The 57671-nt window shown below is 69.6% G+C and carries 46 protein-coding genes and 3 pseudogenes (1 of these 49 running past the window's edge); 29 read left to right on the forward strand and 20 right to left on the reverse strand.

Annotation, left to right across the window (positions count from 1 at the left end; genetic code table 11):
• Positions 1-771 (forward strand): glycosyltransferase (locus GA0115254_RS26925; protein WP_141720913.1); only part of this gene is annotated, 771 nt, incomplete at its 5' end.
• A gap of 184 nt (positions 772-955) precedes the next feature.
• On the opposite strand, the gene GA0115254_RS26930 is transcribed toward GA0115254_RS26925, so the two are convergent.
• Positions 956-1603: a TetR/AcrR family transcriptional regulator gene (locus GA0115254_RS26930; protein WP_093897883.1), complete on the reverse strand. Its 648-nt coding sequence runs from the start codon at positions 1601-1603 to the stop codon at positions 956-958.
• Between the two features lie 153 nt (positions 1604-1756).
• Here GA0115254_RS26930 and abc-f point away from each other — a divergent pair, with 153 nt between their 5' ends.
• From abc-f to GA0115254_RS26970, 8 genes and pseudogenes are all read left to right on the forward strand, one after another.
• On the forward strand, positions 1757-3376 hold the full coding sequence (gene abc-f, locus GA0115254_RS26935) for a ribosomal protection-like ABC-F family protein (protein WP_176740307.1): 1620 nt from the start codon (positions 1757-1759) through the stop codon (positions 3374-3376).
• Between the two features lie 85 nt (positions 3377-3461).
• A pseudogene (locus tag GA0115254_RS26940) lies at positions 3462-3893 on the forward strand (CatB-related O-acetyltransferase); the annotation flags it as partial.
• A 34-nt stretch (positions 3894-3927) separates the two neighbouring features.
• Positions 3928-4461: an erythromycin esterase family protein gene (locus tag GA0115254_RS26945; protein WP_256102794.1), complete on the forward strand. Its 534-nt coding sequence runs from the start codon at positions 3928-3930 to the stop codon at positions 4459-4461.
• 162 nt (positions 4462-4623) lie between these two features.
• Positions 4624-5028, forward strand: coding sequence for a nuclear transport factor 2 family protein (locus GA0115254_RS26950; RefSeq protein ID WP_093897885.1), 405 nt, complete (start codon positions 4624-4626; stop codon positions 5026-5028).
• Positions 5029-5412: 384 nt separating this feature from the next.
• The gene (locus GA0115254_RS26955) at positions 5413-6288 is read left to right on the forward strand and encodes a universal stress protein (RefSeq protein WP_093897886.1); all 876 of its coding nucleotides are present in this window, start codon (positions 5413-5415) and stop codon (positions 6286-6288) included.
• A 107-nt stretch (positions 6289-6395) separates the two neighbouring features.
• A pseudogene (locus tag GA0115254_RS46525) lies at positions 6396-6683 on the forward strand (DUF2236 domain-containing protein); the annotation flags it as partial.
• A 27-nt stretch (positions 6684-6710) separates the two neighbouring features.
• A complete protein-coding gene (locus tag GA0115254_RS26965) occupies positions 6711-8954 on the forward strand; it encodes a serine/threonine-protein kinase (RefSeq protein ID WP_093897887.1) in 2244 nt (747 codons plus the stop codon).
• Between the two features lie 52 nt (positions 8955-9006).
• Positions 9007-10551: a phytoene desaturase family protein gene (locus GA0115254_RS26970; RefSeq protein ID WP_093897888.1), complete on the forward strand. Its 1545-nt coding sequence runs from the start codon at positions 9007-9009 to the stop codon at positions 10549-10551.
• Between the two features lie 10 nt (positions 10552-10561).
• On the opposite strand, the gene GA0115254_RS26975 is transcribed toward GA0115254_RS26970, so the two are convergent.
• The 11 genes from GA0115254_RS26975 to GA0115254_RS27025 all read right to left on the reverse strand — a co-directional run bounded on the left by GA0115254_RS26975 (position 10562) and on the right by GA0115254_RS27025 (position 24575).
• On the reverse strand, positions 10562-11536 hold the full coding sequence (locus tag GA0115254_RS26975; protein ID WP_093897889.1) for an acetylxylan esterase: 975 nt from the start codon (positions 11534-11536) through the stop codon (positions 10562-10564).
• A gap of 4 nt (positions 11537-11540) precedes the next feature.
• Positions 11541-13964 carry a polysaccharide lyase 8 family protein gene (locus tag GA0115254_RS26980; RefSeq protein WP_093897963.1) on the reverse strand — a complete coding sequence of 808 codons (2424 nt, stop codon included), beginning with the start codon at positions 13962-13964 and terminating at the stop codon, positions 11541-11543.
• A 10-nt stretch (positions 13965-13974) separates the two neighbouring features.
• A complete protein-coding gene (locus tag GA0115254_RS26985; protein ID WP_093897964.1) occupies positions 13975-15126 on the reverse strand; it encodes an SGNH/GDSL hydrolase family protein in 1152 nt (383 codons plus the stop codon).
• Positions 15123-16199, reverse strand: coding sequence for a DUF1565 domain-containing protein (locus GA0115254_RS26990; RefSeq protein WP_093897890.1), 1077 nt, complete (start codon positions 16197-16199; stop codon positions 15123-15125). Before GA0115254_RS26990 ends, GA0115254_RS26985 begins: the two co-directional genes overlap by 4 nt.
• Positions 16196-16798, reverse strand: coding sequence for a DUF624 domain-containing protein (locus tag GA0115254_RS26995; protein ID WP_093897891.1), 603 nt, complete (start codon positions 16796-16798; stop codon positions 16196-16198). Before GA0115254_RS26995 ends, GA0115254_RS26990 begins: the two co-directional genes overlap by 4 nt.
• A 2-nt stretch (positions 16799-16800) precedes the next feature.
• Entirely contained in the window at positions 16801-18786 is a 1986-nt protein-coding gene (locus tag GA0115254_RS27000) for a hypothetical protein (RefSeq protein WP_093897892.1), read from the reverse strand.
• A 3-nt stretch (positions 18787-18789) separates the two neighbouring features.
• Positions 18790-20580, reverse strand: a complete 1791-nt coding sequence (locus GA0115254_RS27005) for a heparinase II/III domain-containing protein (protein ID WP_256102795.1) — start codon at positions 20578-20580, stop codon at positions 18790-18792.
• Positions 20568-21332 (reverse strand): SDR family NAD(P)-dependent oxidoreductase, encoded by a 765-nt coding sequence (locus tag GA0115254_RS27010; protein ID WP_093897893.1) that lies wholly within the window; start codon positions 21330-21332, stop codon positions 20568-20570. Before GA0115254_RS27010 ends, GA0115254_RS27005 begins: the two co-directional genes overlap by 13 nt.
• A gap of 83 nt (positions 21333-21415) precedes the next feature.
• Entirely contained in the window at positions 21416-22339 is a 924-nt protein-coding gene (locus tag GA0115254_RS27015; protein ID WP_256102796.1) for a carbohydrate ABC transporter permease, read from the reverse strand.
• Complete coding sequence (locus GA0115254_RS27020; protein ID WP_256102797.1) at positions 22326-23294, reverse strand: carbohydrate ABC transporter permease; 969 nt, start codon at positions 23292-23294, stop codon at positions 22326-22328. Before GA0115254_RS27020 ends, GA0115254_RS27015 begins: the two co-directional genes overlap by 14 nt.
• A gap of 12 nt (positions 23295-23306) precedes the next feature.
• A complete protein-coding gene (locus GA0115254_RS27025; RefSeq protein WP_093897894.1) occupies positions 23307-24575 on the reverse strand; it encodes an ABC transporter substrate-binding protein in 1269 nt (422 codons plus the stop codon).
• Positions 24576-24800: 225 nt separating this feature from the next.
• Between GA0115254_RS27025 and GA0115254_RS27030 the strand changes: the two genes are divergently transcribed.
• Positions 24801-25904, forward strand: a complete 1104-nt coding sequence (locus GA0115254_RS27030; RefSeq protein ID WP_093897895.1) for a LacI family DNA-binding transcriptional regulator — start codon at positions 24801-24803, stop codon at positions 25902-25904.
• A 157-nt stretch (positions 25905-26061) separates the two neighbouring features.
• On the opposite strand, the gene GA0115254_RS27035 is transcribed toward GA0115254_RS27030, so the two are convergent.
• On the reverse strand, positions 26062-26598 hold the full coding sequence (locus GA0115254_RS27035) for an EamA family transporter (RefSeq protein ID WP_256102798.1): 537 nt from the start codon (positions 26596-26598) through the stop codon (positions 26062-26064).
• 760 nt (positions 26599-27358) lie between these two features.
• Here GA0115254_RS27035 and GA0115254_RS27040 point away from each other — a divergent pair.
• Genes GA0115254_RS27040 through GA0115254_RS27060 form a run of 5 tightly spaced genes read left to right on the forward strand, consistent with a single transcriptional unit; the run spans position 27359 to position 32115 of the window.
• On the forward strand, positions 27359-28177 hold the full coding sequence (locus GA0115254_RS27040) for an ABC transporter substrate-binding protein (protein WP_256102799.1): 819 nt from the start codon (positions 27359-27361) through the stop codon (positions 28175-28177).
• A gap of 1 nt (position 28178) precedes the next feature.
• Entirely contained in the window at positions 28179-29165 is a 987-nt protein-coding gene (locus tag GA0115254_RS27045; protein ID WP_093897898.1) for an amino acid ABC transporter permease, read from the forward strand.
• A 3-nt stretch (positions 29166-29168) separates the two neighbouring features.
• A complete protein-coding gene (locus GA0115254_RS27050; protein WP_093897899.1) occupies positions 29169-29939 on the forward strand; it encodes an amino acid ABC transporter ATP-binding protein in 771 nt (256 codons plus the stop codon).
• Positions 29939-31189: a M20/M25/M40 family metallo-hydrolase gene (locus tag GA0115254_RS27055; RefSeq protein WP_093897900.1), complete on the forward strand. Its 1251-nt coding sequence runs from the start codon at positions 29939-29941 to the stop codon at positions 31187-31189. The genes GA0115254_RS27050 and GA0115254_RS27055 overlap by 1 nt, the downstream gene beginning before the upstream one ends.
• Positions 31190-31215: 26 nt before the next feature.
• Complete coding sequence (locus tag GA0115254_RS27060) at positions 31216-32115, forward strand: MurR/RpiR family transcriptional regulator (protein WP_093897901.1); 900 nt, start codon at positions 31216-31218, stop codon at positions 32113-32115.
• 364 nt (positions 32116-32479) lie between these two features.
• Here the strand turns inward: GA0115254_RS27060 and GA0115254_RS27065 are convergent, their stop codons facing one another.
• Positions 32480-33355 carry a phosphotransferase gene (locus GA0115254_RS27065; RefSeq protein ID WP_093897902.1) on the reverse strand — a complete coding sequence of 292 codons (876 nt, stop codon included), beginning with the start codon at positions 33353-33355 and terminating at the stop codon, positions 32480-32482.
• Between the two features lie 233 nt (positions 33356-33588).
• On the opposite strand from GA0115254_RS27065, the gene GA0115254_RS27070 reads away from it, so the two are divergent.
• Complete coding sequence (locus GA0115254_RS27070; RefSeq protein WP_093897903.1) at positions 33589-34209, forward strand: LysE/ArgO family amino acid transporter; 621 nt, start codon at positions 33589-33591, stop codon at positions 34207-34209.
• A 77-nt stretch (positions 34210-34286) separates the two neighbouring features.
• Here the strand turns inward: GA0115254_RS27070 and GA0115254_RS27075 are convergent, their stop codons facing one another.
• On the reverse strand, positions 34287-36137 hold the full coding sequence (locus tag GA0115254_RS27075; protein WP_093897904.1) for a serine hydrolase domain-containing protein: 1851 nt from the start codon (positions 36135-36137) through the stop codon (positions 34287-34289).
• 182 nt (positions 36138-36319) lie between these two features.
• Between GA0115254_RS27075 and GA0115254_RS27080 the strand changes: the two genes are divergently transcribed.
• The 3 genes from GA0115254_RS27080 (at position 36320) to GA0115254_RS27095 (ending at position 40864) form a co-directional block, all read left to right on the forward strand.
• The gene (locus GA0115254_RS27080; RefSeq protein ID WP_093897968.1) at positions 36320-37429 is read left to right on the forward strand and encodes an NAD(P)H-dependent flavin oxidoreductase; all 1110 of its coding nucleotides are present in this window, start codon (positions 36320-36322) and stop codon (positions 37427-37429) included.
• Entirely contained in the window at positions 37426-38976 is a 1551-nt protein-coding gene (locus GA0115254_RS27085; protein ID WP_093897905.1) for an acyl-CoA synthetase, read from the forward strand. The genes GA0115254_RS27080 and GA0115254_RS27085 overlap by 4 nt, the downstream gene beginning before the upstream one ends.
• Positions 38977-39481: 505 nt before the next feature.
• Positions 39482-40864 carry an MFS transporter gene (locus GA0115254_RS27095; protein WP_093897907.1) on the forward strand — a complete coding sequence of 461 codons (1383 nt, stop codon included), beginning with the start codon at positions 39482-39484 and terminating at the stop codon, positions 40862-40864.
• 96 nt (positions 40865-40960) lie between these two features.
• On the opposite strand, the pseudogene GA0115254_RS27100 reads toward GA0115254_RS27095, so the two are convergent.
• Positions 40961-41449, reverse strand: a pseudogene (locus GA0115254_RS27100) (penicillin acylase family protein); the annotation flags it as partial.
• Positions 41450-41600: 151 nt separating this feature from the next.
• Between GA0115254_RS27100 and GA0115254_RS27105 the strand changes: the two are divergent.
• Together GA0115254_RS27105 and GA0115254_RS27110 are read left to right on the forward strand one after the other, a co-directional pair.
• Complete coding sequence (locus GA0115254_RS27105; protein ID WP_093897908.1) at positions 41601-43109, forward strand: acyl-CoA synthetase; 1509 nt, start codon at positions 41601-41603, stop codon at positions 43107-43109.
• Positions 43110-43242: 133 nt separating this feature from the next.
• A complete protein-coding gene (locus GA0115254_RS27110; protein WP_093897969.1) occupies positions 43243-45699 on the forward strand; it encodes an ATP-dependent Clp protease ATP-binding subunit in 2457 nt (818 codons plus the stop codon).
• A 107-nt stretch (positions 45700-45806) separates the two neighbouring features.
• Here the strand turns inward: GA0115254_RS27110 and paaK are convergent, their stop codons facing one another.
• On the reverse strand, positions 45807-47096 hold the full coding sequence (gene paaK / locus GA0115254_RS27115) for a phenylacetate--CoA ligase PaaK (RefSeq protein WP_093897909.1): 1290 nt from the start codon (positions 47094-47096) through the stop codon (positions 45807-45809).
• A 211-nt stretch (positions 47097-47307) separates the two neighbouring features.
• Between paaK and GA0115254_RS27120 the strand changes: the two genes are divergently transcribed.
• Positions 47308-48831, forward strand: a complete 1524-nt coding sequence (locus GA0115254_RS27120) for an alpha/beta fold hydrolase (protein WP_093897970.1) — start codon at positions 47308-47310, stop codon at positions 48829-48831.
• A 28-nt stretch (positions 48832-48859) separates the two neighbouring features.
• Here the strand turns inward: GA0115254_RS27120 and GA0115254_RS27125 are convergent, their stop codons facing one another.
• The gene (locus GA0115254_RS27125; protein ID WP_093897971.1) at positions 48860-50488 is read right to left on the reverse strand and encodes an FAD-dependent oxidoreductase; all 1629 of its coding nucleotides are present in this window, start codon (positions 50486-50488) and stop codon (positions 48860-48862) included.
• 267 nt (positions 50489-50755) lie between these two features.
• Here GA0115254_RS27125 and GA0115254_RS27130 point away from each other — a divergent pair, with 267 nt between their 5' ends.
• The 7 genes from GA0115254_RS27130 (at position 50756) to GA0115254_RS27160 (ending at position 56064) form a co-directional block, all read left to right on the forward strand.
• Positions 50756-51877 (forward strand): SchA/CurD-like domain-containing protein, encoded by a 1122-nt coding sequence (locus GA0115254_RS27130; protein ID WP_093897910.1) that lies wholly within the window; start codon positions 50756-50758, stop codon positions 51875-51877.
• Between the two features lie 76 nt (positions 51878-51953).
• Positions 51954-52388 (forward strand): cupin domain-containing protein, encoded by a 435-nt coding sequence (locus GA0115254_RS27135; protein ID WP_093897911.1) that lies wholly within the window; start codon positions 51954-51956, stop codon positions 52386-52388.
• Complete coding sequence (locus tag GA0115254_RS27140) at positions 52385-53653, forward strand: beta-ketoacyl-[acyl-carrier-protein] synthase family protein (RefSeq protein ID WP_093897912.1); 1269 nt, start codon at positions 52385-52387, stop codon at positions 53651-53653. Before GA0115254_RS27135 ends, GA0115254_RS27140 begins: the two co-directional genes overlap by 4 nt.
• On the forward strand, positions 53650-54900 hold the full coding sequence (locus GA0115254_RS27145; RefSeq protein WP_093897913.1) for a ketosynthase chain-length factor: 1251 nt from the start codon (positions 53650-53652) through the stop codon (positions 54898-54900). Before GA0115254_RS27140 ends, GA0115254_RS27145 begins: the two co-directional genes overlap by 4 nt.
• 16 nt (positions 54901-54916) lie before the next feature.
• On the forward strand, positions 54917-55174 hold the full coding sequence (locus GA0115254_RS27150) for an acyl carrier protein (protein WP_093897914.1): 258 nt from the start codon (positions 54917-54919) through the stop codon (positions 55172-55174).
• A 1-nt stretch (position 55175) separates the two neighbouring features.
• Positions 55176-55655 (forward strand): SRPBCC family protein, encoded by a 480-nt coding sequence (locus tag GA0115254_RS27155; protein ID WP_093897915.1) that lies wholly within the window; start codon positions 55176-55178, stop codon positions 55653-55655.
• A 76-nt stretch (positions 55656-55731) separates the two neighbouring features.
• Positions 55732-56064 carry a TcmI family type II polyketide cyclase gene (locus GA0115254_RS27160; RefSeq protein ID WP_093897916.1) on the forward strand — a complete coding sequence of 111 codons (333 nt, stop codon included), beginning with the start codon at positions 55732-55734 and terminating at the stop codon, positions 56062-56064.
• Between the two features lie 86 nt (positions 56065-56150).
• On the opposite strand, the gene GA0115254_RS27165 is transcribed toward GA0115254_RS27160, so the two are convergent.
• Both GA0115254_RS27165 and GA0115254_RS27170 read right to left on the reverse strand, forming a co-directional pair.
• Positions 56151-57227: a methyltransferase gene (locus tag GA0115254_RS27165; RefSeq protein WP_093897917.1), complete on the reverse strand. Its 1077-nt coding sequence runs from the start codon at positions 57225-57227 to the stop codon at positions 56151-56153.
• A 35-nt stretch (positions 57228-57262) separates the two neighbouring features.
• Positions 57263-57671, reverse strand: the end of a protein-coding gene (locus GA0115254_RS27170) for a right-handed parallel beta-helix repeat-containing protein (protein ID WP_256102800.1). It continues 662 nt past the right edge of the window; 409 of the gene's 1071 nt are visible here — the last part of the coding sequence; the start codon falls outside the window, past its right edge; the stop codon is at positions 57263-57265.

The following is a 57671-nucleotide window of genomic DNA, read 5'->3' on the forward strand; positions in this document are numbered from 1 at the left end:
TGGGACCTGAACACGGAGAACATGAACGCGCTGTTCGGCGAGGCGATCAACACCCACCGGGCATCGATCGGCCTGCCCCTGGTGGCGAACGTCCGCGACCATATCCTCGCCGACCGCCCGTGGCTGGCGGCGGACCCGACTCTGGGCCCGTGGCTGCAGCCGGCGGACCTCGATGTGGTGCAGACCGGCGCGTGGATCCGGCTGGACGAACGCCCGCTCCCGGCCGATCTGGAGGCGTTCCTGGACGCTGGCACACCACCGGTCTACGTGGGCTTCGGCAGCATGCCCATACGCGACTCGCAAGACATCGCCCGGGCAGCCATCGAGGCAATCCGCGCGCAGGGCCGCCGCGTACTTGTCTCCCGCGGCTGGGCAGACATGGCGCTGCCCGATGAAGGAGACGACTGCTTCGTCGTCGGCGAGGTCAACCAGCAGGCTCTGTTCGGCCGGGTGGCCGTCGTCGTGCACCACGGCGGCGCGGGCACGACGACGACGGCCGCCCGGGCCGGCGCGCCTCAGGTGGTGGTACCGCAGATGGCGGACCAGCCCTACTGGGCCGGCCGGGTGGCCGAGCTGGGCATCGGTGCGGCGCACGACGGTCCGATCCTGACCTTCGAGTCCTTGTCGGCCGCGCTCAAGACAGCCCTGACCCCAGAGAGCCGCGCACGAGCAAGGGGCGTGGCCGGCACGATCCGTACCGACGGGGCAACCGTGGCCGCGAAGCTGCTGCGCGACACGGCCGGCCGAGAGAGGCCGCCGGTGTCCGTGTGAACCACACGGGATCGTCGAGCCAGGGGAAGTCCCCCGCGTCGGGCTGCACCGCCAAATCAGTCATGCTCGAAGCGGCCGGCAAACTCGGCGGCTTCCGCGGCGGCCGACCGACGTCGTACTCACCGGCGAGCAACGGCACCGGCTTTCAAGACGATTCCGTCTCGGAACACTGGTGAAGTCTCACTCAGGTGTCGCCTGCTGACGGGGGCTCGGCGAAGGCGCCGGCGGCTGCGGCGAGGACGGCGGTTCTGGCTGCATGGACGGGCAGTCGCGGGTCGGGTGGCGTGCGGAGGAGCACCAGCTGGTGGTACAGGGGCGCGGTGGCGGCGAGGAGCAGTCGCCGAGCGTCGGTCTGCGGTGGGAGCTCGCCGCGCCGGACAGCCCGGCTGACGGTGATCTCGCAGCGGGCGTACCGGTCCTCCCAGAGCCGCTGTTGGGCGTGGGCCGCTTTCTCGGAGCGGAACGAGGCGGCGATCAGTGCAGTCACGATCGGTGGCTGTGCCGTCAGGGCTGCTTGGATCTCCTGGTTCAGTGCGGCCAGGTCACCTTCCAGCGAGCCGGTGTCCGGTGGTTGCCAGTCGTCGTCGCTCGCCGCGTCGAGGACGTCGGCGAGCAAGCCGCCGACGTCCCCCCAGCGCCGATACACCGTTGTGCGGTGCACGCCGGCACGGGCGGCGACGGTGTCCGTGGTGAGCCCGTCATAACCGTGTTCGCCGAGCTCCGCGAGGACTGCGTCGAGTACCTGCTTACGGATACGGGCGGTGCGGCCCCCGGGGCGGCGTCGGGTCGGCGGCCGGGTGCCTTCTGGCTCCGGGTCTGTGGGAGTCGTCATTGGTAGTCCCTTTGCTCAGGGGGTCGGTGTTATGGCAATATCTTAAAGCAGCAGTTGTCGCACTAGTGGAGTGATCGATGCTCTTCCGAAGCGTTCGCCCGGCCGCGCGGCCCTTGACGGCCGCCTCGTTCTCGAATGCTTTGGAGTCCCCGCATGCCTACGCAGATCAGTGCGCTCGCTGTCAGTAAGTCCTTCAGTGGCAGGCTCGTCCTCGACTCGGTGACCTGCTCGCTCGCCGCGGGCGAGCGCACCGGGATCACCGGTGAGAACGGATCGGGCAAGACCACGTTGCTGCGCCTGCTCGCTGGGCGTGAACGGCCCGATCAGGGCGAGGTCGTCGTCCAGGCCGCCGGCGGCGTCGGCTATCTCGCCCAGGACGAGCGGATGGAGCCGCAGGCGACCGTCCAGCAGATCATCGACCGGGCCCTGAGTGATCTACGCGCCGTCGAGCAGCGAATGCGCCGTCTGGAGGCCGCGATGGCCGACGGCGACGAGTCGGGCATGGCCGAGTACGGGGAACTGATGACGGTCTTCGAGCTGCGCGGCGGCTACGACGCCGACGCCCGGGTGGAACGTGCTTTTCACGGTCTCGGCTTAGGGCTGGTGGGCCGTGACCGTACCGTGGGCAGCCTGTCCGGCGGCGAGCGGGTCAGGTTGCGGCTGGCGGCCGTCCTGGCGGCCGCGCCGGAGGTGCTGCTGCTGGACGAGCCGACCAACCATCTCGACGACCTCGCCCTGAGCTGGCTGGAAGAGCACCTGCGCTCCCGGCGCGGTACCACGGTGGCGGTCTCCCACGACCGGGTCTTCCTCGAACGGGTTGCCACCAGCCTGCTGGAGGTGGACGCCGATCGGCGCCGCGTCGTCCGCTACGGCAACGGCTACACCGGCTACCTCGCCGAGAAGGCGGCGGCCCGGCAGCGCTGGGCCCAGGCGCACGACCAGTGGCGGGCCGACGCCGACCGGCTTCGCGAGGCTGCCGCGACCACCGCCCGCCAGGTGGCCCCCGGCCGTCCGATGAAGGACGGCAACAAGATGGCTTACGACCGGGCGGGCAGCAGGGTGCAGCAGTCGCTGGCCAGCCGGGTGCGCAACGCCGAGGAACGGCTGCGCCGCCTCCTCGCCAACCCGGTCCCGCCTCCGCCGGAGCCGCTGCGCTTCGCCCCCGTACTGCGGGGCCGCCGCCTGGAGGGCGTCGTACTCGACGCCGCCGACATCGCCGTCACGGACCGACTCGACCGCACGAGCCTCGCCGTCACGGCGGGCGAGCGACTGCTGATCACGGGGCCGAACGGAGCAGGTAAGAGCACGCTGCTCCGCGTTCTGGCCGGGGAGGTCGCCCCCGAGAGGGGGAGCGTGAGCTGCCGCGGCAGGATCGGCTACCTCCCGCAAGAGCCGCGGCCCGGGGAACCTGAGGAGACCGTGCTGGCTGCCTTCGCCCGTGGACGGGCAGGGGAGGCCGCCGGATACACCGAACGGCTGCTGTCCCTCGGCCTGTTCGACCGCGACCAGCTCACGGTGCCGGTCGGCCGGCTGTCCACCGGGCAGTTGCAGCGTCTTGCCCTGGCGCGATTGCTCAGCGAGCCGTCGGACGTCCTGTTGCTCGACGAACCCACCAACCATCTGTCGCCCGCTCTTGTCGAGGAGTTGGAAGCCGCTCTGACCGGGTACGAGGGCGCCCTCGTCATCGTCAGCCATGATCGCCGGCTGCGTCGGCGCTGGCGGGGCACCCACCTGGCCATGCACGCGACTTCGACCTCCCCCACCAAAGCCTGACGTCATCGAAGCCCGCAGACATCCCTTCAGAAAGGAAGCAATTCGTGAGTAGCCTGTTCCTGCCGACCCGACCGTGCTGCATCCGATGCCCGAGCAGCCACGGGTGGTGCTGCTGAAACCTCTGATCACCTCGCCGCTGATCGAGGTCGGAGACTTCTCCTACTACGGCGATCCCGCTGACCCGACCGCCTTCGAGACCCGCAACGTGCTGTACCACTACGGGCCGGAAAAGCTGGTCATCGGGAAGTTCTGCGCGCTGGGCGAGGGCGTGCGGTTCATCATGAACGGCGCCAACCACCGCATGGACGGACCCTCGACGTTCCCGTTCCCCATCATGGGCGGTTCCTGGGCCGAGCACTTCGACCTCATCACCGGCCCGGCCGGACGGGGGGACACCGTGGTGGGCCATGACGTCCGGCTCGGTTGCCGGGCCATGGTGATGCCCGGCGTCCGCATCGGTCACGGGGCGATCATCGCTTCCGGCTCCGTCGTCGTCGACGACGTCCCCGACCACGGCACCACAATCCAGCACCGAGAATCGAGTTGTCAGCATGCCTGCTTCGTCCCACCCCTCGGACCGGGACGTCTACATGGCCGGGTCGGTCCTGTGGCACCTGGAGCGCCTCGAGCCCGGGACCCGTGTGGTGCTGGCGGCTCACAACGCCCACATCCAGAAATCACCGATCTCCTTCAACGGTCACCTCACGGGGCTCCCGATGGGACAGCACCTGCACCGCGTGCTCGGCGATGAGTACTTCGCCCTCGGCCTGACGAGCATCACCGGACACACCGCGGACATGCGCCGCGACGAGAACACACGCTTCGGTTTCACCATCGACAACACACCGCTGGAGCCGCCCGAGCCGGGAAGCATCGAAGCCGCCTTCGCCGATGCCGAGTCCGGGCTCAGCATCGCCGATCTCCGCCAGGCACGCCAGGATGCCCGGGGCAACGCGGGCCTTGCCTCCGGGCCGGACCGCATCCGGATACAAGGCGCCTACATGCACACCCCCGTCATCGAGGCGTTCGACGCCCTGCTCAACTCCCCGACCTCCACCGTGGCCGACGACCTCGAAATCGCATGAGACAGGCCGATGACCAGGGCGGTGAGACCGAGTCGCTGCGTTGGGCGGTCTACGCTGTCACCGTTGCCCATTACGTTCAACGGCCCAGCGTCCTGGGAGGAAGTCTTGAAGCGTTCCCAGGTTCCCGGACAGCTTCCGGCCGCCTGTAGAAGGGACAATGCGATGGATCCTGATATCCGAACCAGGGGCGCACTCGAGGAACACTGGCGGGCATCGGAACGTGGGGATACCGAAGCCGAGCACGCCATCTACGCTGCGGACGCGATCCTCGACTACCCCCAGTCAGGTGAACGATTCCGGGGCCGCGCGACGATTTCGGCGCAACGTGGCGGGCACCCTGCCAGTCGGCACTTCACTGTCCACCGGATCGTCGGCAGCGGGGATCTGTGGGTGAGCGAGTGTGTCATCACGTACGACGGGGTGCCCACCTACTCAGTGAGCATTATGGAATTTGCCCACGGGCATGTGGTGCACGAGACGCAGTACTTCGCGGACGCCTTCGGTGCGCCTGAATGGCGGACAGCACTCGCGGAGCCCATGCCGGGCAGGAATATCGCCAGGGCCTGACGCAGGGTCGGCCTCGATCGTTCATGAGCCCATGTCAGCTTGCTGACGGGTGCTCTGGGCTTTTGCAGAGCTTCGTTGCGTGCGTCGCGCGCCCACCGGACATCGTCACACCGCGGTGACCTGCGCACCTACAAGATCGCCCCGACTTTGAAATCGCCCTGGGGTCGGCATGCGGCACCAGGAGATTTGCGGTACTCCTCGAACGAGAAGAAGCCGATGTCGGCGCGTCGGCGCGGATGCTCACACCATCGCTTGCCTCTCACCCTCGTCCGGCTGGTTGCAGACAAGGGCACAGGGACGCGGCGGGCCGGGCATGCGGACACGCTTGCGGTCATTCCAACCATCACGAGGCTGTACGAGACTTACGAGACGGAGGCAGTCGCCATGGAGCCAGTCGTCACCGTGGGCCTCGACGGCTCACCCGAGAGCCTTGCTGCTGCCCGGTGGGCCGCCGACGAAGCCGAGCGGCGCAAGCTCACGCTGCGTCTGCTGCACGCGTGGCCTCTGCTGGTGCCGGAACCGACCCGCGTTCCTGCGGAGATGGATCAGAACTACTGGGCGAGGCGGATCGTGCACAAGGCACGGGCGGAGCTCCAGGCGCGCCACCCGGGCCTTCCCATTGTCGGCAACCTGGTTGCCGACGACGCTCAGCACGCGCTGCTGCGAGCGGCATCGGAGTCCGAGATGATCGTGCTCGGTTCGCGCGGACTGGTGCCCGTCGAGAGCTATTTTCTCGGAGACATCAGCATGCCCCTCGTGGCACGGGCCGACGGGCCGGTGGTCCTGGTACGCGCCGAAACGAGCGGACCGGGGTCACAACCCGCTCCAGCTGTGGAAGGCGGCGTCGTGGTGGCACTGAAACTGCACGGCTCCTGCGACGACCTGCTCGAATTCGGCTTCGGCACCGCCGCAGCGCGAGGCGTGCCTCTTCGAGCCGTCCATGGCCAAAGCCTGCCGCTGGCCGCATATGCGCCCTGGGGCGTGGATCACGACGTGACGGAAGAAATCACTCGGGACGCGCAGAAGCACCTCAACCAGATCCTCCGCCCCTGGCGTGACAAGTTCCCGCTCGTGGAGGTGAGTGACAGCATCGTTCTCGAAAGCCCCGCCAAGGCTGTCGTACGGGCCGTCCATGACGCCGCCCTGCTGGTTGTCGGCCGACGCAAGCACCGTCCCGCCCCTGCATCACACCTGGGCCCAGTCGCCCAAGCCGCTATTCATCACGCGCGCTGCCCTGTCGCCGTCGTCCCCCATGCCTGATCCGAGCAGTCGTACGGAGCCGATCACGTCGGTACAGCAGGCCGACGTGTCCGTGTTCCCCGGTGGCGTCGGCGTGTCGCCTCTCCCGCGCGCAGAGGCATGCCGGGGCGCGCGCACTGATGTGGCGGCGTGTCGCGGCACTCGCCCATCAGTCACTGCCCCCCGTATGCCCACGAGCCCTACGGCAGACCTGTGGGCCCCGTGCGCACCGTCGACCGCCGCCTGCGCACCGCCGGAACCGCCCTGCGCCGCATTCCCTCCCGGCTCCGCCGCAACTCCCGCCCGGTCACATTCTGAACGCGATGGCCCGACTCGGTCCCGTCAGCCGTCCCACCCCGTACAAACTGCGCAGCCGGGCCGCCATACTGGACGGGCCGGGGAGGGCACAGAGGTAGCCGAAGCGACGGGGGCGACAGCAGGCGATGGCGGACACCAGGCTGATCCAGAGCCGGTACCGACTGCTCGATCTGATCGGGCGCGGAGGCATGGGCGAGGTGTGGCGCGCCCGCGACGAGTCGCTCGGCCGCCACGTGGCCGTCAAATGCCTCAAGCCGATGGGGCCCCAGCACGACCAGTCCTTCACCCGCATCCTGCGTGAACGCTTCCGCCGCGAGGCCCGCGTCGCCGCCGCGCTCCAGCACCGCGGGGTCACCGTCGTCCACGACTTCGGTGAGCACGAGGGCGTCCTCTACCTGGTGATGGAACTCCTCGACGGACGTAACCTCAGCCAACTCCTGGAGGACAACAAGCAGCTTCCGCTGCCGGTGCCCGACATCGTCGACATCGCCGAACAGGTCGCCGACGCCCTCGGCTACACCCACCAGCAGGGCATCGTGCACCGCGACCTCAAGCCCGCCAACATCATGCGGCTGACCGACGGCACGGTGAAGATCTGCGACTTCGGCATCGCCAGGCTCGGCCACGACATCGGCTTCACCTCCCGCCTCACCGGTACGGGCATCGCCATGGGCACCCCGCACTACATGTCGCCCGAGCAGATCAGCGGCGGTCATGTCGACCACCGCAGCGACCTCTACTCGCTGGGCTGCGTCCTGTACGAGATCGCCACCGGAGCACCGCCGTTCGACCTCGAAGACGCCTGGTCCGTCCTCGTCGGACACCGCGACACCCAGCCCGAGCCACCGCGCACCCACCGGGCCGAACTGCCCGGATTCTTCGACCGCGTCGTCCTGGAACTGCTGGCCAAGACCCCGGAGGAGCGGCCCGTCGACGCGGGCGACCTGCGGCAGCGGATCGCCGTCGGGCGCACCGGCGAGCAGCCGCAACTCCAGCCTTCGGGACAGGTACGGCTGGCGCCGCCCGTTCCCGTCGTGCTGCCCGGGCAGGAGCTGCCGGCCTGGACCCGCGGCATGACCATCGGACACAAGGCGTCCGGCGCCCTCGGGCTCGCGCCGCCCGACCACTCCGCGGGCCTCACCGGCGAGTGGACCACCGGCACCGACATGCGACACCTCACCGGAGAACTGCCACAGGTCAGGGCCGAGCGGCCGACCCCGTCGCCGGAACTGCTCTCCATCCTCGCCAACCGGCACAGCGCGGGTCTCAACCTCGGCAGGCTCGGCCACTGGGAGGAGGCCGGCGAAGTGCACCGTGCGGTCGCCGCCGAACGCGAGCACGCCCTCGGCCCCGACCACCCCGACACCCTCTCCAGCCGGTACGAGGTCGGCTTCACCCTCAGCCGCACCGGGCGCGCCTCGGACGCCCTGCGGGAGTTCGGCCGCGTCGCCCAGGGGCGCGAACGCACCCTGGGCCCCGACCACCCGGAGACCCTCGCTGCCCGCCAGGAGATGGCGTATGTCCTGGGCCGGCTCGGCCGGCACTTCGAGGCCCATCAGGTGTACGCGACGGTCCTTGCCTCCAGGGAAAGGTCGATGGGCCCCGACCACCCCGACACCCTGCGCTGCCGCCACAACCTCGCCTTCAACCTCAGCCGGCTCGGCCGCCTGGAGGACTCGTACCGGATGGCCAGGGACGTGGCGTCGGCCCGTTCCCGCCTGCTCGGTGCCGATCACCCCGACACCCTGGTCACGCTGTACGAAGTGGCGTACACGCTCGGCCGGCTGGGACGCTGGACGGAGGCCCTGCAGACCTACCGCGAAGTCGCCCGGGCTCGGTCGAGGTCGCTCGGCCCCGACCATCCCGACACGCTCTCCGCCCGCTACGAGGTCGGCATCAGCCTCGGCCGCCTGGGTCGCAGCGCGGAGGCCCTGGAGCTCTACCGTGCCCTCGTCGACGACCGGACCAGAGCAGGCGGTCCCGCCGACCCCGAAACGCTCCGCGCCCGCCACGGCCTCGGCGTCAATCTGGGCCGCCTCGCCCGGTGGGAGGAAGCGCTCGCCGAGGCGCGCGACGTCTGCGCGGTCCGCGAACGCGTCCTGGGCCCCGACCACCCCGACACCCTTGTCAGCCGCCGCGAGGTGGCCGTCGGCCTCGGCTGGCTCGGCCGCTGGGCCGACGCCCTCACCGTCTACCGCCAGGTCGCCACCTCCCGCGAACGCGTCCTCGGCGCCGACCACCCCGACACCCTCGCCGCCCGCAACGACGAGGCACACTGCCTGGAGCAGCTCGGCCGGGGACCGGAGGCCGTGGAGCTGTACCGCCGGGTCGCGGCACTGCGCCGCGGGCGGGGAGCGCCGCCGCACTGACCGGACGCCACAGCCTCTGTTCAGGGGTGATCGTCCCGTGCTACGAAGGTTCATGCCCGCACCCGACAGCTATGACGCAGTGATCGTGGGCGGCGGCCACAACGGTCTGGTCGCCGCCGCATACCTCGCCCGCGCCGGACAGTCCGTCCTGGTCCTGGAACGCCTCGCCACCACCGGCGGAGCGGCCGTTTCGACCCGCCCTTTCGACGGGGTCGACGCCCGACTGTCGCGCTACTCGTACCTCGTGTCCCTGCTGCCGCAGAAGATCGTCCGCGATCTCGGCCTGGACTTCGCCGTACGCAAGCGGACCGTTTCGTCGTACACCCCGACCGTGCGCGGCGGCCGCGCCACCGGGCTGCTCGTCGGCGGGGACCGCACCCGGGAATCCTTCGCCGCGCTCACCGGCTCGGACCGGGAGTACGAGGCGTGGCAGCGCTTCTACGGCATGACGCGACGCGTCGCCGGGCGGGCCTTTCCGACACTCACCGAACCGCTGCCGACGCGGGACGCGCTGCGCGAGCGGATCGGTGACAAGGAGGCCTGGCGGGCACTCTTCGAGGAGCCCATCGGTGTCGCCGTCGAGAAGAACTTCGGCGACGACCTCGTACGCGGAGTCGTGCTCACCGACGCCCTGATCGGCACCTTCGCCGATGCGCACGATCCGTCCCTGCTCCAGAACCGCTGCTTCCTCTACCACGTCATCGGCGGTGGTACCGGCGACTGGAACGTCCCGGTCGGCGGCATGGGCGCGCTCACCGACGCCCTCGCCCGTGCAGCCCGCGAGGCCGGGGCCCAGATCCGCGTACGGCACGAGGCGACCCGTATCGAGACCGACGGCACACGGGCCGAGATCACCGTCCGCTCACCCGGGGCGGAGCACGTCGTCGCGGCCCGCACGGTCCTCGTCAACGCCTCGCCGCAGGCGCTCGCCGCCCTCCTCGGGGACGAGCCGCCGACCCCGGCCGAGGGCGCGCAGCTGAAGGTGAACATGCTGCTCACCCGGCTGCCCCGGTTGCGTGACCGCTCAGTCGATCCGCGCGAGGCCTTCGCGGGCACGTTCCACATCGCCGAGGGGTACGGGCAGCTCGCCGACGCCTACCGGGACGCGGCGGCGGGCCGGCTGCCCGCCGCCCCGCCGTCCGAGATCTACTGCCACTCGCTGACCGACCCGTCGATCCTTGCCCCCGACCTCGCCGCCCGCGGCTACCAGACCCTCACCCTCTTCGGCCTGCACACCCCCGCCCGGCTCTTCGCCGCCGACAACGCGGCGACGCGCACCGAGCTGCTGACGGCCACGCTCGCCGAACTCGACGCACACCTGGACGAGCCGATCACCGACTGCCTGGCACGCGACGAGAACGGCGAGCCGTGCATCGAGGCCAAGACACCGCTCGACCTCGAACAGGATCTTCGGCTGCCCGGCGGCCACATCTTCCACCGGGATCTCGCCTTCCCGTACGCCACCGGATCCGCCGGCCGGTGGGGTGTGGAGACGGCGCACGCCAATGTGCTGCTGTGCGGGGCGGGCGCCGTACGCGGTGGTGGGGTCAGCGGGGTGCCCGGCCACAACGCCGCGATGGCGGCGCTGGGCCGGTGACCTTCTTGCGCTAGCGTCCGAACACGCCGCGCAGGGCGTCGCGTTTGCGTGGCAGGTCGTACTCCGCGCCGCCCTCGTGCCCGTTGTACGTGAACACCTCGATCTCGGCCGGACCCGCATAGCGGTGATACGCGGCGAACACCGTGGACGACGGGCAGATCCTGTCCATCAGGCCGACCGAGAACCACGCCGGGGCGGTCGCCCGCGCCGCGAAGTTGACCCCGTCGAAGTAGGACAGGGTCTCCATCGCCTCGTCGATCCGGAAGCGGTGCCCGGACAGCCAGCGGGCGATCTCCGCGTACGGTCCGGCGTCCGTGATCTGCGAGGCACGCCGGTAGTGGCAGAGGAACGGCACATCGGCGACCGTCGCCGCGATGTCGTCCCGCAGCCCGGCGACGGCCAGGGCGAGCCCGCCGCCCTGGCTGCCCCCGAGCACCGCGACCCGGGACGCGTCCACCGCCTCATGGGCCTTCGCCGCGTCCACCGCCCGCACCGCGTCCGCGATGAGCCGCCGGTAGTAGTGGCGGTACGGGTCCTCGATGCCGCGGGTCAGGAAGCCGGGCGAGGACGAGCCGTGCCCGTCGGGGCCGATGTCGGGGGTGTCCGCGGTGTTCTTGCCGCCGCCGCCCTGGCCCCGGTTGTCCATGACCAGATGCGCGTAGCCGAGTGCGCTCCAGGTCAGCCAGGAGTACGGAATGCCCCGGCCGCCGTTGTAGCCGATGTACTGCACCACGGCGGGCAGCGGACCCGAGCGTGCCTTCGGCAGCATCAGCCATGCCTTCACGGGCTGCCCGCCCCAGCCGCGGAACGTCACATCCAGCACATCGACGGTCGCGAACCCGGCGTCGTACGGGACGAACTCGGCGTCCAGGGGGTGGCGGGCCGTCTCGGTGAGCGTCTTCTCCCAGAAGGCGTCGAAGTCGGCCGGCTCCTCCGGTTCCGGCCGGTAGTCGCGCAGCCGGTCCAGATCCATGTCGAACAGCAAGGGTCTAGCTCCTCTTCAGGGTGAGGTTGAGGGTTGCACCGTGGCGTTCAGCGGTCTCGGCGGTGATCCGGATGCCGTTGCCGGTGGGTGCGGCGCTGACACCCGGATCGGCGGAGACGACGGTCAGACCGCGCTGCGCCAGGTCCAGGACCACCGAGGACCGCAGCTGCGTCGGATCGGACAGTGACACCTTCACCGTCTTTCCGTCCGGCCGTACGAGCACCGAGGCGGGACCGTCCGATGCCAGGTTCTGCGCGGTGCCCGCGGTCCAGAAGTTCGCGGCGACCAGTCCGTCCGCGCAGCGGCGTACCGCATGCACGGCGGTGGAGCGGGCGATCAGCTTCACCGGAGGCGCGGACGACCACTGCTTCGTACGCTCGGCGGAGGCCGCCGGGGCTTGCAGCCAGAAGTAGCCCGCCCCGCTCGGGGCGGTGCCGTGGTCCTGCCACAGCGTCAGATACGGGCGGGTGACCGGGGTGTCCGTGCCGTACTTGAGATTGATCTCGCGCCAGGTCGCGGTGCGGTCCTCACGCAGGCCGTGGAGCGTGGCGGGCTCGGGGAAGACGTAGCCGCCGGTCCCGGCGACATGCAGCCACCGCACCTGGTCGAGCTCTGCCGACCAGCCGGCGTCCGTGGGCGCGGCCGTGCCGTTGACGAGCAGGGCCGCCTTCGGGTCGCGGAGTTTCCGGTTCTCCACGACCGTCTCGGCCGTGCCCGCGTCGGAGGTGATGCCCGAGCCGACACAGGCGATCACATCGTCCAGGCAGAACCAACTCTTCAGCCCGTGCAGCGAACTTCCGTACGCGCGCAGCTCCATGCCGTAGGCACCGAGCGTCGTCCCGGGCAGTGCGGTGCCGCCCGCCCAGTCGGCCGTGCTGGTGGTGCGCTGCCCCGCCGCGTCCGCGGGCCGGCCGGCGATGACGGTGGTGCCGGGCAGCCGGGTCGGGTCGACGGTCGGCCAGTAGTCCTCGCTGTAGTGCCCGAGGTCGTCGGTGTGGAGCAGGACCATGCCGTCGGAGAGGTGCCAGGCGTGCAGATTCTCGTTCTGGATCGACTCGTAGTTGTAGATCCGGGACGAGTAGGCGGAGATGCCCAGCACGAAGGAAGGCCGGTGGTGGGCCGCCTTGTCCATCCGCGGGTGCTGCTTGTGCGCGACCAGCGGACCACGCGCGGGGACCGGGGAAGCGATGACCTGCCGGGCGGCGACGAGCGAGGCGAGGTCGGTGACGGCCAGGAAGTCCCGGTAGGTGTCCTCGGCGATCCATTGCTTGACCAGGGCGGTGAACCGGTCGGCAGTCTCCCCGGGGAAGCTCGGGATCAGCCGCACCACCGCTTCGATGACCGTCTGCGCCGAGACATGGCCCTGCTTGCTGGGGCGGGCGATCTCGCGCCCGCACACCGATGCCATCACATCTCCGCGGGCCAGCAGCGGGTCGAAGCCGTCGTCGACCCAGCTGCGGACGTTGTCGAGATCGGGGTCGGTGACCGTCCACGCCGTACCCGCGAGCAGGTTCAGCAGCCGGGAGAGGTTGTTCAGGAGCTCCTTGCCGTACCCGCCGTTGTACGGGTGCTTGTAGTGCTGGAGGAACGAACCGTCGGAGTAGAAGCCCTCGCCGGTACCCTCCGTCGTCGCGCCGGCGTCATTGAAGGCGAGGACACTGTTGGCACCCGAACCCTCGACGTCCGAGAGAGCGTCACGGACCCGGGCCAGATCGTCCCCGTTGTCGCTGAGCACGGCGTTGACGGCGACGACGGTGGAGATCCACACCCGGTTGGCGCCGGTCGCGATCTGCCGGTCGGCCCGCCAGAGGTTCGGGTCGGGCGTGTAGTGCCGGACAGCGGTGTTGATCCGGCCCAGCCGCTCCGTCCCGAGCGCGTCGTACAGCAGCACGGACGCGTCGTTGAGGGCGAGCGCGGAGCCGATCTCCCAGTCCCAGTCGTTGTCGAACCGGGTGCGGCCGGGGCCGTACCGGTTCGTCAGCATCCAGTCGATGCCGGCCAGCAGCAGATCGCGCAGCGCGGTGTCACCGTACTGAGGGGTGCCGGGCACGGCCCACGCGGTCGCGACCGTGGCGAGTCGCTTGAACGATGTCGTGACGTGGTTGGAGAGCGTGGTGCTGGTCAGATCGGGGAACAGCCCGTCGGTACGGGTCGGGTCGAGGCCCTTCGCCGAGGTGGTGGCGGCCTTGCCGATCCTGGCCACGGCCGCGGCGATCTGCGGGTCCCTCAGGTCGAGACCCGGGCCGCCGGTGAGCAGGGTGTGCCAGCGGGTGCGCAGGGAGGCGGCGTCATCGACGACGGCGTCCCCGGCCGCGGCGTGCGCGGGAGCCGCGGTGAGCGTGATCGGCAGGGCGGCGGCTGCGCCGAGCACCGCTGCCCCGGCGAGAACGGTGCGTCGGGTGGTGCCCGGAGTGTTGCCTGGGTTCATGATGCGGCCCTCACAGAAGGTGTCGGCGGTCGACGGCCGCGGCCAGCGCGGCATGACCGGCGGGGTTGGGGTGCAGTCCGTCGCCGCTGTCGTACGCGGGCAGCATCTGCGACGGTTGTTCCGGGTCGCGCAGTGCCGTGTCGAAGTCGGCGACGGCGTCGAAGACCCGTCCGGTCCGTACCGCCGCGTTGACCTGCTGCCGTACCGCTTCCAGCTCCGGCGTCCAGCGGGTCCAGCCTCCGAACGGGGTGATGGTCGCGCCGACGACCCGCAGCCCGGCGTTACGGGCGCGAAGCACCAGCTGCCGGTACCCGGCGAGGACCCGCGCCGGATCGGTCTGGCTCGGCGGCTGCTGGAGGTCGTTGACGCCGAGATGGACGAGTACGGTCCGCAGCCCCGGAAGCGACAGCACATCCCGGTCGAAGCGTGCCTGTCCGCTCGGCCCGAACCGGGCGTCGTCCAGCAGCACCCGGTTTCCGCTGATGCCGAGATTGGCGACAGCCGCACCGGGAAGGCGCCTGGCCAGTTGGTCGGGCCAGCGCAGATCGGCGTCGTCGGGTGTGCCGACGCCCTCCGCTATGGAGTCGCCGAGCACCGCGATCACCGGCCCGTGCGCACCTGTCACCTCGACACCCGTCAGCAGGAACACCGATGTGGTGCGCACGCCGTCGACGGTGTGCGAGGCATGGGTGTTGCGGTGGAAGGACAGCGGCCCGGTGGGGCCGGGGAGTCGGGTCTCCACCGTCAGAGCCGCCCCTTCGGCGGTACGCAGACCGGCGACCGGGTCACTGGTCAGCGAGGCACCCGCGGCGATCCACGCCTGCGCTCGCCCGCCGAACGTCACCGGCCGACCGCCCGCCGTCACAGGGCCGATCAGGACCGGAACCGTGCCGAAGGCGTGCCCGTAGCGCAGCCGGACCGTTCCACCCGCCGACAGCCGTACGTCGGCGGTGAACGTGCCGTCGGTCAGCCCGGCGCTCGCCACCGCGTCGGTGGCGGTCGGCGCGGTCTGCGCGGTCGCCCAGGACGTCGTCCAGCGCGACCGGCCCATGCCACTGTTCGACGCCACGGCGGCCTGCGCCCCCGGCGCCGTCGCGGCGACCGCCGCCAGCCCGGCCGCCGCCGTCAGTACCCCGCGTCTCGCGGGTCCCCGCCCGCTCACCGGGGGCACGCACCGGTCGGCTTGTAGTCGCTGCCGTAGGTGCCGACCGCGTCGCCACCGGTGTTGCCGCTCATCGTGTTGGTGCACACCGGACCCTGCGGGGTGCGCATGAACTTGATGCCGCCGCCCGCGTTACCGGTGATGGTGTTGCCGTAGACACTGGTGTCGATGCCGTCGGTCGCAGTGTCGCCGCCGAGCCGGATGCCCGCGCCGACGTTGTCGTGAATGGTGTTGTAGCGGAAGATGTTGCCGCTGCCGCGCGCGTCCAGCCCACCGGAGCCGGCGTCCTTCTGACCGCTGCAGTCGTTGTACTCGACGTAGTTGTTGGTCGAGTTCTCCTTCACATCGACGCACTCATTGCCCTGGGTGGCGATGGTGTTGTGGTGGATGCGGTTGTTCCTGCTGATGTCGGGGACCGCGTCCGGGGCGCCGTTCGCCCCCTGCTGCTCGGGGGCCGTACCGAGGTAGATGCCCTCGCCGTTCTTGCCGCCGCCGCCGAACCTGAAGTCGTTGACCCCGCAGTTGGTGATCGTGTTGTCGGAGATGTCGGCGCCGGTCACCAGATAGCGCACCCGCAGGCATTCGTCGGCGGCGTTCTTCAGTGTCATTCCAGTGATCCGCAGACCGCCCACACCATTGCCGGGAGTCGTGCTCATGACATAGATGAGTTTGAGGCGGTATCCCGACACATCGGTGGACGACCCGTGCAGTCCGTCCACGGTGAAACCGCTGAGCGTCGTCGAGTCGTGCTGCACCTGAATGATCCGGGCGTCGCCGGCCCCCTTCACCACGGCGTTCGACGGGCCGGTGATGGTGACTCCGGCGCGCTTGGTCACGACGTCCTGCTTGTACGTGCCGGCGGCGAGGTTCACGACCGAGCCCGTCGGTGCCAGGTCGACCGCTTTCTGGATCGAGGCGAGCGGGGCGCTCGCCGACGTGCCGGCGTTGGAGTCGCTGCCGGACGGCGACACGTAGTACGCAGTGGCTTCGGCGGCCACGGACGTCGGGGGGAAGACCAGCGGGGCGCCTGCGGCGAGCGCGGCGACGAGAGTGGTGTGTAGTACACGGCTCATGGGGTGTGCCTCCTGGGGTCTGCGAAGGACAGAGCGAGCAGTACGGGGATGCTGGGGCCGAGGAGCAGGGGCCCCAGCGGTACGACGAGGGAGAGCAGCGCGGCGGAGATCACCGCGCCGAGCAGTGCGGTGCCACGGGCCGCGGACCCGAAGCCGAGGGCCAGCGCACCGCGCGACCAGGTGCGGACCGTCCCGTGCGGCGACCGGCCCGCCTCGGCCGCGAGCGCCACATGATGGATGACCAGAGCGGCCGCGATGCCCACCTGCGCGGCGAGCAGTACGAACGTCCACGGCTCCGGACGGCCCAGCAGATAGAGGATGTCGGCGGTCAGGACGATCCCCGCCGCGGTGGACGCCAGGGAATGGCGCCACAGGGCTCGCCAATACTGCGGGAAGGCGCTGAACGCGTTGGTGAAGCAATGGCTGTCGCCCTCCGCCCGCCACCGCTGCAGGGCATGCCCCATCGCGGCGAGCGCGGGCAGCCAGGTCACGACACCGAGCGACAGCACGGTGAACGCGGCCCCGGCGGCGGCCGGGTAGGCCACGAACTCCAGCCGCCGCAGCAGCGTCGGCCAGCCGGACGAGAGGGTTGCCTGCATGATCAGCCAACCTTTCCTGTGTACGGCTCCGGGACATCGAGCAGCACGCGGCCGTCCAGCTCCAGCCGGGTGGCCGCCACCACATAAGGGGCGTAGTTGTCGCCGCCGAGCAGCACCGCCGCCGCATCGGCCGCGACGGCGGCGGTACGGATGCGACGGGTGACGGGGGAGAGGAGCACGGTCTCCTTGCCGAAGGTGATGCCCTCGCCCTCCGCACACACGACCCGCTCGGCGGCGACCGGCCCGCCGCCCGGGGTGATCGCGGTGAGGAAGACAGCGTTCGACGTCCGCGCGGTCGTCGAACGCAGCGTGTGCAGCGTGCGGGTGAGGCGTAGCTCCGGCGTACTCGACGTCGGATTGGCCTCGACCTCCGTGGCCTCGGAGACCACGGAGCCGTCGCGCGGCGCGAACTGCCGCACCAGCGCCGAGGCCGCCCCGGACCGGATCAGCCGACTGCCGTCCGGCTGCGGCTCGGTCGGCCGGTCGGTCTGCAGCAGGAACGTCCATTCCCGCTCCGCGTCCGCCTCGGCGAGGTCCAGCAGTACGAGCCGCCCCGACGGGGTGAACACCAGCGTCCGGTCCAGCCGCCGCACGCCGAGAGCGGGGTCGTACATCGCTGCGATCTCCGCCGTGGCATGCGCCCAGCCGCAGTCGGGGGCGGCGAGCACATCTCGCTGCCGGGCCTGCCGCTCGTACGGGATGTCCTTGTAGACGTGATAGCGGTCCTCGTCCGCGTACCCCTGTCCGTCCACCAGCAGCAGATTGTGGTGCGCGGCCCGCTTGCGGTTGCTGTAACCCTCGTCGACCGCGAGGAACGCGCCCTGCGAGACCAGCACGAACGAGCCCGAATCGGGGTGGTGGTGCCCCTGATTGAGGGTTTCCCAGCCCCGGTCGGCCCGATGCTTCGCCGACGTCTCCCACGCCTTGTGGCCACCTCCGGGGCTTGCCTTGAACGAGACGAGCGTGGCGTCGTCGTCCCAGCCGGTACGGGCCGCGAGCAGACCGAGATCCGGGAAGAAGGCCCTGGTCTCGGTGGGGCGGGCGCCGGCCAAGGACGGGTCGTACCAGAGATATTCGAGGTAGGCCTCCGGCAGAATCCCGGGCCGCACCCCGCTCTCCGCTGCTTCCTGCCACAGCAGTTCACCCGAGGCGAGATCGCCCATCCACTGTGCCTCCGGGATGCCGTACTGGGCCGCCAGACGGTAGTACAGACCGGCGCTGTGCCCGCTGCGCCGGTCGTGGCAGTCGCCGTGGTCCACATTGAACGCGAAGCCCGGGGCGGTCTGGTGCAGCCGGTAGCGGAAGGTGCGGGAGAGGAAACCGCCCCGCCCCCACCAGTTGATGCCCTCCGCCTCCTGGAGGAGATCCAGATGGATGGCGAGGAAGGGCACGCCGTAGCGCCAGTACACAACACCTTCGGCGTGCGAGCCGTCCTCGGGCATCAGATCGAGGACCATGCCGAGGTTGTCCTTGGCACGCTCGGTCCACTCCTCCTTGCCCAGCACATATCCGGCCGTCGCCAGACCCGCGTAACAGATCCAGTTGTGGTTCTGCCAGTACGACGACGACCACCAGCCGCCCTCGCTCGCCACCGCGAATTCGTACATCCGCCGCCCCTGGAGCAGCAGCTTGTACCGCAGCAGTGCCCGCACCCCGTCCGGCAGATCGTCGCCGATCCACCGGTACGCGAGCGACAGATGGTGCAGCAGCCAGCCGGCGTCCAGATCGTGGTCCGGCATATGGGCCTTGCCCCAGTGCGGCAGCCGCACCGCGGCCTCGATCCAGCGGCGGCTCTCCGCCAGATGGGCCGGGTCGCCGCCGACCCGGTAGGCCAGCGCCGGGTTGGAGGCGGCCGGGCCCAGCCAGGTGATGCTGGCCAGAGGATGCGTACGGGGCGGGGTCAGCCCGCGGTGGCGGGCGGCCTCCTCGTACAGTCGCACCTCCTGCGCGGGGCGCGGACCGGGCGGCGGGGTCGCCGAGAGCAACAAGGGTCAGTCCTCCGTCCGGAACCGTGCGAAGCTGCCGTCGGCCAGCGCGACCGTCAGCAGTCCGTCACCGTCCAGCTGTACGCCGGTGACGGCGGGGCCCGCCGACGCCGCCTGATACACCGAGGCGAATGTGATCCGGTCCGACTTCACGGTGAAGTCGACCCGGGTACGCATGCACTGCGGATCGTCGGCCGGACCGGGGCCCGGCCGGGTGACCGGACGCACGGCCGCGCCGGGCGTGTGGGTGTGCCAGCCGTGCAGGGCCTCGTCGCCGTACCAGGTGGTGCGGACCTCGCCCGAGGCCTGGAGCTGGACGTCCAGCGCGACACCGGGACGCAACTGCGCGGTGACCTGCCGTACGTCCTCGGCTGTCACGGTCAGCAGGTCGACCAGATAGTTGTCGCCGAGCGCGACCTGCCGCACCGCACGCACACCTTCGTACGCCGTCGTCACCTCGGCCGTGACGCAGGAGCCGTCCGAGCCGAGCAACCTCCCGGTGCACTCGATCTGTTCCGCGCCGCCCACCCGGAAGGCGGGGTGCGCCTCGGTCGATGCGTACAGATCGCGGAATTCGGCGTGTGCGTAAGGAACTTGACCGGGGTCGGGCTGCCACGGGGTGGTGTCCCCGTACAGATACAGGGACAGTTTGTCGCGGTGCCCGTGCGAGCCGCCGTGCGGACCGAAGTCCAGCAGTGCGTGGACGCCCGCGTGGTGCAGCACCGCGTATCCGGCGGTGGGGAACACCGTGACCGGCGTCGGCACCGGACGCTCCGGCAGCGGGGGGCCCGCGAACCATCCGCCCAGCTCGCGGTCGAGCCCGTCGTCATGTGCGCCGAGTTCGTCGCGAGCTCGCTCTGCCACCGCATCGAGAGCGGCGGAGGGAACCAACTGCTGTGCAAGTGCGGCAAGTTCGAGCCACTCCAGCGCGAGCGGACCGCGCAGGTACGGGCCGTCGTGCAGCGCGGGCAGAATACCGCCCGGAGTGGCGATCGCCGCCAGTACGTCCGTCATCGCAGCCAGTACGTGCACCACATCGGACGGAACGGCCGCAGGGTCGGTGCCGCGCAGCGCCAGCAGCGCGGCCCGCAGCACGAACCCGTGGTAGTAGGTGCTGCCCTCCCATTCCCAGCCGTCGTCGGCGACCGCGACCCGCAGATGCGCATACAGTCCGTGCTCGCCCTCCAGCCACTGTTCGGCGCCGTCCCACTCCTGGCCACGGGCCGCAGCGGCGCCCCGACTCGCCGCCACACCGGCCGCGTTGAGCCACGCGGTGTAGTTGGAGGCGAGGTGGCCCTGACCGGTGAGCACGTCCCGGGCGTCGAGAGCGGCCCGCTCCAGCGCGTCCAGCAGCGGCAGCACCGGTGCCAGGTCCTCGGTCGACTGCTCGGCGAGCGTGATCACGGCGTGCCCGACGTTTACCGCCCAGATGGCGTCGGTCAGCGCCTGGTGGAAGAGCCGTCCGCGCAGCATCCAGGACTGGGCCTCGCCGTGCCGCTCGGTGGCCAGCGAGGCGTACAGCCCCGCGTACTCCACCAGCCGCGACACCGACTCCGCGCGCTCCTTGCGATGGGCGAGCACCCGCAGGTGCCGCGCCCACGCCTGGTGCGACAGCACCAGCCACGCGCCGCGCACCGCCTCGTCGTCCACCCGGCAGCCGTACGCACACCGCGCACCGCCCACCGGGAAGACGCCGGCGAGCAGGTCACCGTGGTCGAGTTCCACACCGTGCGCCGGGCAGACGTATGCGTGCCACCAGCCGCCGCGTTCCCGGGCGATGCGCCTCAACGCGGCCACACGCCACCGTCGATGTCCACCGTGGTGGCGGTGAGGAAGCCGGACGACGGCGACGCCAGATGCACGACCGCCGCGGCGACATCCTCCGGGGTGCCGGCCCGGCCGACCGGGATGCCCGCCTCCATCGCCTGCTGCGCCTCGGGCGCGGTGAACGTGTCGTGGAAGGCGGTGCCCTTGATGAAGCCGGGCGCCACGGTGTTGACCGTGATGCCTGTGCCGCCGAGTTCCTTGGCCAAGCCCTTGGTGAAGCCGCGGACACCGGCCTTGGCCGCCGCGTAGGCCACCGAGCCGGGGCCGCCTCCGTTGTGCGCGGCCAGCGAGGACATCGTGATGATGCGGCCGGCCGACGACTGCTTCAGGTGGGGGATCGCGGCGCGCACGGTACGGAACGTGGAGGTCAGATTGGTGGAGAGAACCTGGTCGAAGTGGTCGTCGGACATCTCGGCGATGGTCGCCCGGCCGATCAGATGACCCGCGTTGCAGACCAGCACGTCCAGCCCGCCGAGGAAGCCGGTCGCCTCGTCGACGAGCCGGTCCACATCGCCGGTCACCGTGACGTCGGCCTTGAACGCCTTCGCCCGGCGGCCCAGCGCCTCGATCGCGGCGACCGTCTTCGCGGCCTCGTCGGCGGAGGAATTGTAGTGGACGGCGACGTCCGCACCGGCCTCGGCGAGCACGACGGCGATGGCGCGGCCGATGCCGTGGCCCGCCCCTGTCACCAGTGCGCGGGAGCCGTTGAGATCAGCAGACATGGAGTAAGTACCTTTCGAAGAACGGTCGTTCGGGCGAAAGCCGGTGACGTGGGGCCTGTTCCGTTCGCGGGGACCGGAACCGGTCACTTGAGACCGGCGGTCGCGAAGCCCTGCACGAAGTACCGCTGGCCGATGAGGAAGAGAATGACCATGGGCAGGGTGGCCAGCGTGGTGCCGGCCATCAGGAAGTGCCACTGGGGGCCGTTCTCCGTCTTGAAGACGGAGAGTCCCACCTGGATCACCCGCAGGCTGTCCGTGCGGGTCACCAGCAGTGGCCAGAGGAAGTTGTTCCACGACGACTCGAAGGTCAGCAGCGCCACGGTGGTGAGCGCGGGCTTGACCTGCGGCGTCATGATCCGGGCGTAGATCCGGAACTCGCCCAGACCGTCGAGCCTGGCCGCCTCCTCCAGCTCCACCGGAAGGTCCAGATAGAACTGGCGGAAGAGGAAGACCGCGAACGGGGTGACGGCGCCGGGAATGATCAGCGCCCACCAGGAGTCCAGCCAGCCGCTGCCGCCCTGGCCGAAGATGTCGTTCCCGCCGGCCAGCGGCATGAAGCGGACGATCAGGAACTCCGGCAGCACCTTGGTGTACGTGGGGATCACCAGCGCGGCGATGAAGAGGTAGAAGATGACCTCGCTGCCCCGGAACTTGATCCGGGCCAGCGAGTACCCGGCCATCGAGGCCACGACCACGTTGATGAGGGTGTGACTGAAGGCGATGATGAAGCTGTTGCGCGCGTACGTCGCGAACGGCGCCGCCTTCAGTGCGTCGACGTAGTTCCCGAACTCCCAGTGTTCCGGAAGCAGTCCGGCGTCCTGGGAGGCGATCTCCACCGGGGTCTTGAGCGAGGTGAGCACCATCCAGACGAACGGCACCACCATAAGCAGCGAGACGACGGTGAGGGTCACGTAGAGCGCGATCCGGCCGGCGGTGAGCGGCTTGCCGTTCCTCACCGGCCGGGACTTGCGCGTGGCCCCCGGTGCGTGGAGCTCAGTTGTGGCCACGGGTGCCTCCCATGATCCGCCGGTTGACCAGGGTGAAGCCCATCAGCAGCACGAACAGCACCAGTGACTGGGCACAGGCGTAGCCGACGCGGAACTCCCGGAAGGCGGACTTGTAGATCTCGTACGTCATCATCGTGGTGCTGTTGGCGGGACCGCCGTCGGTCAGGATGTAGATCTGGTCGAAGGACTGGAACGCGCTGATCATCGACGTGATGAGGACGAAGAACGTAGCGGGCTTCAGCAGCGGCAGTGTGATCGAGAAGAACTGCCGCACCTTCGAGGCACCGTCCACCGAGGCCGCCTCGTACAGCTCCTTCGGCAGGGACTGCAGCGCGGCCAGATAGATGAGCATCTTCATGCCGATGCCCTGCCAGATGCCGACCAGGATCACCGAGGGCATCGCCCACGAGGTCGACGAGAGCCAGGCCGGGCCGTCGATCCCGAGGAACGACAGGAGTGTGTTCAGCAGCCCGTTGCCCGGGTTGTAGATCCACAGCCAGACCAGCGCGATCGCGACGGTCGCCGTCACCTGCGGCAGGAAGACCGCGGTACGGAAGATGCCCCTGGCCTTCAGACCGGTGTGCAGCGCCAGGGCGACGAGCAGCCCCAGCGCCATGCCGAACGGCACGGTGAAGAAGGTGTAGACGACCGTGTTGACGATGGACTTGCGGAAGACCGCGTCGCCCATCATCTCGCTGAAGTTGTCCAGACCCACGAACTGCGGCGCCGTCAGCACGTCGTACTTCGTGAAGGCCAGGACCACCGATGCGACGACCGGCAGGCCGATCCAGAGCGAGGCATGCAGCAGCGCGGGCGCCACCATCAGCATGCCGGCGCGCTGCCTGCGGCGCCCCGGCCCCGTCGGGGCCCGGCCGGAGCGCTTCTTCGGGACCGTGTGTCCGGCCGGGGCGGAGGGCGGCGCGGGGCGCGCCTTCAATACGGATGTAGCTCCCACAGCGACGGGTCCTTACATCCGGCCGATCGCGGCCTCGGCGAGCCGGCCGAGTTCAGCGATGGCGTCCTTCGCCGACTGGTTGCCCACGATCGCGGGCTCCAGCGTGGGCTTGATCTTCTCGCGGATCTCCATCCACGCGGGGGTGCCGCCCTCGGAGCACGCGTAGCCCATGCTCTGCAGGGAGAGATCGACGAACTTGTTCTCCTTCACGTACGAGGTGTCGCTGAGGTCCTTCAGGCCGGGCACCGAACCCCGCTGCTTGGCAGCGCCGAGGATCGACTCGGGCGAGGCGAGGTACTCGACGAGCGCGCGGGCCGCCGCGGGGTGCTTCGAACTGGCGGACTGGGTGACGAGGGTGCCGCCCTGGAGCATCGCGGGCTTGCGGTTGGCGAGGACGAACGCCCCGAGCTTGTCGTCCTTGAGTAGTTCCGGCGCCTGGTCCCCGACCTGCTTCCACAGCGCGCTGCTCGTCATCATCATCGACGCCTTGCCGGTCTGTACGTTGCTCGGGGCACCGAGCTCCGTCTTCTTGGCGTAGTCGGCGGAGCCGTCCTTGACGAGGTCCTTGAAGAACTGCAGCGCCTCGACCCCGCGGGCGTCGGTGAACAGCACCTTCTTGCCGTCCGCGCTGAACAGCTGGCCGCCGTTGGCGAAGAGGAAGGTCTCCCAGCACTGGCGCAGTTCGATGGAGAACGGGTCGAATCCGACCCGTCCGTTCTTGGTGAGCTGCTTGGCCACGGCGCGCAGCTCGGCCCAGTTCGCCGGGGTCTTCTTGATGCCGGCCTCGGCGAAGTGGTCCTTGCGGTACACGACGATGCGGGTGTCGAGGACGACCGGCAGCGCGTACAGCTTGCCGTCGTACCGGGACGGCTCAAGCACCCGCTTCTCGTAGTCGTGCGCGGAGGCGAACTTCTCCGGCAGTTCGGCGATCGCCTTCTTGGCCGCGAACGGCGGGATCCAGCCGACGCCCATCATCAGCACGTCGGGCAGCAGACCGCCCGCGAGACCGGTGGTGATCTTCTCGTTGAGCTGGGCGTACGTGGTGTAGTCCACGTTCACCTTGACGTCCGGGTACTTCTTCCGGAAGCCGCCGAGTATCTCCTTCTCCAACAGCGTCTTGCCGTCGGCACCTTCGTAGATCGGGGTGAGCAGAGTGATCTCACCTTCGGCGGGACCGTCGGCGGAGCCGGCCGTCGAAGTGCCGGTGCCGCACCCGCTGAGGGCGGCGGCAGCGGTGCCGGCACCGATGGCAGCAAGCAGCGACCGTCTTTTGAGTTCCATGGGACACCCCTTTTGAGGTGGAGACGTGGATCGATCCAGCGATGACAACTCGGCCATGGCTGAGAAGCGCTGGTAAATCGATGCACTGATGCTAGGAACGCCCCGAGAGGGACGTCAACAGCTGATGCACATGAATTTTCAGGGATGTTAACGGGTGTACCGGTGAACCGGGTCCAGTAAATCGATACACTGCTAAGGTCAGATGCGTTCCGAACCGGAGGTGGCATGAGCGGGGTAACGATCCATCAGGTCGCGGAGGCCGCAGGGGTCTCCGCGAGCACGGTCTCCAACGTCCTCAACGGGCGTACGGACCGTATGCAGGCGGCCACGCTGGCCCGCGTGGAGCAGGTGATCGAGCAGCTCAGCTACCGGCCCAATCGCGCGGCCCGGATGCTGCGAACGGGCCGCATCAAGGTCATCGGTCTCATCGTGCCGTCCGTCGCCAACCCGTTCTGGGGGGCGCTCGCCCGTGAGCTGGAGGCCATCGCGCTCGCCGAGGGCTATCACGTACTGCTCTGCAACAGCGAGCGCGATCCGGCCCGCGAGCTCAAGTACGGCGAGGAGTTGCTCGCGGACGGGGTCAGCGGAGTGGTGCTCTGCTCCTCGCTCCCCTCGCTCGACCATGTGACACCGCTGCTCAGCCGCGGACTGAAGATGGTCGCCTTCGACCGCACCGCACAGGCGGGCGATCCGCCGTCGCTGGCCTCCATCAGTGTCGACAACGCGATGGGTGCCGAGCTCGCCACCCGTCATCTGATCGAACTCGGCCACCGCCGACTGGCGTTCGTCTCCGGATCGGTCAACAGCGTCAACCGCCGTGAGCGGCTGCGCGGCTTCCGGGCCGCCCTGGAGTCTGCCGGTCTCGACCCGGCCGACGCGATCGTCTGGCCCGGCGCCGACACCGCCGAGTTCGGTGACAAGGACGCCGCCGAACTGGGGCGGAACGCCGCCAGGGAACTCCTCGGCGGGCCGCGCCCGCCGACCGCGTTCGTCGCCATCAACGACATGTGCGCGATCGGGATCTGCCGGGGTGCCAAGGACGCCGGACGCAGTGCGGGGCAGGACGTCTCCGTGGTCGGCTTCGACGACATCCTCCTCGCCGACCTCTTCGAGCCCCCGCTCACGACGGTCCGCCAGCCGTTGCCGGAGATGGCCGCGGAGACGTTCCAGCAGCTGCGCGCGCGGATCGACTCGGCGCCTGCGGCGGGACGGTCGCTGCTCATCCGGCCGAGACTGGTCGTACGGGAGTCGACGGCCCCGGTCGGCGTGGCCGCCACGGTCCCCGGGCCGAGCGGAGCCGGGCAGCGGGTGGCGGGCCGGACGGCATAGGGCGCCGACGCTCAGGTCCCGACCGACGTCTGCGCTCGCCGCGCCGGGGTGCCACGGCGCCGGCGAGGCGCGACTGGGCCGTATTCCGTATCGGGAGTTGCCACTTGGTGGCGGTGCGCGCGGTGTCCTGGGAAATGCGTCGCACGAGGCGTCGCGTTCAGGGGCTGGCGAGTTCGAGCACGGTGATGCCGGCGAGCACGACCGTGCCGGCGATGAGGCGCAGACGGCCGAAGCGCTCGCGGAAGAGGAGCGTGGCGATCAGCGCCGCGATGAGGATGCTGGTCTCACGCAGGGCGGCGACGGTTGCGAGGTCGCCGTGGGCTTGCGCCCAGATGACGAGGCCATAGGCGAGCAAGGAGATGGCGCCGCCTGCCAGGCCGATCCCGCAGACCGGCTTGAGCTGCGCGAACAGGGGTCGGCCGCGTCGGGCGAGTGCCAGTAGCGGCAGGACGGGGCCCTGGCACAGGAAGAGCCACGCGATGTAGCCGATGACGGTCTGGGACCGGTGGACACCTGTGCCGTCGACGACTGTGTAACCGGCGATGACGGCTCCGGTGGTCGTCGCCGCCGCGAGCGCGGGCAGTTGGGCGCGACGGGGCCACCCGTCCGCGAAGGCCAGGCCGGCCAAGCCGGCGGAGATCACTGCAACCCCCGCCATTTCGGTGGCGGCGAGCGGTTGGCCCAGCACGGTCACGGAGGCAACGGCCACGAGCAGCGGAGCGGTGCCGCGGGCGACCGCCGACCGGCTGCTCGCCGCAGCCACCGCGCTGAACGCCGCGCCCCGCATCGTGGTCGCGGCGGCTGGCCTCTCCGCCGACGTCACCGCCGACCACTCCTACTGACCCGGCCGTCGATGCGACACGCAAGAGCGCGGCGATCAGGGATCGCCGCGCCCTCGTGTCCAGGACGGCAGCAGCGGGGCACGGCGTAGCTCGCCATGGTGTAGACCGCGTTGCTCTTCGCGTTCTGACCGTCGGTGTTGTAGTCGTCGGGTTGATGTGGGGTCCAGGCACGAATGGGCCCTCTGGTGTCACCCGTCGCGGCGAAGTGCGAGGTGGTCCAGACGTGGATTTGGTGCGTTACATATCTCCGTGCAGGTCGATGTTCTGAAACGACGTTGGGGCGACAGCTGCGACGTGAGGCATGAGTCGGCGATGGGGGTATCCGCAGCTGGTTGCTTGCTTCGCCACAGGGTTCGACCGTTATCGATATGTTATGGGCGTTACAGTATGGCGAAAATGCACCTGACGTGTAACGTGCGGGCATCCGGTCGGCGGTGAACCAACCGCACGGCAGTTCCGCGAGAGGGGTCCGTGTTGCACACCCGCCCAGTCCGCCGCACAGTAGCGGCCACTGCACTGTTGATCGCATCGTCCACGGCGCTGTCCGCGTGTGGAAAGGATGGCGCCGCCGGTGGCGCTGCCGCTCCCGCAGGCGATGTCACCGTCGCAGGTGTGCATGTCACCCGCGACGCGAAACTCCACGCCTCCCTGCCTGCGGCCGTCAGGTCCAGCGGTACGGTCCGGGTGGCCACCGACGTACCGTATGCGCCGTTCATCATGTTCAAGACCGAGGGGCAGCCCGAGCTCACCGGGCTCGACTACGACCTCGGCCAGGCGCTCGGCGCCAAGCTGGGGGTTCGATTCGCCTTCACCGCCCAGAAGTTCGACGGAATCGTGCCCGCCATCCAGGCCGGCAAGTTCGACGCGGTCATCTCGGCCATGACCGACACCAAGGAACGCCAGCGGGTCCTGGACTTCGTGGACTACTCCGTATCGGGCTCGGGAATCCTCGTGGTCAAGGGGAACCCGGACCGGATCACGCGGCTCGACGATCTCTGCGGCAAGAAGGTCGGTACCGAGGCGGCCACCCACCAGCTGGAAGTGCTGAAGGCCCATCGGGCCAAGTGCGCCGAAGCGGGCAAGGATGCCATCTCCATTCAGACGTTCCCGAAGGATTCCGACGCCCAACTCGCCCTGCGCTCAAGGAAGGTGGTCGCTGATCTGCTGACGAAGCCCGGCGCCGGCTGGACGGCGAAGACCGCCGACGGCGGCCGAGCCTTCGAGGTCGTCGAGGACCCTGCCGCAGGCGGCGGCTACGAGGCAACCCCCAACGGCATCGGTGTCAGCAAAGAGCTTCCCGGGCTGACCGACGCGATCCAGAAGGCTGTACAGGCGCTCATCGACGACGGCACGCTCGGCAAGATCTGCGACAAGTACGGCGCCGCCTCCATCGCGGTGAAGCAGGCCACCAAGAACGCGGCGGTGTCCTGACATGGCAGCCCTCACACCCGCCGGGGCCGTACGCGGCGCCCAGGCCACCGCACCGCAAGCCGGGGAGAGCCGCACCGTCGTACCGATCCGGCACTGGGGCCGATGGCTGGCCGCCGCGGCTGCCCTCACCTCCCTCGCCGGCCTGATCGGCTCCCTCGCCGGGAACAAGAACCTGCACTGGGACATCGTCGGGCACTACGTCTTCGCCGACCTCGTCTTCAACGGCCTGGCCACCACCCTGTGGCTCACCGCCGCAGCCATGGCCGTCGGCCTCGGGCTGGGCGTTCTCGTAGCCGTGATGCGCCTGTCGTCCAACCCCGTACTCCGCACCCTGGCCAACGCGTTCGTCTGGATCTTCCGCGGCACCCCGCTACTGGTCCAGATCATCTTCTGGGGATACGCAGGCGCCCTCTACAAACACATCCTGATCGGCATCCCGTTCACCCACATCACCTTCCTGGACATGGACACCAACACGGTGCTCACCCCCGCGGTCGCCGCACTCCTGGCACTGGGACTGAACGAGGCGGCGTACGCGAGCGAGATCGTTCGCGCGGGTATCCAGTCCGTCGACGCGGGACAGGCGGAGGCCGCCCACTCGCTCGGCATGCGACCGGCCCTGACCACTCGGCGCATCGTGCTGCCCCAGGCCATGCGGGTCATCATCCCGCCGCTGGGGAACGAGACGATCAACATGCTCAAGATGACCGCTCTGGTCTCGGTGATCTCCGCCCACGACCTGATGTCCAACATCCAGGACGTGTACGCCCAGAACTACCAGGTCATCCCCATGCTCGTGGTCGCCAGCATCTGGTACCTGATCCTCGTCACGGCACTGGGCCTGCCGCAGTCCTGGCTGGAGCGCCGCTACGGCCGTGGCACGGCACCCGCCACTCCTGCCACCGGGCCGCTGCAACGCCTCGTCACGGGCGCGGCACTCCGGATCTCCCGCACCGGCCCCGCCGCATCGACCGACTCGAAGGGATGAGAGATGAGAGTGGAAATGCCGATGGTGCACGCCGAGGGCGTGCGTAAACACTTCGGGAAGGTCTCCGTGCTCCGGGGTATCGACCTGACCGTCGAACGCGGCCGCGTCTGCTGCCTGCTGGGTCCCTCCGGCTCGGGGAAGTCCACGTTCCTGCGCTGCATCAACCATCTGGAGCAGATCGACGGAGGCAGCCTTTCCGTCGACGGTGCCCCGGTCGGTTACCGGCAGCAGGGCAACCGGCTGTACGAGCTGAAGGAACGCGAGATCGCCCGCGCCCGCCGCGACATCGGGATGGTGTTCCAGCGATTCAATCTCTTTCCGCACATGACGGCGCTGGAGAACGTCATGGAGGCGCCCGTGAAGGTCGCGGGCGTCACCAGGGCCGAGGCATGTGCCGACGCCCTGCGGCTGCTGGACCGGGTAGGCCTCGCCGACCGTGCCGAGCGCTATCCGGCCCAGCTGTCCGGTGGCCAACAGCAACGCGTCGCGATCGCAAGAGCGCTCGCGATGAAGCCCAAACTGATGCTCTTCGACGAACCGACGTCGGCTCTGGACCCGGAACTGGTCGGGGAAGTGCTCGACGTGATGCGGCAGTTGGCCGCGGAAGGGATGACGATGGTCGTCGTCACACACGAGATCGGATTCGCCCGGGAGGTCGCGGACACGGCCGTCTTCATGGACGGCGGTGTCGTGGTCGAGGCCGGTGACCCCCGGCAGGTACTCGGCGATCCCCAGCACGAACGCACCCGTACCTTCCTGTCGAAGGTCCTGTGATGCCCGAGATACGACAGCGGGGCACGGCAGCCCTGCTGCTCCCCGACGCCCTCGCCCTCCAGCCCCGCTACCTGGCGGACCTGGAACATCTGGTGTCCATCGACTCCGGCTCGTACAGCCCTGAAGGAGTCAATCGCATCGCGGCATGGACCGTGCGACGCCTGACCGGCCTGGGGTTCGAGGTGGACCGGTCGCCCGTCACGGCCCTGGGCCGGGACACGCACTTCGGTGACCTGGTGGTGGGTCGGCTGCGCGGCCGGCTCCCCGCCGAACAGGGCGGACGGCGCATCCTTCTCGCCGGACACCTGGACACCGTCTTCGACGACGGAACGGCGGCGCAGCGTCCCTTCACCCGTAACGGCCCGCTCGCCCACGGCCCCGGAGTCAGCGACGACAAGGGCGGCCTGCTGGCCGGCCTCACCGCCGTGGAACTCCTGCTGCGCCGCGGGATGACGGACTTCGCGGAGATCGTCTTCCTCGCCACCCCCGACGAGGAGATCGGCTCCCCGGCCAGCCGCCGGGTGACCGCGGAGCTCGCCGCGGCCGTCGACTACGGGCTGGGCCTGGAGTGCGCCCGGGAGAACGGCGACCTCGTCATCGCCCGCAAGGGGGTGGCGGACTTCCTGATCACCGTCACGGGACGGGCCGCCCACGCCGGCATCGAACCGGAACGCGGAGCGAACGCCGCGCTCGCCGCCGCACAGCTGCTCGTCGTCTGCCAGCAGATGAACGGACGGTGGGGCGACGTCACGGTCAATGTGGGGATGATCCGGGCCGGCAGTCGTATCAACATCGTCTGTCCCGAGGCCGAATTGCATGTGGAGGTACGCTCCTCGACCGGATCGGGTATCCAGCGCGCCCGGCAGGCCATCGAGGCCGCCGCCGCCCACCTGACCGTACCGGGCACCACGGCCACTGTGCGGCAGACGGAATCATGTCCGGCCATGGAGGACACCCCGGCGGCCCGCGCTGTGTTCGCCCACGCGCGGGAAGCCGGGGCGGAGCTCGGCCTCGACCTGGGAGCCGCTGCCACCGGCGGCGTCGGCGACGCCAACACCATTGCCGGAGCCGGGGTGCCGACGCTCGACGGCCTCGGCCCGGTCGGTGGCGGTGACCACAGCCCGCAGGAGTGGCTGGACGTGACGACGGTCCCGCCCAGGGTCGCCCTGCTTGCGGCACTGATCACGGCTCTCGGCTCCACGGCGACAGCCGACCCGGATACCCGGAGCACGCCGATCCGCGTAATCTGAACCCCTTTGGAAAGGTGGCCCGGCCCATGTCCTCACTCGCCGAAGAGATCCGGCAACGGTTCGGTGACCTCAGCCCCGCCGAACGCAAGGTGGCCCGGGTGCTTCTCGCCGGTTACCCGTCGGCCGGTTTCGAGACGGTGGCCACGCTCGCCGAACGTGCCGCGGTGAGCGCGCCCACGGTGATCCGTTTCGTCAACCGGCTCGGTTACAAGGGATTCCCCGACTTCCAGGCGGCGCTGCGGGAGGAACTGGAGGAACGCAGCGCCTCACCTCTGCAGCTTTACAGCACAAGGGGATACGGCACCACGTCACCCGGGGCACCGGACGAGGAAGGGCGGGACACCGCGCACCCCGAGGGCGGCCAGGACGTCTTCAGCTCCGAGGTCGCCCGTACGCTGCGGGAGCTCCCGCCCCACGACGTGCAGGCGGCGATCTCCCTGCTCTGCCATCCCAAGCGCCGCATCATCCTGGGCGGCGGCCGGTTCACGCATCTGCTGGCGCAGTACCTTGGGCTGCACCTCATGCAACTGCGCGACGACGTGGTCATCCTGCCGGACCGCGACGTGGAGCGGACCGCGGTCCTGGCGGGTCTCGGCCGAAGGGACGTCCTCGTGGTCTTCGACTACCGGCGCTACGAACCGGACAAGATCGTCATCGCCGAGATGGCCGCGCAGTGCGGAAGCAAGGTCGTCCTGTTCACCGACGCCTGGCTCTCGCCGGTGACCAGCCTCGCCGACGTCGTCCTGCCCAGTCATGTCGCCGCGCCTTCGCCGTACGACAGCATGGTCCCGACGCTGGCCACCGTCGAGACGGTGCTCGCCGGGGTGCTCAGGCAGCTCGGCGAGGAGGGGCGCAGCCACTTGGAGCACAGCGAGGACGTGTCCCGCCGGGCAGGCATCCAGCCGGACGACTCCCAGCCTGTCTGAGACGGTGGCCCACCGGGTGCGCTGTCGAGCACACGCCTGCGCGCTCAGACGCGATTGACGCGGTACACGTCCCGTACACAGAGCCTTCTGTGGTCGCCCGGCGGGACCCTGTCCTGCTCTCGGAAGCAGTCGAAGCGGTGAGTGTACGACCGCCCGCATCCGGGTCGGTCCGCGCTCCGCGGCTCCTGGGACCGTCCCCGCCGGCGGGCCGGCTCGGTGCCTGGGCGGTGGTGAGGTGGTCGCAGCCGGTCGCGCCGGATCGCATCTGGTGCCACCCCGCTGACTGTGGAGTGTCATCCCCCTGCCGGCATCTGCAACGCTTTGCTCAGCGCAGCTGCGCCGCAGCACACGTACCGTCCGCTCGTCACAGGCGTTGCTCGGCCAGGTCGAGCCAATGCTCGACGTCGCCCGGCGCGAAGTGCCTGATGGCCCAGTCGACCATGCGCAGACTCATGTGCGCCCAGGAGGGACGCAGGACATCGTCGGGCAGCCCGTCCAGAAGGTCGTCGAGCCGGCTCGTGACGCCCGGGGCCTGCTCGTTCGCGTGCAGCCCGAAGCGCAGGGTGACCAGGTCGAAACGGCGGTCGCCCCGGCCGGCGCCGTCCCAGTCGATGACGCCGGTGACCGAACCGTCGAGGGCGAGCAGGTTGCCGTGGTGAAAGTCGTGGTGCACGACGTCGTGCCCGGGCAGCTGGTGTGGGTGATCGGCCCCGACCGAAGTGACCCGGTGCTCCAGGGCACCGCTGCGCCGGCTGTGCCGACGCAATGGCCCGTGAAGACAGTAGCCGGGGCCGTCGTCGAGCAGATACAGGTTCATCGACGGGACATCCGTACGTCCGGGCAACAGCCCGGCCTGCGACTCGTTCAGGGCCAGTGCCCGATCCAGACCATGATGGTCCAGGCACTTCACCGGCGTGCCGGGCAGACACTCCTGGACCAGAACGACCGCGTGATCCACCTGGACCGCCAACTCCGTCGACGGGCAGGGATACCCTTGCGCGTGCAGCACTTGGCACACCGCCAACGGTCCCGCTCGCAGATCCTCGAGCCGCGTATCGGGCCGCCACTTCAGCACGGACCGATGGCCGTCGGGCCACCGCACGTACGCGGCACCGACCTCCCCTCCCGGACAGCGCCCCTCCACCACCAGCCGGACACCTGCCTCGGCGTACAGGGCTTCAGTCACCCGGTCGGCATCAAGTCGCTCGGCGCGCGTCCACTTCTGCGGAGATGTAGTCATCGGAGCATTCTCCGTCGCAGGCACCCGCCCCGCGGAAGGAGGGGGGTGCCGAAGCCGTGCTGCCGGCCCCGGACGGTCCGGCGTCACGAAAATGCCTTGCCCACGGTGCCGCGCCGGCCCGACCATCTGCCCATGGAATCGATCACCGCCCCGCTGCCGCCGATCTCCGCCGCCCGCTCGGTGCTCGGTCAGCAGCAGCCCGGCGGACTGCGGAGACCGACTTCCGAACGCGCATGATCGCCGTCCTGGTCGCGGGACTTCTGGCCGGGTACGGCATCGCCATCCCGGTGGGGGCGGTCGGGACCTACCTGGTGGGCCTCACCGCGCGGACGTCTCTGAGCACGGGGGCCTGTGCGGCCCTGGGTGTCGCAACCGCCGACGGTCTCTACGCGGTCGTCGCGGTGGTGGGGGGTTCCTCGCTCACGCGTGTGCTCGCACCGGTCATGCCGACTCTGCGATGGGCGTCGGCACTGGTGCTGATCGCGCTGGCGGTCCGCGGCGGAACGGCGGCGATCGAGCGGTACCGGGGGCGGCGGACTGTGGACCGGATCGGGACGGACCCCGTCAGTCCGGCACGGTCCTACCTGATGCTGCTCGGGATGACCATGATGAACCCCGCCACTGTCATCTACTTCGCGGCGCTCGTGCTCGGCAGCCGTATCACCGCCGACGCGGACCACCTGGAGCGGGCGGTGTTCGTACTGGCCGCCTTTGTGGCGTCGGCCAGTTGGCAGCTGCTGCTCGCCGGTGGGGGAGCACTGCTCGGGCGGGTGGTGACGAGCGGCCGCGGGCAGCTCGTCACCGCTCTGGTCTCCAGCGTCCTCATCACGGCACTCGCCGTCCAGCTGCTGTGACCGTGCCGGGGAAGGGGGACGGCCCTTCCCCGGCACGGCCGGCCCATGGCTCGACGGCCGCCTCAGTCCGCCCCGCCTCAGTCCGCTGAAGCCGCCCATCCCTGCGCCTCGATGCCCGCGGCATCCCCGGACCGGCTCTCGTCGAAGACCGTCCGGTTGCCGTCGTCGACCCGGACGGCGTCCACGTACACCCCGCGCCCGACGTACCGCTGATCCGTGGCGTACCGCCACCGCAGCCGCACCTCCTTGCCGCGCCATGCGGCGAGGTCGGCGTCGAGGCGGTGCCAGACCCGGCCGGACCAGCCGGAGACCGAACCCGTCGGATGCGGTTCGGGCTCCGGGTGGTGTCGACCGGTCATCGGTACGGTGGTGAACGGCACCGCCTGCCAGGTCGACCCTGCGTCCGCCGACGCCTCCAGGAAGAGGAAATCGGACCCGGGCTCGGTGTCCCACCAAAGGGCCGAACTCAGCCGGGCCCGCGACGATGCGAGACGCAGCGCGGGCAGCGTGAGCGTGGCGCCGGTGCCACTCGCCAGTCCCGAGAACCACGCCGTACGCCCCCGGGTGGGACGGACCGCGACGGCGCGCGCCATCTGGTTGGCGGTGGCGACGCGTGGCGCGCTGCCGGAGCGCCAACTGCGCACCGGGTGCACCGAGTTACCGAGGACGATCAGGAACGAGTCGGTCGTGGGGTCCAGGACCAGACTGGTGCCGGTGAAACCGGTGTGGCCTGCGGTGCGAGGGGTTGCCATAGCCCCCATGTACCAGTGCTGGTAGAGCTCGAAGCCGAGTCCGTGCGCATCGCCGGGGAACGCGGTGTTGAAGTCCGTGAACAGCAGGTCCACCGATTCCGCGGAGAGAATCCTCGCGCGGCCGTAGATCCCGCCGTTGAGCAGCGTACGGGCGAGGATCGCGAGGTCCCAGGCACAGGAGAAGACTCCGGCGTGGCCCGCCACGCCGTCCAGACTGTACGCGTTCTCGTCGTGCACCTCGCCCCAGACCAGTCCGCGGTCGAGGCCGGACCATGGGAGCCGGGCATCCTCGGTTGCGGCGATCTTCGGCCTCCAGGAGGCCGGTGGGTTGTACCGAGTGCGGTGCATACCGAGCGGAGCGGTGATCTGCTCACGGAGCAGGACATCCTCCGTGCGGCCGGTGATCTTCTCCAGGACCAGTTGCAGCGAGATCAGATTGAGGTCGGAGTAGAGGTAGACCGTGCCGGGCGGGTTGGCAGGTACCTCGTTCCAGAGCAGCTCCAGCTTCCCCTCCCGCGTGGGTGCCTTGTACAGCGGAATCCAGGCACGGAAGCCGGATGTATGCGTGAGCAGCTGACGGATCGTGATGTCCTGCTTGCCGCCACGGGCGAAATCGGGCAGATACGAGGCAACCTTCGCCTCCAGCTCCAGTGCTCCGCGCTCGATCTGCTGCACGGCCAGGATCGAGGTGAACAGCTTCGACACCGAAGCCAGGTCGAAGACCGTGTCCTCGGCCATGGCGATCTGCTGGTCGGGCGGGAACTCCACCCCCGTGTCGGTCTTCTCGTCGTACGCCGCGTAGCGCACGGCCTTGCCGATCGGGTGGTGCAGTGCCACCGTGCCACCTCGCCCGGCGAGCAGCACCGCACCCGCGTACCAAGGGTGTTTGGGGGAGTTGGAGAGGAACTTCTCCGCGTCGACCACCAATTGGTCCAAAGGCCCCTGCAACAACCCGGCACGGGCGGCGGATCCGCGCCGCAGCGTCGGCCGGGCCTGCCCGGATTCCGCGCTCGTCCCGGTCCCTGCGTTCATATCCGACGACCCCGCCCCCGACTCCATGGCCGACGCCCGTTCCGCGAACGGAATCGGCGCCAGGGCGAGTGCTCCGCCCAGGGCCAGCATCCCACCGCCCAGCCTGCGTCGGCTGATCCCTCTGCCGGCCGTGTCCTCGGTCATCCGGAACCCCTTCCTGCTGCGCGAAAGTAACTTTCTAAATTTCGTCCGATGATGAAACTTCCTGCCGCCGCAGAGATTACTGTCACCACTGCTGTCGCGGAGGCCCCCGGCGCCACAAAGAATCTGACACTGCATCAGATAATCTCTTCCCTCGGATGTCCGACTGCGGCATCCTGCGCCCCATGGAGACGGAGCTGAGCAAGAAACTGGGAGTCGAGCACGCCATCTTCGGCTTCACGCCGTTCCCCGCGGTGGCCGCGGCCATCACCCGGGCCGGCGGATTCGGCGTACTCGGCGCAGTCCGCTACACCGCCCCCGACGACCTCGCACGTGACCTGGACTGGATGCAGGAGCACACCGACGGCAAGCCGTACGGTCTCGACGTCGTCATGCCCGCGAAGAAGGTGGAGGGGGTGACCGAGGCCGACGTCGAGGCGATGATCCCGGCCGGACACCGCCAGTTCGTCCAGGACACTCTGGCCAAGCACGGCGTACCGGAACTCGCCGAGGGCGAGGAGTCCGGCTGGCGCATCACCGGATGGATGGAGGAAGTCGCCCGCAACCAGCTCGACGTCGCCTTCGACCACCCCATCAAACTCCTCGCCAACGCCCTCGGGTCGCCGCCCGCCGACGTCGTCCGACGCGCCCACGATCAGGACGTTCTCGTTGCCGCGCTCGCCGGAAGTGCCAGACACGCCCGCCACCACGCGGACGCGGGCATCGACATCGTCGTCGCCCAGGGGTACGAGGCGGGCGGCCACACCGGTGAGATCGCCTCCATGGTCCTGGTCCCGGACGTGGTCGACGCCGTGGGGCCGCTCCCCGTCCTCGCCGCCGGCGGCATCGGCAGCGGAGAGCAGATCGCCGCCGGACTCGCCCTGGGCGCCCAGGGCGTGTGGCTCGGCTCCCTCTGGCTGACCACGGAAGAGGCGGACCTCCACTCCCGCGCGCTGACCCGCAAACTCCTTGCCGCGGGCTCCGGCGACACCGTCCGCTCCCGCGCGCTCACCGGTAAACCCGCACGCCAGCTCCGTACTGAATGGACCGACGCCTGGGACGACCCGTCGGGCCCCGGCACGCTGCCCATGCCGCTCCAGGGGCTGCTGGTCGCCGAAGCCGTCTCCCGTATTCAGAAGTACGAGACCGGTGCGCTGCTCGGCACTCCCGTCGGTCAGATCGTCGGCCGGATGAACAGTGAACGCAGCGTTCAGGCCGTCTTCGACGATCTGACCCGCGGCTTCGAGCGCGCCGTGGACCGGATCAACCGCATCGCCGGACGGAGCGCCTCATGAACCGGCCGCCCAACGGTTTCTGGGCCCAGGCCACTGCCGATCCCGGCCGTACGGTTCTGATCGCACCCGACGGCGAGAGCTGGACGGCGGGCCGGCTGCACGCCGCAGCCAACCGCCTGGTCCACGGACTGCGCGCGGCCGGGCTCCGACGGGGCGACGCCTTCGCGGTCGTCCTGCCCAACGGTGTCGAGTTCTTCACCGCCTACCTCGCCGCTTCCCAGGCCGGCTTCTATCTCGTACCCGTCAACCACCACTTCGTCGGCCCCGAGATCGCCTGGATCGTCGCCGACTCCGGAGCCAAGGTGCTCATCGCCCACGAGCGGTTCGCCCAGGCGGCGACCGCAGCCGCGGACGAGGCCGAGCTTCCGGCCGGCCACCGCTATGCCGTAGGCACGGTCGACGGCTTCCGCCCGTACGCCGAACTACTCGAAGGACAGTCCGATGCACCCCCCGAGGCCCGGACTCTCGGCTGGGTCATGAACTACACCTCGGGTACCACCGGCCGCCCGCGCGGCATCCGCCGTCCGCTCCCCGGAAAGCTCCCCGAAGAGAGCCACCTCGGCGGATTCCTCGGCATCTTCGGCATCAAACCCTTCGACGGCAACGTCCATCTCGTCTGCTCGCCGCTCTACCACACGGCCGTCCTCCAGTTCGCGGGAGCGTCCCTGCACATCGGGCACCCGCTGGTCGTGATGGACAAGTGGACGCCGGAAGAGATGCTGCGCCTCATCGACACCCACCACTGCACCCACACACACATGGTCCCGACCCAGTTCCACCGCCTCCTCGCCCTCCCCGACGAGGTGAAGCGGGGATACGACGTCACGGCCATGCGCCACGCCATCCACGGCGCAGCACCCTGCCCCGACCACGTCAAACGGGCCATGATCGACTGGTGGGGGCGATGCGTCGAGGAGTACTACGCCGCCAGCGAGGGCGGCGGCGCATTCGCCACCGCCGAGGACTGGCTGAAGAAACCGGGCACGGTCGGCAGGGCCTGGCCGATCAGCGAACTCGCCGTCTTCGACGACGACGGCAAGCGCCTGCCGCCCGGCGAGCTCGGCACCGTCTACATGAAGATGAACACCGGCGGCTTCAGCTACCACAAGGACGAGACCAAGACGAGGAAGAACCGCATCGGCGACTTCTTCACCGTCGGCGACCTCGGCATTCTCGACGAGGACGGCTACCTCTTCCTCCGCGACCGCAAGATCGACATGATCATCTCCGGTGGTGTCAACATCTATCCCGCCGAGATCGAGAGCGCCCTCCTCAGCCACCCCGCGGTCGCCGACGTGGCCGTCTTCGGCATTCCGCATCCCGACTGGGGCGAGGAGGTCAAGGCGGTCGTCGAACCGGCCGGGACACACGGGGCGGGGGAAGCGCTGGCCACCGAGATCCTGAGCCACTGCGAACACCATCTGGCCGGGTACAAGCGCCCCAGGAGTATCGACTTCATCGAGGAGATGCCCCGCGATCCCAACGGCAAGCTGTACAAGAGGCGGCTGCGCGATCCGTACTGGGAGGGCCACGAGCGGGCGTTGTGAAGTGCTCTCTCCATGTTGTGTTCTGACGGACTGTCACCGGCGGAACCCCTCGACGGGAACGGGGACGAATCGACGGCGCCGGACAGGGGCGAGGCGGCGCGCCCAACGGCTCAGAACCGAGGACTGCAATTCCACGGCGCCGCACCCGAGTTCCTGCTCGTCGTGGACCCCATCGACGGCACCGGACCCGCCGTCGCGGGACTCGAATCTTCCACCGTTTCCGTGGCCGTGGCCCGGATGTCCGACCGCCCCCGCATCGCGGATGTGGAATCCCTGCGGTCCGCTCCGAACCGCGGGGCAACGCTGTACGCGCCGGCTCGGCGAAGCAGGGGGCGGGCCTGTCGGCCGGATGCCGCCTCATGAGGTTGAGGGCCCTGATGCTCGTCGGTCCGTGCCCGGGGCGGCGGCAGCCAGAAAACGAGTGGCATGTCCTTGTGCGCTCCACATACCTTGTGCGCTCGTGACCGATTCCCACCAGCGTTCATCGAGTGGCTCGCCTGCGGCGATGGCCGATCGTCCGTCGGCGCATTCCGAGACCGCCGAGGGACTGTTCTCCCGAACGTACGCGGCCGCCACCGCCGGTTTCACCGCGGTGATGTTCCTGACCGGGCTCGCCGCGCTGGCAGTGGTCCCCACACTGCCGACGGCCGCACGGGACCTGGACGGGGTGTCGCTCTTCCCGCTGGTGGCGGGATGCTTCGTGGCGGCGAGTCTGCTGGGCGGGGTACTGGGCGGTCATTGGGCGGACCGTGCCGGGGCACAACGTCCGCTGGCGGCGGGCATGGTGCTGGCCGTGGTCACCCTGCTCGTCTCGGCCGCCAGCACCTCGATCTGGCAACTGGCGGCCGGGCGCTTCCTGGACGGATTGGCGGGCGGGATGGTCGCTGTGTCGATCAATGCCGCCATCGGGCAGGCCTACCCCGACCGGCTTCGGTCGCGTGCTCTGGCGTTGATGAGTGCCTGCTGGATCATTCCGTCGCTGGTCGGCCCCCCGCTGGCCGGGCTGGTTGCCGAATGGTGGTCCTGGCGCGCGGTGTTCTACGGCCTGGCCGCCCTGACCGTGCTGCCGGCGCTGGCCGTGGTGGCAGTGCTGCGCGGCCGCTCCCGGCCGGCCGCGCCCGCAGAGTCGGGAGACAGACCGCCGCGCCCTGCGCTGATGGTCGCGACAGCGGTGAGCGTGGGCGCGGCGCTGGGGCAGTACGGCGCCTCTGGCTGGGACCTGCGCCACCTGCTCTTCGCGGTGGGAGGGCTCGCCCTGCTGGTGGTGTTCGCGCCGCGGCTGCTGCCGCCGGGTACGTGGTGTGCCGTGCGCGGCCTGCCGGCCACGGTGCTGCTGCGCGGGCTGAGTTCAGGAGTGTTCTTCACACTGGAGGCGCTCGTGCCGCTGATGCTGGTCACGGGCCGGGACGTGGCCCCCGTGGTCACGGGCCTGGCCTTCACGGGGGCTGCCGTGGCCTGGGCCGCCTCCTCCTGGATACAGAGCCGCCTGCTGGAGCGCGTCCCCCGGCACCGCCTGGTCGTGGCCGGTGAGCTGGTGCTGGCGGCGGCGGTCGTGGTTGCCGCCGTGGGGACGCTTCCCGCGATGCCCGCGTCCCTTGCCGCATCGGCGATGGTCGTCGCGGCCGTCGGCATGGGTCTGCTCGCTCCTTCGCTCACCGTGCTGTCGCTCTCCCACGCCCCGTCCGGCCGACAGGGCTATGCCAGCAGCGCGATGCAGACCAGTCAGAACCTGGGCCAGATAACGGTTCTGGGCGTCTCTTCCGCCTTGTTCAACGCCTGTGTGGGCGCCGGCTCGACCGAATTCGTCGGCTACCGCGCCGCCTTCGGGCTGCTGCTCGCGCCGTGCGTCCTGGCGACCCTGCTCGCCACTCGCTCCCGCAGCGCGTGAGTGAACCGCACCTCCTGCGAACAGCGCCGATTCGGCCCCGGCACCGCCCATATGGTGTTCCAGATGCCGAGGGACTCCGTACCGCCGCCGAGCGGGATGCGCTTCCCGTTGCGCAGGACCGTTGTACCCGGCCGCCCAGCCGCGCTCAGGCTCCTTGACGTCGCGACTCCGACCCGCCGGTGCCGGTACCTTCAGCAGCTTCTCCACGGTGTGACTCTCGCGGACTCCGCGGAAGGAAAGACTGCTGGAGAGGTTCTTCGTCGCGGACGAGAGCGATTCGTCCGCAGCCGCGTCCGGACCGAAGTACCCGGACCGCCGGCCACGCCGGGTCGCGTTGCCGTCGGCGGGCGTGCACACCTGGTCGGCGGCCTGTGCCCGGCCATTGCCGAACCCCAGGTCCGCGTAGTCCTTCGCCACGATGTGCGGGATGCCGTATTCGGTGTACCGGATCACGGCGGACAGTCCACCGCCCGACCGACGCTGTGTGCGCGAGCCGTCGGCCGCGGCGGGCGGCAGCGATGCCGGCATGGTGAACGGCGCGAGACCGGATATCGCAAGAAGTCCGAGACGGTTACGGAGAGGCAACGGTCCTTCCGACTGTGCGTGCGCGAAAGGCGGTTACCCGAGGGTTCGAGTCGCCATGCGCCAACTCAGCCGGCACCCTCGCACCCCCGTCGACATCCCGACCGGTATCCGACCCCTTGACCACCGGGTTCCGGCCGCACAGGATCACGCCATGACAGGTGTACGAAGCAGCACAGTCGACGGTGTCCTCGCCCGCAGCGCCCGGCGTACCCCCGCGAGCACCGCCCTGCGGTACGCGGACAGGTCCTGGACCTACGCGGAACTCGACACGGCGGTCAGTACCGCGGCGGCGGTCCTCACCGGCGAGCACGGGCTGCATCCCGGCGACCGGGTCGCTTCCTACGCGCACAACTCCGACGCGTATCTGATCGGCTACCTCGCCTGTGCCCGCGCGGGCCTGGTCCATGTGCCGGTCAACCAGAACCTCACCGGTGACGACCTCGCGTACCTCCTCGACCAGTCCGGCAGCGCGCTCGTCCTCACCGACGCGGACCTCGCCGACCGGATTCCGGCCACGTTCTCCGTACGCGCGCTGCGCGACGCGCCGGACTCCCTCCTCGATGCCACCACCACCCCGCGTCCCTTCACCCCGGAGCGCGAACCGGCCGCGGAAGCCCTCGTCCAGCTGCTCTACACCTCGGGCACCACCGCACTCCCCAAGGGCGCGATGATGACCCACGGCGCGCTCGTCCACGAGTACGTCAGCGCGATCACCGCGCTCGATCTGCGCGCCACCGACCGACCGGTCCACTCACTGCCGCTCTACCACTCCGCGCAGATGCATGTGTTCCTGATGCCCTACCTTGCGGTCGGTGCAGAGAACATCATCCTCGACGCACCCGATGTGAACCGGATCTTCGACCTCGTCGAGACGGGGCAGGCCGACAGCGTCTTCGCCCCGCCGACCGTGTGGATCGGCATCTCCCAGCACCCCGGCTTCACCACGCGCGAACTCGGCGGGCTGCGCAAGGCGTACTACGGCGCGTCGATCATGCCCGTACCCGTACTGGAACGGCTCCGCGACCGGCTGCCCGCGCTCGCCTTCTACAACTGCTTCGGTCAGAGCGAGATCGGCCCGCTCGCCACCGTCCTCGGACCGGACGAGCACGAGGGCCGGATGGACTCCTGCGGCAGGCCCGTTCTCTTCGTCGAGGCCCGGGTCGTGGACGAGGAGGGCATGGAAGTCCCCGACGGCACGGCCGGTGAAGTGGTCTACCGCTCGCCCCAGTTGTGCGAGGGCTACTGGGACAAGCCCGAGGAGACCGCGGAAGCCTTCCGCGACGGCTGGTTCCACTCCGGCGACCTTGCCGTCCGCGACACGGAGGGCTTCTTCACGGTCGTCGACCGGCTGAAGGACGTCATCAATTCCGGCGGTGTCCTCGTCGCCTCCCGTCAGGTCGAGGACGCCCTCTACACCCATTCCGCCGTTGCCGAGGTCGCTGTCGTCGGGTTGCCCGACGACCGTTGGATCGAGGCCGTCACCGCCGTGGTCGTCCTGCGCGACGAAGCGACACAGTCTCAACTCATCGACCACGCCCGTGAGCGGCTCGCTCATTTCAAGGCCCCGAAGAAGGTCCTCTTCGTGGAGGAGCTGCCGCGCAATGCGAGCGGCAAGATCCTCAAGCGGGAGCTGCGCGACCGGTTCGCGCAGGGCCACTGAGCCTGCCTGGTTTCCTCCGGTCGCATGATGGCCCGTCGTGGCGAAGACTGGGTGTGTTCGGGCAAACGACGACAGCAGGGGGCGCGCGGTCGTGCGGAGCCCGCGGCAGCCCGCGCCGGATCGGGTGATCACTGTGACGACTTCGCCTTTCGGGTCGGACGACCCGTTCTCCGACCTCTTCAACCGCTTCTTCGGCATGAGCCCGGCGGCTTCTCCGCCGGCCGTGCAACGCGTTCCCATCGGCCGCCTCCTCAGCGACTCCTCGCACGAGCTGCTGGCGGCTGCCGGCGGCCGGGCCGCCGAGGACGGAGCCGACCTGGACACCCGACATCTGCTGTGGGCCGCCACCCAGGTGGCGCCGGCCCGCGGCTTGCTGGAACAGGCCGGCGTCGATCCGGACAAGCTGGCGGCGGACCTGCAGGAGGTGCTGCCCTCGGGCAGCGGGAACGGGGAGCCAGCCCTGACGCCTGCCGCGAAACGGGCTCTGCTGGCCGCTCACGCCCGGTCCCAGGCAAGCGGCGCATCGTACATCGGCCCCGAACACATCCTCGGCGCGCTGCTGGAGGACCCGAGTTTCGGTGCCGCACAGATGCTGCGCTCCGAGGGGGCTTCCCCGCAGACGTTGCGTGAGGGCTTCGGCAGCCGGCAGCCGGCGGCCGGCGGGCACAGCAGCACCCCGACCCTCGACGACTACGGGCGTGACCTGACCGAGGAGGCCCGCAGCGGGCGGCTCGATCCTGTGGTCGGCCGGGCCGACGAGATCGAGCAGACCGTGGAGATCCTCTCCCGCCGGTCCAAGAACAATCCCGTGCTCATCGGCGATCCCGGCGTCGGGAAGACCGCCATCGTGGAGGGGCTGGCACAGCGGATCGTCTCCGGTGACGTACCCAAGGCCCTGCAGGACCGGCGGGTCGTCTCACTCGACATGGCCGGACTCGTCGCAGGCTCCAAGTACCGCGGCGAATTCGAGGAGCGGCTCAAGAAGGTGATCGACGAGGTCACCGCTGCGGAGAAGAACATCATCCTGTTCATCGACGAGCTGCACACCGTGGTCGGCGCCGGGAGCGGAGGCGAAGGCGCCATGGACGCCGGGAACATTCTCAAGCCCGCGCTGGCCCGCGGAGATCTCAGTCTGGTCGGCGCGACCACCATCGACGAGTACCGCAAGAACATCGAGAAGGACGCCGCCCTCGAACGCCGTTTCCAGCCCGTGATGGTGTGCGAGCCGACCGTGGACGAGACCGTCGAGATCCTGCGTGGGCTGCGCGACTCGTACGAGGTGCATCACCAGGTGCGCATCACCGACGAGGCCATCGACGCCGCAGCCGTGCTGTCCGACCGCTATGTCACCGACCGTTTCCTGCCCGACAAGGCCATCGACCTCATCGACCAGGCGGGGGCACGGGTGGCGTTGCGCGGTGTGGGCGGCAGCACCGAGGCCGCCGACCTCGAGGACCGGCTCACCATGCTGAACCGGGAGAAGGACCAGGCGGTCAGCAATGAGGACTTCGAGCGCGCGGCCGAGCTCAAATCGCTCGTCCAGGAGACGGAGCGCCGACTCGCCGATCTCGGCGGGGAACGGGCCGAGGTCGGCGACGTCACTGCCGAGGACATTGCCGAAGTGCTGTCCAGGCGTACCGGTATCCCCGTCTCACAGCTCACCGAGACCGAGCGTGAGCGGCTGATGAAGCTCGAAGAGGCGCTCCACAAGCGCGTGATCGGCCAGGACGAGGCGGTCGACGCCGTGGCCCAGGCCGTGCGTCGTGGCCGGGCGGGCATGGGCGACCCCGGCCGTCCCACCGGCAGCTTCCTCTTCCTCGGCCCCACCGGTGTCGGCAAGACCGAACTTGCCAAGGCTATAGCGGAGTTGCTGTTCGGCGAGGAGGACCGGATGGTCCGCTTCGACATGAGTGAGTTCCAGGAGAAGCACACCGTCTCCCGGCTCGTCGGATCCCCGCCCGGATACGTGGGCTACGAGGAGGCCGGACAGCTCACCGAGGCGGTACGCCGCAAGCCCTACAGCGTCCTGCTCTTCGACGAGGTGGAGAAGGCCCACCCGGACGTCTTCAATCTGCTGCTCCAGGTCATGGACGACGGGCGGCTCACGGACGCGCAGGGCCGTACGGTCGACTTCCGCAACACCGTGATCATCATGACCAGCAACATCGCGTCGAAGCACATCCTGGACCACTCGGGCTCGGTGGACGAGATCAGGGACGACCTCATGGCCGAGCTGCGGGCGCATTTCCGGCCCGAATTCCTCAACAGGATCGATGAGATCGTCGTCTTCCACGCTCTCACCCGGAAGGATCTGACCCGGATCGTCGACCTGCTGCTGGAACGCAGCCGCCGCAGACTGCACGCGCAGAAGATCGATCTGGAAGTCACCGAGACGGCCAAGGAGTTGCTGGCCAACCTCGGCTACCAGCCCGAATTCGGCGCCCGGCCGCTGCGCCGCACGATTCAGTCCGAGCTGGACAACCGGCTGTCGAACATGCTGCTCGACGGGACGCTCAACCCCGGCGACACAGTCGTCTGCGACGCCCGGGACGGCGAGCTCGCCTGCACCATCGCCGGTTCGGAAGGCTGAGGAGCCCGCAGCCGCAGGCTCCACGTGGAAGCACAGGACTGGAGTGAACGGCCGCACGAGCCCGGAAAGGTCCGAACACGATCCCGGGAAGGCCCGAATGAGGGGGCCTAACGCCCCCCGCGCTCGTCCACGACTCGCCTGAACTTGCCGACCGACCTCTCCAGCGTCTCGGGATCGACGATCTCGACCCCGACAGACACCCCGATCCCGTCCTTGACGGCCGCCGTGATCGACTCCGCGGCGGCCGTCCGCTGTTCCGGTGTGGCCTCTGCCCGTGCCTCCGCCCGCACGGTCAGTGCGTCGAGGCGGCCCTCGCGGGTCAGCCGCAGCTGGAAGTGCGGCGCCACCCCCGGCGTGCGCAGCACAATCTCCTCGATCTGGGTCGGGAAGAGATTCACCCCGCGCAGGATCACCAGATCGTCGCTGCGCCCGGTCACCTTCTCCATCCGCCGGAACACCCGCGCCGTGCCCGGCAGCAGCCGGGTCAGGTCCCTCGTCCGGTAGCGGATCACCGGCATGGCCTCCTTGGTGAGCGAGGTGAAGACCAGCTCGCCCTTCTCACCGGGGGGCAGCACCTCACCGGTGAACGGATCGACGACCTCCGGATAGAAGTGGTCCTCCCAGATGTGCAGCCCGTCCTTGGTCTCCACGCACTCCTGGGCGACGCCGGGCCCCATCACCTCCGAAAGACCGTAGATGTCGACCGCGTCGATCGCGAACCGCTCCTCGATCTCGCGCCGCATCTCCTCCGTCCACGGCTCGGCACCGAAGATCCCGACCTTCAGGGAGGTCGTCCGCGGATCGACGCCCTGCCGCTCGAACTCGTCCAGGAGCGTCAGCATGTACGACGGTGTCACCATGATGATCTCGGGCCGGAAGTCCTGGATCAGCTGGACCTGGCGGGCCGTCATGCCACCGGACGCCGGGATGACCGTACAGCCGAGCCGTTCCGCCCCGTAGTGCGCCCCCAGCCCGCCGGTGAACAGGCCGTATCCGTAAGCCACATGGACCTTGTCCCCGGGACGGCCGCCGGCGGCCCGGATCGAGCGGGCGACCACGTCCGCCCAGGTGTCCAGGTCCCGCTGGGTGTAACCGACGACGGTGGGACGGCCCGTCGTCCCGCTGGACGCATGGATCCTCCGTACGTGGTCCTCGGGGACGGCGAACATGCCGAAGGGGTAGTTGTCCCGCAGATCCGCCTTGGTCGTGAAGGGGAAGCGGGCGAGATCGGCGAGCGTACGGCAGTCGTCCGGGTGCAGCCCGGCCTTGTCGAACGCGGCCCGGTAGTGGCCGACGTTCTCGTACACGTGGTGCAGCGTGGCCCGCAACCGCTCCAGCTGGAGTGCCTCCAGCTCGTCGCGGCCCAGTCGTTCCGCCGCGTCCAGCAGAGCCGTCATCCGGATCTCCCTCTTCCGTGCAGGCGACCGATCATTCGGTCGATCTTTCGGTAGCAGTAATTCAGGATGTTCCGCCACATGGCAAGAGGGGCGACACAGCTCATCCGCGTCCCGCTCCTGCACCGCTGCCGCCACGCTGCGCCGCCTCTCGCGGATTCGCTCACACCGAACACGGCTGCTCCGGCCGGCCGGCCCTGTTTGGATGGCGTACATGCCGAACTTCCACGCATACGACGGGACCGAACTCGCCTACCGCCTCGTCGGATCGGGCGTTCCGCTCATCTGTCTGCCCGGTGGACCGATGCGGGCCGGGGCGTACCTGGGTGACCTCGGCGGACTCTCGGCCCACCGGCAGCTCGTGGTACTCGATCTGCGTGGTACCGGGGACTCCGCGGTGCCGGACGACCCGTCGACGTACCGCTGCGACCGGCTGGTCGACGATGTCGAGGCGCTGCGCGAGCACCTCGGCCAGGAACGCATCGACCTGCTCGCCCACTCCGCCTCCGCCGATCTGGCCGCGCTCTACGCTGCCCGGCACCCGCAGCGGCTGCGCACGATCACGCTCATCACACCCGGCACCCGGGCCGTGGGCATCGAGGTCACCGACCGGGACTGGCGCGAAGCCGGTGAACTGCGCCGCGACGAACCGTGGTACGCGGCCGGGCGGGCCGCCCTGGAGGACATCTGGTCGGGGCGCGATGCCGGTGAGGTGTGGTCCGCCGTCGAGCCGTTCACCTACGGGCGATGGGACGCCCTCGCCCGGGCCCATGCCGCCACCGCACCCGGGCAGACCGACTCCGAGGCCGCGCACGTCTATTACCAGGACGGCGTCTTCGATCCTGCCGCCACCGCCGCCGCGCTGGGGAACGTGACCGCGCCGGTCCTCGTCCTCGCGGGGGAGTACGACGGAGGGCCGACGCCCGACCGCGCCGCCGAACTGGTAGCGCTCTTCCCGAACGCCGAGTTCGTCGTGCAGCGCGGCGCCGCGCACTTCCCCTGGCTGGACGACCCGGGTGCCTTCGTCCGTACGGTCAACGCCTTCCTCGATCCGGAAGTGCTCAGCGTGCAGGCCGGTGGCACACGGCTCGCCTACCGGGTATGGGGGGATCCGTCGGCGCCGCCCGTCGTGCTCGTCCATGGCCGCGGCGGCGACAGCAGGACCTGGACCGAGATCGCCGAACGCCTGGCCGATGAACACCGGGTGTACGCATTCGACTTCCGCGGGCACGGCCTCAGCGACTGGCCCGGCCGCTACTCCTTCGAGCTGTTCCGGGACGATCTGCACGCCTTTCTGGAGGCTCGCAACCTGGCGGGCGCCACGGTGGTCGGACACTCCATGGGCGCCGCTGCCGCCTATCTGCTCGCCGAGCAGGAACCCGGACTGATCGGTCGGCTGGTGCTGGAGGAGGTCCCGCCGCCGTTCCCGCTCGACCCGCCACGAGGCCCCGTCGAACGGCCCGACGAGGGGCTGGACTTCGACTGGCAAGTGGTGCCGTCGACCAACGCCCAGCTGAACGAACCGGACCCGGAGGGTCGGGAACGCCTCGGCGAGATCACCGCCCCGACCCTCGTCATCGGCGGCGGCCCCACCAGCCAGATCGCCCAGGACCGGCTGGTCTGGATGGCGGGACGGATACCCCGTGGCCGCTTCGTCACCATCGAGGCCGGACACCTCGTCCACACCGCGAAGCCGGAAGAATTCCTCGCGGAGCTACGGTCGTTCGGTCTGGTCTGACGCATTCCCCGGGTGCTCAGCGACAGGGTCAGGTCCGGTGCAGCAGGGAGGTCAGGACCTCGTGGAGGGTGGCCTCGGCGTCGGCCACGGAACCCGTCGACCGCCAGGCCACGAAGCCGTCGGGACGCACCAGCACGGCGCCTTCGGGCGTCGTGCCGTGGATCTCGGCCCAGTCGGCCCCGTTCTCCGGCTCCAGATCGGCGCCCGGGCCGATGCCGTACGCCTGGAGCCGGACCGAAAGGCGGTCGGCGACCCGCGCCGCCGCCCGCCGCCACGTCACGTCCTCACCGTCGGTGAGCAGCACGAGGGTGCGCTCGTACAGATCCAGTGTGGACTTGCGATCACCGGTCTGACGTACCCACAGATGCGGTGCACGGCTGCCGGGTTGACCGTTCAACTGCATTCCCTGCGGCACCACCGGCTGCTGCGGATCGGCACCCAGCACGGCGCCGCGGGCATAGCGGTAGCCCAGTGCCACGGTGAGCATGCCGCCCTGTTTCCCGCCGCCCACGCCCGGCGCCGCCGCGTATCCCGGGTGGCTGTGCTCGCTGGAGCGCGCCGAGGCCCGTGCGCTCGTCGCCTGCGCCACCGGAAGCCGCTCCGCCTCGTATGTGTCCAGCAGACCCGGGCCGGCCTCGCCCCTGAGTACCATGGCGAGCTTCCAGGCCAGGTTGTGTGCGTCCTGGATGCCGGTGTTGGAGCCGAACGCCCCGGTCGGGGACATCTCATGGGCCGAGTCCCCGGCGAGGAAGACCCTGCCGGACGCGTACCGCTCCGCGACCCGCTCCGCGGCGTGCCACGGGGCCTTGCCGGTGATCTCGATGTCGATGTCCGCAGCGCCGACCGCCGTACGGATGTGCTCGGCACACCGCTCGTCGGTGAAGTCCTCCAGAGTTTCGCCCAGTTGGGGCTGCCACGGCGCGTGGAACACCCACTCCTTCTCGTTGTCCACCGGCAACAGGGCGCCGTCCGCAGCGGGGTTGGTCAGATAGCAGACGATGAAGCGCCGGTCACCCACTACATCGGCGAGCTGCCGGGAGCGGAACGTGATGCTCACGTTGTGGAAGAGATCACCGGGCCCGGTCCGGTCGATGCGCAGCTGCTCACGGATGGGGCTGCGCGGCCCGTCGGCCGCGATGAGGTAGTCCGCACGCACACTGATGTGCTCTCCGGTCTCCCGGTTCTTGAGTGTTGCGTCCACTCCCGACCCGTCCTGGTCGAAGCTCTGCATCTCGGTGGAGAACCGCAGGTCCCCGCCCTGTTCACGGGCCAGCTTCACCAGCACGGGTTCCAGATCGTTCTGGCTGCACAGACACCAGCCGGCCGGGCTGAAACGGGCGAGTCCGCCACCCGGGTCGATCTCCTTGAACAGCCACTCCTGGTCGTCCCCGGTGAGCGAGCCGGCTTGCAGGATGCCGTGGTTGTCGGCGAGGACCGAGGCCGCCTCCCGGATGCCCGGCTCCGCACCCGCCGTGCGGAACACCTCCATCGTGCGCACGTTGTTGCCGCGTCCGCGAGGATGTGTCGAGGTGGATCGGTGCTTCTCGACCAGTAGATGCTCGATGCCGAGCCGACCGAGGAAAAGTGAGGTGGACAGGCCCACCAAGGAGCCGCCCACGATGAGGACCGGTACGCGAATGTCGACGTTCTCGTTCATCAGTTGCTCCAGCTCGGAAGCCGTTCGGATGCATTGTTCAATGCCCTTGTCGGAGCGGTTCGGACGGCCGCTCACCTGAACGGTTCATAAATCTCGCGCCACCCGGACCAGCGTTTCACGATCGGTCACGGAGACGATGCCCGCGGTCACGGGGGCGGACCGACCATGTCCGCCGGGAGAGTCCCCGCTCCGAATCCACTCGCCAACCGACGGTTGACGGCATGCCACCCGGCCTGACCCCGAAACTGTCTCGAAGGAGATCGAAAGATGACCACCACCCTCTCGGAACGGATCTCCCAGTCCGCCTTCGACGGTTCCAGGCTGCGTGTGGTTCTGCTGCTGGACCTGTACGACGGGGCCCAGAAGCAGTTCCTGGAGGCGTATGAGCACCTGCGCAATCAGGTGGCATCCGTCCCCGGGCACATCAGCGACCAGCTGTGCCAGTCCATCGAGAACCCCTCCCAGTGGCTGATCACCAGCGAGTGGGAGAGCGCACCGCCGTTCCTCGCCTGGGTGAACAGTGAGGAGCACGTCGCGACGGTCCAGCCGCTGCACAGCTGCGTACGCAACACCCGTTCGCTGCGCTTCAGCGTGCTGCGGGAGACCGGCAAGGCGTTCGAGCTGGCGCCCGAGGCGGCCAAGGGCCGCCTGCAGGCGTCACCCCGGCTGGGTGACGGGGTGGTGCGGCACGCGCTCACCTTCACCGTCAAGCCGGGAACAGAGGACATCGTGGCGAAGATCCTGGCCGATTACGAGTCCCCGAAAGCTCGTGTCGACCAAGACACCCGACTGCGCCGCACTTCGCTCTTCATGCACGGAAACCGCGTCGTACGGGCGGTCGAGGTCGAGGGCGACCTCCTCGCGGCCCTGCGGCACGTCGCCCGGCAGCCCGAGGTCAGGGCCGTCGAAGAGGCCATCAACCCGTACCTGGAACAGGACCGGGACCTCAACGACCCGGACTCCGCCCGGATGTTCTTCACCCGAGCGGCGCTCCCGACGGTCCACCACGTGACCGCGGGCCGGCACAAGGCCGAGAACATCCGTCGGCACGCACTCTTCTACCAGGCCAAGGAGGGCTGCGGCATGGCACTCGCCCGGCTGCTCGCCGGCCATGACGAGGAGGCGGCCGAGGACCCGGCGAGCATCATCGACAGCAGCACCATCTTCCAACGCGACGACGTCGTCGTCCGCCTCCTCGAAGCGGTCGAACCGATCGACGCGCAGCCGGCCCAGGCGGTCGGCATCGACGGCCCCGGCAAGGTGGCCAGACTCGGACGCCTCCTCGACGGCGGCGCGAATGCCGTGCCCACGACCGAGCAGGGGATCCCGCACTTCCTTACGGAGTCCGAGATGACCCTGATCACGGATCGGCAGACCACGGAGTCCTGAATCGCGCATCCGCACCCTGGGGGGTTCTCGCTCAACCCGTCATCACAACGCGCAATGCGCCAGGAGGAAAGCAGTCATGACCATGCACCGGCCACGCATCGTGGACCTCAGCGAGACGCAGCCCAACCGCAGGCGCGGAGGCGACCTTCGCGCCATGCTCACGCCTACGGCCGTGGGAGCCACCAGCGGATTCATGGGGCTGGCCATCGTTCAGCCCGGCGACCGCATCGGCGAGCATTACCACCCGTACTCCGAGGAGTTCGTGTACGTCGTGAACGGTCTCCTGGAGGTGGATCTGGACGGTGAACCGCACCGGATGCGGCCCGACCAGGGCCTGCTGATCCCTCCCCATGTACGCCACCGATTCCGAAACGTGGGCGACGTCGAGGCACGCATGGTCTTCCACCTCGGCCCCCTCGCCCCGCGCCCGGAACTCGGCCACGTCGACACAGAGCACACGGAGTCCGGCGAGGGCATCGCGCCGCCGGAACGAACGGAGACCGTCTCATGACCCGCCGCGTGGGGGTCACCGGTGTCGGCGTCGTGGCCCCCGGCGGCATCGGCGCACCGGCCTTCTGGGACCTCCTCGCGAACGGACGCACCGCCACCCGGGGCATCACGCTCTTCGACCCGGCCGGCTTCCGCTCCCGCATCGCCGCCGAGTGCGACTTCGACCCGGCGGCGCACGGACTGGACGCGGACCAGGTCGCCAGGTCGGACCGGTACGTCCAGTTCGCGATGGTTGCCGCCAGGGAGGCACTCGGTGACGCGGGCCTCGACCCGGAGAAGGTGGACCCCTGGCGGATGGGTGTGTCGCTGGGCACCGCGGTCGGCGGAACCACCCGACTGGAGCACGACTATGTCGCCGTCAGCGGCAGCGGCGCCCGCTGGGATGTCGACCACCGGCCGGCCGGTCCGCATCTGGAGCGAGCCTTTTCACCCAGCTCCCTCGCCTCGGCGGTGGCCGAACAGGTCGGCGCGCACGGCCCTGTGCAGACCGTCTCCACGGGCTGCACCTCCGGTCTAGACGCGATCGGGTACGCCTTCCACTCCATCGAGGAAGGCCGCGTCGACGTCTGCATCGCAGGGGCTTCCGACTCACCGATCACCCCGATCACGGTGGCGTGCTTCGACGCGATCAAGGCCACCTCCGCGAACAACGACGACCCGGAACATGCCTCCAGGCCGTTCGACTCCCGCCGCGACGGCTTCGTCATGGGCGAGGGCGGAGCGGTGCTCGTGCTGGAGGAGCTGGAGCACGCCCGAGCCCGGGGCGCGACCGTGTACTGCGAGATCGCGGGCTACGCCACCTTCGGCAACGCCTACCACATGACCGGGCTGACCCCCGAAGGGCTGGAGATGGCCGAGGCGATCAACCGGGCCCTCGACCACGCCCGCATGGACGGCTCGCAGATCGATTACGTCAACGCGCACGGCTCGGGCACCAAGCAGAACGACCGGCACGAGACGGCCGCCGTGAAGCGGGCACTGGGCGCGCACGCCTACGACGTACCGATGAGTTCGATCAAGTCCATGGTCGGCCACTCGCTGGGGGCGATCGGGGCCATAGAGATCGCCGCCTGCGTACTCGCCCTGGTCCACCAGACGGTGCCGCCGACGGCGAACTACGAGAGCCCGGACCCGGAGTGTGACCTCGACTACGTGCCACGCACCGCACGTCCCCTGAAGCTGCGCAGCGTCCTCTCGGTCGGCAGCGGGTTCGGCGGCTTCCAATCCGCGGTGGCCTTGACGAGAACAGGTGGGAGGACACCATGAAAACCCGTAGAGCGCGGCGCACCGTAGTCACCGGTATCGGTGTCGTCGCCCCCAACGGCACCAACACCGAAGCCTTCTGGAAGAGGACGCACGAAGGGATCAGCGTCCTCGACCGGGTCACCCGCGAGGGGTGCGAGCAGCTTCCGCTGCGGGTCGCGGGCGAGGTGCGGGGCTTCGAGGCGGCGGAGCTGATCGAAGAGCGCTTCATCGTCCAGACCGACCGGTTCACGCATTTCGCGATGGCCGCCGCGGACATCGCGCTGGACGACGCCCGGCTGGGCCGCGCCGACTACGAGGATTCGCCCTTCGACGTCGGCGTGGTGACCGCTGCCGGGTCCGGTGGCGGCGAATTCGGCCAGCGGGAACTCCAACGGCTGTGGGGACAGGGATCCACCTACGTGGGTCCGTACCAGTCCATCGCCTGGTTCTATGCCGCCAGCACCGGACAGATCTCGATCCGTGGCGGCTTCAAGGGGCCGTGCGCGGTCGTGGCCAGCGACGAAGCGGGCGGTCTGGATGCGCTGGCGCATGCCGCCCGTTCGATCCGCCGCGGTACCGAAGCGGTGGTGGTCGGCGCGGCCGAGGCGCCGCTGGCGCCCTACTCGGTCGTCTGCCAGCTCGGGTACGAGGACCTGAGCACCCGAGACGACCCCACCCGCGCCTACCGGCCGTTCACCTCGGACGCCTGCGGCTTCGTGCCGGCCGAAGGCGGCGCCATGCTGGTGGTCGAGGAGGAGCAGTCGGCCCGTCGGCGCGGGGCCCGTGTCCGGGCCGAAGTCGCCGGGCATGCCGCCACGTTCACCGGAGCGGCCCGGTGGGAGGAGTCCCGGGAGGGCCTCGCCCAGGCGATCATCGGTGCCCTGCGGGAGGCCGACTGCGCGCCGGACGAGATCGACGTCGTCTTCGCGGACGCCCTCGGCGTACCGGCGGCCGACCGCGCCGAGGCGCTCGCGATTGCGGACGCACTCGGTGCGCACGGCCGACAGGTACCGGTGACAGCGCCCAAGAGCGGCATCGGGCGTGCCTACTGCGGTGCGCCGGTGCTGGATGTGGCCGCTGCCGTGCTCTCCATGGAGAACGCGCTGATACCGCCCACCCCCAACGTCTTCGACGTGTGCCACGACCTCGATGTGGTCACCGGCCAGGCGCGCCCCGCGGAACTGCGGACGGCGCTCGTGCTCAGCCGCGGGCTCATGGGCTCGAACGCGGCGATGGTGCTGCGGCGCCCCACCGACATCCAAGTGTGAGTAAGGAGAAGTCCTCATGACCGACCGACTGACCTACACGGAACTCGCCGTCCTGATGAAGAAGGGTGCCGGACTCACCGTCGACCCGCGGGACATGGAGAAGCGCCCCGGGTCCGCCTTCGACGAGTTCGGCCTCGACTCGCTCGGCCTTCTCGGCATCGTGGGCGTGCTGGAGAACCGGCACGGCCGGGCGCTGCCGGCAGATGCCGACCGCTGCAAGACCCCCCAGGAATTCCTCGACCTCGTCAACACCACCCTCATGACTGGAGCCTGAAGTGTCCGGACACACCGAGAACGAGATCACCATCGCCGCCCCCCTGGACCTCGTCTGGGACGTGACGAATGATCTGGAGAACTGGCCGCGGCTGTTCAGTGAGTACTCCGCGGTCGAAGTCATCGAACGGGATGGCGACAGCACGACGTTCCGCCTGACCATGCACCCCGACGAGAACGACAAGGTCTGGAGCTGGGTCTCCGAGCGGACCGTCGACCGCGCCGCACGCACGGTCCGTGCCCGCCGTGTCGAGCCGGGCCCGTTCCAGCACATGAACATCCGGTGGGAGTACTCGGAGGTCCCCGGCGGTACGAAGATGCGCTGGTCCCAGGAATTCGCGATGCGGCCCGACGCCCCCGTCGACGACGCGTGGATGACCGACAACATCAACCGCAACTCCAAGGTCCAGATGGAGCTCATCCGGGACAAGATCGAGCAGCGCGCCCGGGAGCGCCGTACCGCCTCGGTCTCCGCCGGCTGACCAGCCGTCCGCCCACGACCCGCCGCCCGGCCGCAGGGCCGGGCGGCCGGGCCGGGAACCAGAAAGGCATCCCACGATGCACCACGCTCTGATCGTCGCCCGGATGGCGCCGGGTTCGGCGCCGGACATCGCCGAGCTGTTCGCCGCCTCCGACAGCACTGAACTGCCGCACCTCGTCGGCGTCACCAGGCGCAAGCTCTTCCAGTTCGGCGACGTCTATCTGCACCTGATCGAATCGGACCGTCCGCCGGGTCCCGAGATCGCCAAGGTGACGCGGCACCCGGCGTTCAAGGACATCAGCGACAAGCTCACCGCATATGTGAGCGCGTACGACCCGAAGACCTGGCGCAGCCCCAAGGACGCCATGGCCCACGAGTTCTACCGGTGGGAGCGCGGCACCACCGCTTGAGACGGAAAATCGCCCCGGGTCCGGCCGAATGGCCGGACCCGGGGCGATTTCCCTTGTTCCCGGGGAAAGTTCGCCCGGCAGGAAGATCAGTCGGGGACCACGCATTCGAACGCGTGGAGGTAGGGGTTGACCGGGACGACCCTGTCGATCAGCAGCCCGGCATCCGAGATCCGGGTCACCAGGCTCTCCCTTGTGTGCTTCGCACCACCGACGTTGAGGAGCAGCAGCAGGTCCATCGCGGTCGTGAACCGCATCGACGGGGTGTCGTCGACGAGGTTCTCGATGACGACGACCCTGGCTCCGGGGCGGGCTGCCGCGACGACATTGCGCAACGTCCTGCGCGTGCTGTCGTCGTCCCACTCCAGGATGTTCTTGATGATGTAGAGATCGGCTTTGACGGGGATGGCCTCGCGGCAGTCCCCGGCCACGATACGGGTCCGGTCGACGAGCGGACCCTCGTCCCGCAGCCGGGCGTCGGCACGTGCCACCACGCCCGGCAGGTCCATCAGGGTACCGCGCAGCGACGGGTGCTTCTCCAGCAGGCTGGCCAGCACGTGTCCCTGGCCGCCGCCGATGTCGGCGACCGCGGACACCCCGGTGAGGTCGAGGAGTTCGGCGACATCCAACGCGGACTGCATGCTGGAGGTGGTCATGGCCCGGTTGAAGATCTGGGCCGACTCGTGGGCGTCCTGGTGGAGGTAGTCGAAGAACCCCTTGCCGTGCACGTCCGCGAAGACGCTCTTGCCGGTGCGCACCGCCTCGTCGAGGCGCGGCCAGACGTCCCAGGTCCAGGGCTCGGTGCACCACAGGGAGATATTGCGCAGGCTGTTCGGGTCGTCCTCGCGCAGCAGGCGGGACATCTCGGTGTGCGTGAAGTACCCGTCCGGCGTCTCGGCGAAGATCCCGTAGCAGGACAGCGCGCGCAGCAGCCGGCGCAGGGGCACCGGCTCGGTCTTCACCAGCGTCGCGAGTTCCTGCGCGGTCGCGGGCGTCTCGCCCAGCGCGTCGGCGACACCCAGCCGGGCGGCGGCGCGCACGGCGGCCGCGCGGGCCGCGCCGAAGACGATCTCTCGCAGCTGCATGGCCGGCTGAGGGGGCGTGACGGGGTGCGGGAGGGCGGCGTGTACGGGGGTAGGTGCGGGGGTGGGACTCACAGTGGTCATGCTGTTTCGCTTCTCCTAGTGCGAGGGTGCACCGGTCAGCACATCCCGGCCGGTGTGGACTTCTTGCAGACGTTGGCGACGAAGGTGTTGTTCTTGCCGGTGTCGCCATTGACCAGGTCGGCCGGCTTGTTGCCGAGCGCGACATTGGCACTGATGGTGTGGCCGGTGTTCTTCGTGCCCACGAAGCTCTTGAACAGCACGACGCCGCCGGAGAGCGGCGTGGCGCCCACGTTGTTGCTGATCGTGTTCGAGCGGACCTGGGTGTCCGCGGCGCCGGTGAGCACGATGCCGGAACCCTGGATGGCGGGCAGGCGTTTGGTCTTGGCGCAGTACTTGTTGTTGTCGGTGATCTGGTTGGACTGGATCGTCATGGCTCCGGCCTGCGGCTTGCCCTCGTCGCCCACGATGAAGGCACCGCTGCAGTTGCCGGTGAAGGTGTTGTCA

The sequence above is a fragment of the Streptomyces sp. Ncost-T10-10d genome (assembly GCF_900091955.1).
Lineage (GTDB): Bacteria > Actinomycetota > Actinomycetes > Streptomycetales > Streptomycetaceae > Streptomyces.

Excerpts from the sequence above, each read along its gene's own strand:
- GA0115254_RS26930 (WP_093897883.1), bottom strand. The coding sequence starts at position 1,603 with ATGACGACTCCCACAGACCCGGAGCCAGAAGGCACCCGGCCGCCGACC.
- abc-f (WP_176740307.1), top strand. The coding sequence starts at position 1,757 with ATGCCTACGCAGATCAGTGCGCTCGCTGTCAGTAAGTCCTTCAGTGGC.
- GA0115254_RS26945 (WP_256102794.1), top strand. The coding sequence starts at position 3,928 with ATGCCTGCTTCGTCCCACCCCTCGGACCGGGACGTCTACATGGCCGGG.
- GA0115254_RS26950 (WP_093897885.1), top strand. The coding sequence starts at position 4,624 with ATGGATCCTGATATCCGAACCAGGGGCGCACTCGAGGAACACTGGCGG.
- GA0115254_RS26955 (WP_093897886.1), top strand. The coding sequence starts at position 5,413 with ATGGAGCCAGTCGTCACCGTGGGCCTCGACGGCTCACCCGAGAGCCTT.
- GA0115254_RS26965 (WP_093897887.1), top strand. The coding sequence starts at position 6,711 with ATGGCGGACACCAGGCTGATCCAGAGCCGGTACCGACTGCTCGATCTG.
- GA0115254_RS26970 (WP_093897888.1), top strand. The coding sequence starts at position 9,007 with ATGCCCGCACCCGACAGCTATGACGCAGTGATCGTGGGCGGCGGCCAC.
- GA0115254_RS26980 (WP_093897963.1), bottom strand. The coding sequence starts at position 13,964 with ATGAACCCAGGCAACACTCCGGGCACCACCCGACGCACCGTTCTCGCC.
- GA0115254_RS26990 (WP_093897890.1), bottom strand. The coding sequence starts at position 16,199 with ATGAGCCGTGTACTACACACCACTCTCGTCGCCGCGCTCGCCGCAGGC.
- GA0115254_RS26995 (WP_093897891.1), bottom strand. The coding sequence starts at position 16,798 with ATGCAGGCAACCCTCTCGTCCGGCTGGCCGACGCTGCTGCGGCGGCTG.
- GA0115254_RS27010 (WP_093897893.1), bottom strand. The coding sequence starts at position 21,332 with ATGTCTGCTGATCTCAACGGCTCCCGCGCACTGGTGACAGGGGCGGGC.
- GA0115254_RS27025 (WP_093897894.1), bottom strand. The coding sequence starts at position 24,575 with ATGGAACTCAAAAGACGGTCGCTGCTTGCTGCCATCGGTGCCGGCACC.
- GA0115254_RS27030 (WP_093897895.1), top strand. The coding sequence starts at position 24,801 with ATGAGCGGGGTAACGATCCATCAGGTCGCGGAGGCCGCAGGGGTCTCC.
- GA0115254_RS27045 (WP_093897898.1), top strand. The coding sequence starts at position 28,179 with ATGGCAGCCCTCACACCCGCCGGGGCCGTACGCGGCGCCCAGGCCACC.
- GA0115254_RS27050 (WP_093897899.1), top strand. The coding sequence starts at position 29,169 with ATGAGAGTGGAAATGCCGATGGTGCACGCCGAGGGCGTGCGTAAACAC.
- GA0115254_RS27055 (WP_093897900.1), top strand. The coding sequence starts at position 29,939 with ATGCCCGAGATACGACAGCGGGGCACGGCAGCCCTGCTGCTCCCCGAC.
- GA0115254_RS27060 (WP_093897901.1), top strand. The coding sequence starts at position 31,216 with ATGTCCTCACTCGCCGAAGAGATCCGGCAACGGTTCGGTGACCTCAGC.
- GA0115254_RS27065 (WP_093897902.1), bottom strand. The coding sequence starts at position 33,355 with ATGACTACATCTCCGCAGAAGTGGACGCGCGCCGAGCGACTTGATGCC.
- GA0115254_RS27070 (WP_093897903.1), top strand. The coding sequence starts at position 33,589 with ATGATCGCCGTCCTGGTCGCGGGACTTCTGGCCGGGTACGGCATCGCC.
- GA0115254_RS27075 (WP_093897904.1), bottom strand. The coding sequence starts at position 36,137 with ATGACCGAGGACACGGCCGGCAGAGGGATCAGCCGACGCAGGCTGGGC.
- GA0115254_RS27080 (WP_093897968.1), top strand. The coding sequence starts at position 36,320 with ATGGAGACGGAGCTGAGCAAGAAACTGGGAGTCGAGCACGCCATCTTC.
- GA0115254_RS27085 (WP_093897905.1), top strand. The coding sequence starts at position 37,426 with ATGAACCGGCCGCCCAACGGTTTCTGGGCCCAGGCCACTGCCGATCCC.
- GA0115254_RS27095 (WP_093897907.1), top strand. The coding sequence starts at position 39,482 with ATGGCCGATCGTCCGTCGGCGCATTCCGAGACCGCCGAGGGACTGTTC.
- GA0115254_RS27105 (WP_093897908.1), top strand. The coding sequence starts at position 41,601 with ATGACAGGTGTACGAAGCAGCACAGTCGACGGTGTCCTCGCCCGCAGC.
- paaK (WP_093897909.1), bottom strand. The coding sequence starts at position 47,096 with ATGACGGCTCTGCTGGACGCGGCGGAACGACTGGGCCGCGACGAGCTG.
- GA0115254_RS27120 (WP_093897970.1), top strand. The coding sequence starts at position 47,308 with ATGCCGAACTTCCACGCATACGACGGGACCGAACTCGCCTACCGCCTC.
- GA0115254_RS27125 (WP_093897971.1), bottom strand. The coding sequence starts at position 50,488 with ATGAACGAGAACGTCGACATTCGCGTACCGGTCCTCATCGTGGGCGGC.
- GA0115254_RS27130 (WP_093897910.1), top strand. The coding sequence starts at position 50,756 with ATGACCACCACCCTCTCGGAACGGATCTCCCAGTCCGCCTTCGACGGT.
- GA0115254_RS27135 (WP_093897911.1), top strand. The coding sequence starts at position 51,954 with ATGACCATGCACCGGCCACGCATCGTGGACCTCAGCGAGACGCAGCCC.
- GA0115254_RS27140 (WP_093897912.1), top strand. The coding sequence starts at position 52,385 with ATGACCCGCCGCGTGGGGGTCACCGGTGTCGGCGTCGTGGCCCCCGGC.
- GA0115254_RS27145 (WP_093897913.1), top strand. The coding sequence starts at position 53,650 with ATGAAAACCCGTAGAGCGCGGCGCACCGTAGTCACCGGTATCGGTGTC.
- GA0115254_RS27150 (WP_093897914.1), top strand. The coding sequence starts at position 54,917 with ATGACCGACCGACTGACCTACACGGAACTCGCCGTCCTGATGAAGAAG.
- GA0115254_RS27160 (WP_093897916.1), top strand. The coding sequence starts at position 55,732 with ATGCACCACGCTCTGATCGTCGCCCGGATGGCGCCGGGTTCGGCGCCG.
- GA0115254_RS27165 (WP_093897917.1), bottom strand. The coding sequence starts at position 57,227 with ATGACCACTGTGAGTCCCACCCCCGCACCTACCCCCGTACACGCCGCC.